At 40.8% G+C, this 57,671-nt stretch carries 58 protein-coding genes and 1 tRNA gene (2 of these 59 running past the window's edge); 19 read left to right on the forward strand and 40 right to left on the reverse strand.

The features are described 5' to 3' along the window. From AC0VYH_RS17330 to AC0VYH_RS17390, 13 genes are all read right to left on the reverse strand, one after another. Window positions 1-70, reverse strand: the start of a protein-coding gene (locus tag AC0VYH_RS17330; protein ID WP_224882753.1) for a DeoR/GlpR family DNA-binding transcription regulator. The gene continues 695 nt to the left of window position 1, outside the view; only the first 70 of its 765 coding nucleotides appear in the window; the start codon lies at window positions 68-70; its stop codon lies off the left edge, out of view. Between the two features lie 81 nt (window positions 71-151). Continuing rightward, on the reverse strand, window positions 152-1,633 hold the full coding sequence (rhaB, locus tag AC0VYH_RS17335) for a rhamnulokinase (protein WP_224882750.1): 1,482 nt from the start codon (window positions 1,631-1,633) through the stop codon (window positions 152-154). Continuing rightward, window positions 1,630-2,856 carry an L-rhamnose isomerase gene (rhaI, locus tag AC0VYH_RS17340; RefSeq protein ID WP_283153771.1) on the reverse strand — a complete coding sequence of 409 codons (1,227 nt, stop codon included), beginning with the start codon at window positions 2,854-2,856 and terminating at the stop codon, window positions 1,630-1,632. Before rhaI ends, rhaB begins: the two co-directional genes overlap by 4 nt. Before the next feature lie 31 nt (window positions 2,857-2,887). Next, window positions 2,888-3,253, reverse strand: a complete 366-nt coding sequence (locus AC0VYH_RS17345) for a sensory rhodopsin transducer (RefSeq protein ID WP_283153770.1) — start codon at window positions 3,251-3,253, stop codon at window positions 2,888-2,890. A 22-nt stretch (window positions 3,254-3,275) separates the two neighbouring features. Then, a complete protein-coding gene (locus tag AC0VYH_RS17350; RefSeq protein ID WP_475372822.1) occupies window positions 3,276-5,342 on the reverse strand; it encodes a bifunctional aldolase/short-chain dehydrogenase in 2,067 nt (688 codons plus the stop codon). Window positions 5,343-5,434: 92 nt separating this feature from the next. Further along, window positions 5,435-6,754: an MFS transporter gene (locus AC0VYH_RS17355; protein ID WP_224882532.1), complete on the reverse strand. Its 1,320-nt coding sequence runs from the start codon at window positions 6,752-6,754 to the stop codon at window positions 5,435-5,437. A gap of 410 nt (window positions 6,755-7,164) precedes the next feature. Next, entirely contained in the window at window positions 7,165-7,674 is a 510-nt protein-coding gene (locus tag AC0VYH_RS17360) for a pyridoxamine 5'-phosphate oxidase family protein (RefSeq protein WP_475372823.1), read from the reverse strand. A 96-nt stretch (window positions 7,675-7,770) separates the two neighbouring features. Then, entirely contained in the window at window positions 7,771-8,520 is a 750-nt protein-coding gene (locus AC0VYH_RS17365) for an SDR family NAD(P)-dependent oxidoreductase (protein WP_475372824.1), read from the reverse strand. 367 nt (window positions 8,521-8,887) lie between these two features. Further along, entirely contained in the window at window positions 8,888-10,363 is a 1,476-nt protein-coding gene (gene argH / locus AC0VYH_RS17370) for an argininosuccinate lyase (RefSeq protein WP_475372825.1), read from the reverse strand. Window positions 10,364-10,380: 17 nt separating this feature from the next. Beyond that, window positions 10,381-12,066 (reverse strand): ABC transporter permease, encoded by a 1,686-nt coding sequence (locus AC0VYH_RS17375; RefSeq protein ID WP_303535400.1) that lies wholly within the window; start codon window positions 12,064-12,066, stop codon window positions 10,381-10,383. A 3-nt stretch (window positions 12,067-12,069) separates the two neighbouring features. Further along, entirely contained in the window at window positions 12,070-13,152 is a 1,083-nt protein-coding gene (locus AC0VYH_RS17380; RefSeq protein WP_475372826.1) for an ABC transporter ATP-binding protein, read from the reverse strand. A 26-nt stretch (window positions 13,153-13,178) separates the two neighbouring features. Then, the gene (locus tag AC0VYH_RS17385) at window positions 13,179-14,270 is read right to left on the reverse strand and encodes an extracellular solute-binding protein (protein WP_159784216.1); all 1,092 of its coding nucleotides are present in this window, start codon (window positions 14,268-14,270) and stop codon (window positions 13,179-13,181) included. Between the two features lie 18 nt (window positions 14,271-14,288). Then, window positions 14,289-15,452, reverse strand: coding sequence for an ROK family transcriptional regulator (locus AC0VYH_RS17390; protein WP_475372827.1), 1,164 nt, complete (start codon window positions 15,450-15,452; stop codon window positions 14,289-14,291). Window positions 15,453-15,797: 345 nt separating this feature from the next. Between AC0VYH_RS17390 and AC0VYH_RS17395 the strand changes: the two genes are divergently transcribed. Beyond that, complete coding sequence (locus AC0VYH_RS17395) at window positions 15,798-18,329, forward strand: PIG-L family deacetylase (protein WP_475372828.1); 2,532 nt, start codon at window positions 15,798-15,800, stop codon at window positions 18,327-18,329. 98 nt (window positions 18,330-18,427) lie between these two features. On the opposite strand, the gene AC0VYH_RS17400 is transcribed toward AC0VYH_RS17395, so the two are convergent. The 3 genes from AC0VYH_RS17400 to AC0VYH_RS17410 all read right to left on the reverse strand — a co-directional run bounded on the left by AC0VYH_RS17400 (window position 18,428) and on the right by AC0VYH_RS17410 (window position 20,102). Beyond that, window positions 18,428-19,279 (reverse strand): DegV family protein, encoded by an 852-nt coding sequence (locus AC0VYH_RS17400; protein WP_475372829.1) that lies wholly within the window; start codon window positions 19,277-19,279, stop codon window positions 18,428-18,430. Window positions 19,280-19,652: 373 nt separating this feature from the next. Then, a tRNA-Ala gene (locus tag AC0VYH_RS17405) sits at window positions 19,653-19,725 on the reverse strand. A gap of 200 nt (window positions 19,726-19,925) precedes the next feature. Further along, the gene (locus AC0VYH_RS17410) at window positions 19,926-20,102 is read right to left on the reverse strand and encodes a hypothetical protein (RefSeq protein ID WP_430241709.1); all 177 of its coding nucleotides are present in this window, start codon (window positions 20,100-20,102) and stop codon (window positions 19,926-19,928) included. Window positions 20,103-20,286: 184 nt separating this feature from the next. On the opposite strand from AC0VYH_RS17410, the gene AC0VYH_RS17415 reads away from it, so the two are divergent. After that, window positions 20,287-20,880, forward strand: a complete 594-nt coding sequence (locus AC0VYH_RS17415; RefSeq protein ID WP_430241711.1) for a Crp/Fnr family transcriptional regulator — start codon at window positions 20,287-20,289, stop codon at window positions 20,878-20,880. On the opposite strand, the gene AC0VYH_RS17420 is transcribed toward AC0VYH_RS17415, so the two are convergent. Beyond that, entirely contained in the window at window positions 20,877-21,587 is a 711-nt protein-coding gene (locus AC0VYH_RS17420) for a DUF4386 domain-containing protein (RefSeq protein WP_430241712.1), read from the reverse strand. The genes AC0VYH_RS17415 and AC0VYH_RS17420 overlap by 4 nt on opposite strands. A gap of 243 nt (window positions 21,588-21,830) precedes the next feature. Further along, entirely contained in the window at window positions 21,831-22,139 is a 309-nt protein-coding gene (locus AC0VYH_RS17425; protein WP_098444795.1) for a YggT family protein, read from the reverse strand. A gap of 123 nt (window positions 22,140-22,262) precedes the next feature. Here AC0VYH_RS17425 and AC0VYH_RS17430 point away from each other — a divergent pair, with 123 nt between their 5' ends. Beyond that, on the forward strand, window positions 22,263-23,255 hold the full coding sequence (locus AC0VYH_RS17430) for a potassium channel family protein (protein WP_430241715.1): 993 nt from the start codon (window positions 22,263-22,265) through the stop codon (window positions 23,253-23,255). Here AC0VYH_RS17430 and AC0VYH_RS17435 read toward each other — a convergent pair. From AC0VYH_RS17435 to AC0VYH_RS17445, 3 genes are all read right to left on the reverse strand, one after another. Further along, window positions 23,246-23,656 carry a YugN-like family protein gene (locus tag AC0VYH_RS17435; protein ID WP_283153760.1) on the reverse strand — a complete coding sequence of 137 codons (411 nt, stop codon included), beginning with the start codon at window positions 23,654-23,656 and terminating at the stop codon, window positions 23,246-23,248. The genes AC0VYH_RS17430 and AC0VYH_RS17435 overlap by 10 nt on opposite strands. A gap of 183 nt (window positions 23,657-23,839) precedes the next feature. Next, a complete protein-coding gene (locus AC0VYH_RS17440; protein ID WP_475372830.1) occupies window positions 23,840-25,201 on the reverse strand; it encodes a glucose-6-phosphate isomerase in 1,362 nt (453 codons plus the stop codon). A gap of 387 nt (window positions 25,202-25,588) precedes the next feature. Beyond that, the gene (locus AC0VYH_RS17445) at window positions 25,589-26,752 is read right to left on the reverse strand and encodes an iron-containing alcohol dehydrogenase (RefSeq protein WP_404683130.1); all 1,164 of its coding nucleotides are present in this window, start codon (window positions 26,750-26,752) and stop codon (window positions 25,589-25,591) included. Window positions 26,753-27,061: 309 nt separating this feature from the next. Here AC0VYH_RS17445 and AC0VYH_RS17450 point away from each other — a divergent pair, with 309 nt between their 5' ends. After that, on the forward strand, window positions 27,062-27,292 hold the full coding sequence (locus tag AC0VYH_RS17450; protein ID WP_194219039.1) for a DUF378 domain-containing protein: 231 nt from the start codon (window positions 27,062-27,064) through the stop codon (window positions 27,290-27,292). Window positions 27,293-27,333: 41 nt separating this feature from the next. Here AC0VYH_RS17450 and yugI read toward each other — a convergent pair whose 3' ends face one another. Then, complete coding sequence (yugI, locus tag AC0VYH_RS17455; RefSeq protein WP_098444801.1) at window positions 27,334-27,750, reverse strand: S1 domain-containing post-transcriptional regulator GSP13; 417 nt, start codon at window positions 27,748-27,750, stop codon at window positions 27,334-27,336. A gap of 312 nt (window positions 27,751-28,062) precedes the next feature. Between yugI and AC0VYH_RS17460 the strand changes: the two genes are divergently transcribed. Together AC0VYH_RS17460 and AC0VYH_RS17465 are read left to right on the forward strand one after the other, a co-directional pair. Further along, complete coding sequence (locus tag AC0VYH_RS17460) at window positions 28,063-29,403, forward strand: sodium-dependent transporter (protein WP_475367875.1); 1,341 nt, start codon at window positions 28,063-28,065, stop codon at window positions 29,401-29,403. Between the two features lie 202 nt (window positions 29,404-29,605). Beyond that, entirely contained in the window at window positions 29,606-30,433 is an 828-nt protein-coding gene (locus AC0VYH_RS17465; RefSeq protein ID WP_475365715.1) for an alpha/beta fold hydrolase, read from the forward strand. A 24-nt stretch (window positions 30,434-30,457) separates the two neighbouring features. Here the strand turns inward: AC0VYH_RS17465 and AC0VYH_RS17470 are convergent, their stop codons facing one another. Then, entirely contained in the window at window positions 30,458-30,787 is a 330-nt protein-coding gene (locus AC0VYH_RS17470; protein ID WP_430241725.1) for a hypothetical protein, read from the reverse strand. A gap of 414 nt (window positions 30,788-31,201) precedes the next feature. Here AC0VYH_RS17470 and AC0VYH_RS17475 point away from each other — a divergent pair, with 414 nt between their 5' ends. The 6 genes from AC0VYH_RS17475 to modB all read left to right on the forward strand — a co-directional run bounded on the left by AC0VYH_RS17475 (window position 31,202) and on the right by modB (window position 36,136). Further along, complete coding sequence (locus AC0VYH_RS17475) at window positions 31,202-31,921, forward strand: LiaF domain-containing protein (RefSeq protein WP_475365716.1); 720 nt, start codon at window positions 31,202-31,204, stop codon at window positions 31,919-31,921. Window positions 31,922-31,938: 17 nt separating this feature from the next. After that, complete coding sequence (locus tag AC0VYH_RS17480; RefSeq protein ID WP_430241729.1) at window positions 31,939-32,985, forward strand: HAMP domain-containing sensor histidine kinase; 1,047 nt, start codon at window positions 31,939-31,941, stop codon at window positions 32,983-32,985. Further along, entirely contained in the window at window positions 32,972-33,610 is a 639-nt protein-coding gene (locus AC0VYH_RS17485) for a response regulator (RefSeq protein ID WP_430241730.1), read from the forward strand. Before AC0VYH_RS17480 ends, AC0VYH_RS17485 begins: the two co-directional genes overlap by 14 nt. 94 nt (window positions 33,611-33,704) lie before the next feature. After that, a complete protein-coding gene (locus tag AC0VYH_RS17490) occupies window positions 33,705-34,586 on the forward strand; it encodes a vanadium-dependent haloperoxidase (RefSeq protein WP_475365718.1) in 882 nt (293 codons plus the stop codon). A gap of 139 nt (window positions 34,587-34,725) precedes the next feature. Next, window positions 34,726-35,484: a molybdate ABC transporter substrate-binding protein gene (modA, locus tag AC0VYH_RS17495; protein ID WP_475372831.1), complete on the forward strand. Its 759-nt coding sequence runs from the start codon at window positions 34,726-34,728 to the stop codon at window positions 35,482-35,484. After that, complete coding sequence (gene modB, locus AC0VYH_RS17500) at window positions 35,477-36,136, forward strand: molybdate ABC transporter permease subunit (protein ID WP_475372832.1); 660 nt, start codon at window positions 35,477-35,479, stop codon at window positions 36,134-36,136. Before modA ends, modB begins: the two co-directional genes overlap by 8 nt. 22 nt (window positions 36,137-36,158) lie before the next feature. Here modB and AC0VYH_RS17505 read toward each other — a convergent pair whose 3' ends face one another. Continuing rightward, window positions 36,159-36,878, reverse strand: a complete 720-nt coding sequence (locus AC0VYH_RS17505) for a hypothetical protein (protein WP_475372833.1) — start codon at window positions 36,876-36,878, stop codon at window positions 36,159-36,161. A 168-nt stretch (window positions 36,879-37,046) separates the two neighbouring features. On the opposite strand from AC0VYH_RS17505, the gene AC0VYH_RS17510 reads away from it, so the two are divergent. After that, the gene (locus AC0VYH_RS17510; RefSeq protein ID WP_475367882.1) at window positions 37,047-37,631 is read left to right on the forward strand and encodes a YiiX/YebB-like N1pC/P60 family cysteine hydrolase; all 585 of its coding nucleotides are present in this window, start codon (window positions 37,047-37,049) and stop codon (window positions 37,629-37,631) included. Window positions 37,632-37,785: 154 nt separating this feature from the next. Further along, window positions 37,786-39,174: an N-acetylmuramoyl-L-alanine amidase gene (locus AC0VYH_RS17515; protein WP_475367883.1), complete on the forward strand. Its 1,389-nt coding sequence runs from the start codon at window positions 37,786-37,788 to the stop codon at window positions 39,172-39,174. A gap of 46 nt (window positions 39,175-39,220) precedes the next feature. Here the strand turns inward: AC0VYH_RS17515 and AC0VYH_RS17520 are convergent, their stop codons facing one another. The 3 genes from AC0VYH_RS17520 to AC0VYH_RS17530 all read right to left on the reverse strand — a co-directional run bounded on the left by AC0VYH_RS17520 (window position 39,221) and on the right by AC0VYH_RS17530 (window position 42,245). Further along, complete coding sequence (locus tag AC0VYH_RS17520; protein WP_430241742.1) at window positions 39,221-39,958, reverse strand: STAS domain-containing protein; 738 nt, start codon at window positions 39,956-39,958, stop codon at window positions 39,221-39,223. A 245-nt stretch (window positions 39,959-40,203) separates the two neighbouring features. Then, window positions 40,204-40,800: a sulfite oxidase-like oxidoreductase gene (locus AC0VYH_RS17525; protein ID WP_475372834.1), complete on the reverse strand. Its 597-nt coding sequence runs from the start codon at window positions 40,798-40,800 to the stop codon at window positions 40,204-40,206. A gap of 122 nt (window positions 40,801-40,922) precedes the next feature. Next, on the reverse strand, window positions 40,923-42,245 hold the full coding sequence (locus tag AC0VYH_RS17530) for a Na+/H+ antiporter family protein (protein WP_475372836.1): 1,323 nt from the start codon (window positions 42,243-42,245) through the stop codon (window positions 40,923-40,925). A gap of 359 nt (window positions 42,246-42,604) precedes the next feature. On the opposite strand from AC0VYH_RS17530, the gene AC0VYH_RS17535 reads away from it, so the two are divergent. Together AC0VYH_RS17535 and AC0VYH_RS17540 are read left to right on the forward strand one after the other, a co-directional pair. Further along, a complete protein-coding gene (locus tag AC0VYH_RS17535) occupies window positions 42,605-43,087 on the forward strand; it encodes a divergent PAP2 family protein (protein WP_194219610.1) in 483 nt (160 codons plus the stop codon). A gap of 16 nt (window positions 43,088-43,103) precedes the next feature. Next, a complete protein-coding gene (locus AC0VYH_RS17540) occupies window positions 43,104-43,913 on the forward strand; it encodes a cobalamin-binding protein (RefSeq protein ID WP_475372837.1) in 810 nt (269 codons plus the stop codon). A gap of 46 nt (window positions 43,914-43,959) precedes the next feature. Here AC0VYH_RS17540 and AC0VYH_RS17545 read toward each other — a convergent pair whose 3' ends face one another. The 5 genes from AC0VYH_RS17545 to AC0VYH_RS17565 all read right to left on the reverse strand — a co-directional run bounded on the left by AC0VYH_RS17545 (window position 43,960) and on the right by AC0VYH_RS17565 (window position 47,495). Then, the gene (locus AC0VYH_RS17545; RefSeq protein ID WP_430241796.1) at window positions 43,960-44,547 is read right to left on the reverse strand and encodes a 3D domain-containing protein; all 588 of its coding nucleotides are present in this window, start codon (window positions 44,545-44,547) and stop codon (window positions 43,960-43,962) included. A 123-nt stretch (window positions 44,548-44,670) separates the two neighbouring features. After that, window positions 44,671-44,988, reverse strand: coding sequence for a YuiB family protein (locus AC0VYH_RS17550; protein ID WP_194219021.1), 318 nt, complete (start codon window positions 44,986-44,988; stop codon window positions 44,671-44,673). Between the two features lie 249 nt (window positions 44,989-45,237). Further along, complete coding sequence (locus AC0VYH_RS17555; protein ID WP_194219020.1) at window positions 45,238-45,378, reverse strand: YuiA family protein; 141 nt, start codon at window positions 45,376-45,378, stop codon at window positions 45,238-45,240. Between the two features lie 217 nt (window positions 45,379-45,595). After that, complete coding sequence (locus AC0VYH_RS17560; RefSeq protein WP_475367886.1) at window positions 45,596-46,078, reverse strand: NUDIX hydrolase; 483 nt, start codon at window positions 46,076-46,078, stop codon at window positions 45,596-45,598. Between the two features lie 214 nt (window positions 46,079-46,292). After that, a complete protein-coding gene (locus AC0VYH_RS17565; RefSeq protein WP_475367887.1) occupies window positions 46,293-47,495 on the reverse strand; it encodes an NAD(P)/FAD-dependent oxidoreductase in 1,203 nt (400 codons plus the stop codon). Window positions 47,496-47,866: 371 nt separating this feature from the next. Here AC0VYH_RS17565 and AC0VYH_RS17570 point away from each other — a divergent pair, with 371 nt between their 5' ends. Then, window positions 47,867-48,874 (forward strand): NAD(P)/FAD-dependent oxidoreductase, encoded by a 1,008-nt coding sequence (locus AC0VYH_RS17570; RefSeq protein ID WP_430241753.1) that lies wholly within the window; start codon window positions 47,867-47,869, stop codon window positions 48,872-48,874. A 24-nt stretch (window positions 48,875-48,898) separates the two neighbouring features. Further along, window positions 48,899-49,027, forward strand: coding sequence for a hypothetical protein (locus AC0VYH_RS17575; protein WP_475367888.1), 129 nt, complete (start codon window positions 48,899-48,901; stop codon window positions 49,025-49,027). Window positions 49,028-49,076: 49 nt separating this feature from the next. Here the strand turns inward: AC0VYH_RS17575 and AC0VYH_RS17580 are convergent, their stop codons facing one another. Further along, window positions 49,077-49,268: a hypothetical protein gene (locus AC0VYH_RS17580; RefSeq protein WP_475367889.1), complete on the reverse strand. Its 192-nt coding sequence runs from the start codon at window positions 49,266-49,268 to the stop codon at window positions 49,077-49,079. A 191-nt stretch (window positions 49,269-49,459) separates the two neighbouring features. Between AC0VYH_RS17580 and AC0VYH_RS17585 the strand changes: the two genes are divergently transcribed. Beyond that, on the forward strand, window positions 49,460-50,281 hold the full coding sequence (locus tag AC0VYH_RS17585; RefSeq protein WP_194219015.1) for an SDR family oxidoreductase: 822 nt from the start codon (window positions 49,460-49,462) through the stop codon (window positions 50,279-50,281). Between the two features lie 55 nt (window positions 50,282-50,336). Here the strand turns inward: AC0VYH_RS17585 and AC0VYH_RS17590 are convergent, their stop codons facing one another. The 7 genes from AC0VYH_RS17590 to AC0VYH_RS17620 form a co-directional block, all read right to left on the reverse strand. Then, window positions 50,337-51,305 carry a sugar phosphate isomerase/epimerase family protein gene (locus tag AC0VYH_RS17590; protein WP_475372838.1) on the reverse strand — a complete coding sequence of 323 codons (969 nt, stop codon included), beginning with the start codon at window positions 51,303-51,305 and terminating at the stop codon, window positions 50,337-50,339. Between the two features lie 21 nt (window positions 51,306-51,326). Continuing rightward, complete coding sequence (locus AC0VYH_RS17595; protein WP_475372839.1) at window positions 51,327-52,367, reverse strand: Gfo/Idh/MocA family protein; 1,041 nt, start codon at window positions 52,365-52,367, stop codon at window positions 51,327-51,329. A 4-nt stretch (window positions 52,368-52,371) separates the two neighbouring features. Further along, window positions 52,372-53,400 carry a Gfo/Idh/MocA family protein gene (locus tag AC0VYH_RS17600; protein ID WP_475372840.1) on the reverse strand — a complete coding sequence of 343 codons (1,029 nt, stop codon included), beginning with the start codon at window positions 53,398-53,400 and terminating at the stop codon, window positions 52,372-52,374. Between the two features lie 24 nt (window positions 53,401-53,424). Beyond that, complete coding sequence (locus AC0VYH_RS17605) at window positions 53,425-54,144, reverse strand: ThuA domain-containing protein (protein WP_430241764.1); 720 nt, start codon at window positions 54,142-54,144, stop codon at window positions 53,425-53,427. Between the two features lie 22 nt (window positions 54,145-54,166). Further along, the gene (locus AC0VYH_RS17610) at window positions 54,167-54,994 is read right to left on the reverse strand and encodes a carbohydrate ABC transporter permease (RefSeq protein ID WP_098444829.1); all 828 of its coding nucleotides are present in this window, start codon (window positions 54,992-54,994) and stop codon (window positions 54,167-54,169) included. 36 nt (window positions 54,995-55,030) lie between these two features. Then, window positions 55,031-56,377, reverse strand: coding sequence for a carbohydrate ABC transporter permease (locus AC0VYH_RS17615; RefSeq protein ID WP_430241766.1), 1,347 nt, complete (start codon window positions 56,375-56,377; stop codon window positions 55,031-55,033). A gap of 150 nt (window positions 56,378-56,527) precedes the next feature. Continuing rightward, window positions 56,528-57,671, reverse strand: the 3' portion of a protein-coding gene (locus AC0VYH_RS17620; RefSeq protein WP_226615069.1) for an ABC transporter substrate-binding protein. Its footprint extends 170 nt past the window's final position; 1,144 of the gene's 1,314 nt are visible here — the last part of the coding sequence; its start codon lies off the right edge, out of view; the stop codon is at window positions 56,528-56,530.

The raw sequence follows: 57,671 nt of genomic DNA on the forward strand, positions 1-57,671 counted from the left end.
CAGAAACACGAAGACTTGTTTTTTCATTTACGAGCTCAACAATCTTTTGCTGTCTTTCTGCCACAAGCATCAGCATTCAACCTCTCTTTAAACCATTAACTCTTCTATTCTCACTCTTTATTTTATCATTTGATTTAATTTATTTCTCCTCTTAAATCGTAGGTTGGCTTTCACCAATGTAGTGGCAAAACTTTTCATAAGCTGTCTTCCAGGATTCCTGACTTTCCGGGAAGTAATACGCCATTTTCGTTGCTTTCAATGCTATTTTTCTTGCTTCATCAATTCCCGTAATTCGACCTAGAGCCATTAATTGAACAAGAATATTCCCTATGGCACTAGCTTCTGTAGGACCCGCCCAGACGGGTTTACCTAAGGCATTAGAGGTAAATTGACACAACATCTTATTTTTTATCCCTCCGCCCACCATATGCAATCCAAAAAATTCTTTTTCCGACAGTTTTTCAGTCCGTTCAAAGACATATCGGTATTTCATTGCCAGACTTTCTATAATGCACCTGACAATTTCTCCTCGAGATTCAGGAATCGGTTGATTTGTATTTTTACAATACTCTTGAATTTGTTGCGGCATATTTGATGGGTTTAAAAACAACGGATAATCTGGGTCAATGAAAGATCGAAAAGCTGGCACTTCTTTAGCTTCTTCCATTAAACGCTCATAATTCGTACTTTCATGATGACCCCATATTCGTCGACATTCTTCTAGTATCCAAAGCCCCATGATGTTTTTCAAAAGGCGGAAGCGTCCTCCCACTCCGCCTTCATTTGTAAAATTCAATTCCAATGCCTCTTTATTGATCACCGGTTCTTTTACTTCCGTACCCATTAAAGACCATGTCCCACAGCTTAAATATGCAAACGACTCATCTAATGCTGGAACGCCAGCTACAGCTGATGCTGTATCGTGCTCCCCAACAGCGATAACGGGAATTGGAGAAATCTCCAGTTCTTCACACAGGTCTTCTTTTAAATGTCCTATAATGGTACCCGGCCCTACTACTTCTTGAAAGATTTTCTCAGGAAGCCCTAAAGTATCTAGTAACTCGCTATCCCACTTCATTAAATTAGGGTTAAAAAGTTGTGTAGTCGTCGCATTCGTAAATTCACTTTTCTTTATCCCAGTTAAAAAATAGCGCAGAAGATCGGGAATCATCAGTAACGACTCAGCTTTTTCTAGTAACCACCCATTCTTTTCTTTCATCGCCATCAATTGATAGATCGTATTAAATGTTAGGAACTGAATTCCTGTCTTTTCAAACAGCTTCTCCTGAGTAATCCAATCTTCATGAACTTTTTTCATAACCCCATCTGTTTGATGGTCTCGATAGTGATAGGGATTCCTTAGGAGCTCTCCATCTTTACCCAGTAGTCCGAAGTCAACAGCCCAGGTATCAATCGCGATCCCCTCAAGCTTCGCCCCAGTTTCAACCGCCTTTCCTATCGCAAGCTTAATGTCATGAAACAAACGAAGAATATCCCATTGGAATCGTCCGCTCACTCGGACAGGATCGTTAGTAAAACGATGAATTTCTACCAGTTCAAGTAGATCACCCTTTAGCTCAGCTAGCACCGCCCTGCCGCTACCAGCGCCAATATCAACCGCTAAAACGCTCACCAACTTGCACCGCCCTTACCGCGAGAAAGGATTTTTTCTCCATAACCGCTTTCCTGGTAAGCCTTCATTGGATCAATCGGTAAACCAGATTCTTCTCTCATCGCTTTAAGTAGAGGGGCTACATCAAATTCAAACGCCTGCCTTACCGCATGCTCAGCACCTAACACATCATTTCTTTCTTGAGCTTCCTTAACGTCAGCTAAGTTGATTAGGAGAGCTTTAGCATAAAGTGTTTGAATATTCGTGATTGAGCGAATCATAGCTGGGATCTTCGGTTCCAAATTGTGACACTGATCAAGCATATATGCAATGTTATCCGCATTTTTTCGAACGCTTGGATCATTATCCTTCTGTGCTAAAACGATTTGAGAGAAAATCAAAAACAGTTCATATGGATTATGGGCGGCTGCTATGAGATCATCATCCGCATACTTTCGGCTATTAAAGTGGAACCCGCCTAACCTTTGTTCATCTAGTAGATATGCAACAATATGTTCAATATTCGTTCCTTGGGGGTGGTGCCCAGTATCTACTAATACTTCTGCCTGTGGACCTAACTTCTGAGCCATATTATAGGCCATACCCCAGTCAGCTAGATCAGTGTGATAAAAGGCTGGTTCAAAGAATTTATACTCAATCAACATTCTCATATCATCGTCCATGGACTCATACATCTCACTCAAACACTCTTGCATCCAATGCTTCCGTTTCCTAAAGTCAGCTTGCCCAGGGTAGTTTGTGCCATCAGCAAACCAAAGACTCACATCTTTAGAACCAATCGTTCTAGCGATTTCTACACACTCTAAAAGATGATCTGTTGCTTTCCGACGAATCGAAGCATCAGAATTGGTGACGCTACCAAATTTATAATCGTCGTCTTGAAACAAATTTGGATTTACTGCCCCTAGATGAACATTATGGTCGATAGCATACTGCTTTAACTTCTTATAATCATCGACTTTATCCCATGGAATATGAATAGCTACGCCCGGACAGTTTCCTGTGAGTTTATGGACTTGCGCTGCATCTTCAATTTTTTCAAAAGGATCGCGTGGAATTCCTTCTTGTTGGAAAACTTTAAATCGTGTACCTGAATCCCCATATCCCCAGGAAGGTGTTTCTATGTTTAATTTTCTAAGCTTCGTTTTCACTTCTTCAAGGTTTATTCCTCTATCTTCTTGTTGCTCTTCAAATAAATGATAGTATCGATCAGAATTCCCCATTATCTCTCACCTCTCCAATACTCAGTATCTATTAATCCGCTGCGTATGCTAAAGTTGTCATTAAAGCGTTTTCAGATTGAGTCGTATCTAGTCTACTATATTGCACGACAATTGGTAGGTCACTCGTAACTTCAATTGCATATGGGACCCCTTTTGGGACAGATTCCCCATCTATATGGAGGGAATCTGTTTTTAAGTGCTTTGTACGATTTCCATGAATCTCATATTTTATGTTTTTGATCGGTTCTCGATCTTCAAAGTACAGGTGTATGTCCAAGTGCACAGTCTCCTGGTTACGGTTTAACACACAGATCGCCTCGTGACTTTCTAAAGATCCAGAACTTTTAGGAGGAATATAGGCATCTGGGATAATCCACGATTTCTTTCCGATTGGCATTGGAAAACCTCCATTCAATGATTTAGCGAGTAAAGGCTGCTGGGACTCCGCCATCAACCGTAATCATACACCCTGTAGTTTTCTCAGCATTGCTTGATGCGAAAAACGCGATCGATTCAGCGATGTCTGAAGGCAATATATTAACGTTCAAAATGGTTCGCTTACGGTAGTGTTCTTCTAATTGATCTGGTTCAATTCCATACGAAGCGGCTCTTTCTTCTTTCCATTTCGAATCCCAAATCGCAGAACCTTGAATCACAGCATCAGGTAATACCGTATTTACTCGAATACCGTATTGGCCTCCATCAGCAGCTATTGTTCGGGCAAGATGAGCCTCAGCAGCTTTAGCAGTACTATAAGCAGCAGCATTCTTACCGGCATACACAGAATTTTTCGAGCCGACAAACACCATATTTCCGCCTATTCCTTGCTCCTTCATGAGCTTAAAAGCTTCTCGAGCAACGAGGAAATATCCTTTTACTAATACGTTCATATTCATATCCCATTTTTCAACAGTCGTTTCTTCAAAAGGACTTGAACTGGCCAACCCAGCGTTGTTGACGATAATATCAAGGCCACCGTACTTCAAAACGGATTGTTGTATCGCTTCAGCCACTTCTTCTTCTTTCGTAACGTCCATTTTTACAGCAATCGCTCGTCCAGCTCCATACTTTTCTTCCAGATTAGACGCTACCTGTTCAGCGCCGTCCACATTGATATCTGCCACTACGACATGCGCTCCATCCCTGGCAAAACGCTCGCATGTTGCAGCGCCAATCCCACCTGCACCGCCTGTTACGAACGCAACTTTTCGAGAAAACTCAGCCTCTGCTGGCGAAAGGCTTAGTTTATAAAGTTCCAATGGCCAATATTCGATATGATAAGATTCATTTGCATTAAGTGATACAAATTCTCCAAGTGCAGTGCTTCCTTTCATCACAGCGATTGCTCTATGATAGAGATCTCCGCTCACTTTAGCTGATTTCAGGTCTTTTCCAGTATTAATCATTCCAATACCTGGAATGAGAATAACTCGCGGGGATGGATCAGACATTTTGTCCTCTTCGGAACGATTTGTCTCAAAGTATTGAATGTATTCCTCTTTATAATCCGTTATTCCTGCTTTAATCAACTGGATAAGATCTTCCGTACCTTGATTTTGGGGATCCCAGTCAATAAACAACGGAACTCTCTTCGTATGAACAAGGTGATCCGGACATGCAGCGCCTATTTGTGAAAGATCTTTTGCATCTTCACTGTTAACAAAATCCAAAACTTCCTTATCATCGGAATACGTTAGCAGCATGGTTTTATTCTCACTAACTTCTCCTCGAATGACTGAGAGAATGTGACTTAAAACCTTTTGATGTTCGTTATCATTTAACGACTCATGCTTTTGACCACCAAACATCGCTTTTTGTTTTTGCTTTTCTGTTATATAACTTTCAGCTTCTTGAATCACGGAAATTGTTTTCTCATAACTTTCTTGTGATGTCTCTCCCCAAGTGACAAGTCCATGTTTCTCCATTAAAACTAAATCAGCCTGAGGATTCTGACGAACAGCTTCTGAAATCATTTTTGATAACGTAAATCCTGGTCGAACGTAAGGGACCCAAACAAATCGATCGCCGAATATTTCATTTGCAATTTCTTTACCGTTATGTGCACAGCAAAGACTAATAATAGCATCAGGATGTGTGTGATCTACGTGTTTAAAAGGTAAAAAGGCATGCAATAACGTTTCGATAGAAGAACGTGGATGTTTACTATCAATCATACAATGAGACAAATATCCCACCATCTCTTCATCAGTCATTTCATCTCTTTCCATCAACGGGAGGATATCGTCCATCTTTAATCCAGTAAAGTCCTTTTCTCCCATCGTAGCGAGATCGGAACCACTGCCTTTCACCCACATGACTTCCACATCTTCGCCTTTGAAATCGCTCTCAATCGTTTTCATGGACGTATTGCCTCCACCAAAATTACATACTGAACGATCACTTCCTAATAAATTAGAGCGATAAACAAGCTCTTCAACACCGTTTCGATCATTCGCTTCCTGGCTATCCCATCGGTTCTGAATCATTTTTTCTCCTCCAAACAAGCAATTTTATAAATTCATTATCTATACCATATCAAACTTTTGTTTATTTTTGAACACTTTTGTTTACTTTGTTTTTAATTAAAGTTCCTATTTTCTTCTATTACCACGGTTTCTTTTTGGCCAAAGCGCTCTTCCTCGATTTCTTCAAGGGTTTTACCTCTAGTCTCTGGGGCAAGAATGATGCCAATCAAGAAATGGATTACTAAGAAAACAATCATAACGATTCCAGCCGCTTGAAACCCGAGGTTGTCCATAACTGTGGGAAGTAGAAACGACCATATTGCGATACCAAACCGAACTAAGAAGAACATAATGCCCTGCGCTCCCGCACGATACTTCGTTGGGAATAACTCACTAGCCCATAAACCATAAAACGCTTGAGCACCAAAGCCAGCGGCACATCCCCATAAAATGACGAAAGCAAATAACGAAAACCAATTCATTGGCATGAACGTCAAGATAATCCACGCCACGATTCCCATAACAGCGCCTAAACCAAATAAAAACCGACGGCTATACTTATCTCCAAATTTCATAAAGACAAAGAATGTCGTAGCCACTGTTAACATCCATAAAAATGCTTGAAGTAAATTAGCTTGTCCGCTTGATAATCCACCTACATTTTCATATATGTAAGGCATAAAATAACCCATTGCACCTGCAGTTAAGTTCCAGAAAAGATAGATTCCCACTAATAAGAACAAAGCTTCGCGATTCACTTTGAGAGTAAACAATTCTTTCAGAGAGCTCCGTGACAAGCTTCCAGATAAGCCACTTTGCTTCTCACGTTCTTTCCCCTCTTTCCAAATTTTAGATTCAGATAGCCCCTGTCGGATATACCAGGTAATAAATGCAATGATAAGTAAATGTACAAATATAAGCCGACTACCCATTAAACCTAATGGAGCAAGAAGAACGGCGAGTAAAAATGTTACTGCCGGTCCCACCGACCAGGCAAGCTGTGCTGTTCCAACATGAGCGGCACGTTTTTCATGTGGAGCTTCTTCTGCAATATACGTCCATGAAGCTGGCACACCCGCTCCTACTGCAATACCAGTAATAATGGTTCCTATTAAAAGCATAGGAAAATTGAACGAAAGAGCGATCAACAACACGCCCAGCATATAGGCCAATAAATCATAAGTATAAATAAATTTCCTTCCATATTTATCACATAAATAACCACCAACTAATGCACCAACCGCAGCACCAAAAGCGTTAGCACTCAGGGCACTCAATAACCCTATCGCCATGCTGTCCAGTGTAAGATAAGCTTGCCACAACGTTAAACTACTTGCCGCAGCGATGATCGAACCGGCTTCAATATAGTTTGCCATCGCAACGGATATCGTCGCCTTCCAACCGGTTGTACTTTTACTACCTATTTTCGCCATATTTTTCCTCCTCTTCAAATTAGCAAGCGCTTACAAATAAAGGTGTAAACCTCAGAAAAATAAACCAGTATAGGTTCTAAAGGCTAACTGCAATTATCTGTTTCATTTTTCTGAATATAAACACTTATTTTGCCTGTATTGAAATAGTAAACAATAAAACCAAATAAGTCAACATAAACAAATGTATTTATTTTTGTTTATATTTGTTTTGGATTAGCGGGACGGTTCTAGCGATTCACTGTTGCATAGCAGATTGTATGGGAGTCATACTAAAGCCTCCCCCTAGTTTACTTGTTTTCTGAAATCATCCATATTTAAAACCCCCTTGCTTGCGCAAGAGGGTTTACGTTAAACAAATTCGTTAGAGATTTTTTACTGACCTCGAATCAATAGAATCATTTCTGCTGATTCTAATTCCTATTAAAGTGTACCGTATCTTTTAAATCATTGCCTTCTTCTAATGATTTACTGGTTGTCACCTTTTTCACAAACTCTTTGACCGTTTTAACATTCACTCCCGACTCCCAATATTCAGCGATTTCCGGCGTGACTTTAACCAGTACAACATCCGGATCATCAGCAGAAGTATTTAATAGCTTTTCAACAACCTTATTCATGTACTCTTTCTTCTTCACGCTATCCTGAACCAATTCAGCAGTGCCGCTAATCGACACATAAGATGATCCTGCATACGCTAAGTTTACGGCAGGAGTAAGCTTAATATCCTCATATTTATCCGTATCTTTTTTGGTAATAAACCAGATCTCTTCCTGATCCAATTCGACTTCCTGTGTTTGCATAGGACGAGACATCAGCTTGCCATCTGGAGAAATAGTAGTTAACATTGCTACTTTCTCATCTTTGATCAAATCTTTAATATTTTTAAGGGTTTTCTGATTTTCTGAATGTTGGTTTGTCATTTGTAATTCCTCCTTCAGATAGTGAAACTTGATTTCAAAAAAATAGCTTAGAGACTCTCCTAAGTTAGGCGTTATCTGCTACTAAATTAGGAAAAATTATACTCCAAAGGTGTTCCCACCATTTACATTGATATTTTGTCCAGTAATAAAGTTAGCCTCGTCACTTGCTAAAAAACGCACCATGTAGGCAATATCTTCCGGTTTCCCTAACCGGTTCAAAGGAAGGCCGTCAATATAACTACCTGCGCTTGCCTCGGAAACGTCACCATGGCGCTCAACCGGAGTAAAACCTGGATGCACAGCATTGACTGTGATGTCATGTTTCCCTAGCTCATTTGCCCAGGAGCGAGTCATTCCAATGACCGCAGACTTTGCGGTAACATAATTCGAAAAATCGCTATTGCCTAATTCCACAACTTCGCTTCCAATATTAATAATGCGCCCCCACTTTTTTTCTTTCATAGGCTCCATAACCTCTTTTAAAAGTAATAAAGGGGCCTTCACGGTAAAATGCAGCTGATCCAAGTAATCTTCCCAAGACACTTCTTCCAACGAAAATTCTGGCTGTGGACCAGTGGCGTTATTGACGAGAATATCAATCGGTTGCTGGAAAGTCTCTCGTGAAACAGCTACCAACTTTTCAACATCTTTTTGATCTGTGATGTCTGCTTGAATAGCGACTGCTTCTCCACCAAGCTCTTGAATATCATGAACAACCGCTTCTGCTTTTTCTTGATTGCTACTGTAATTAATAATTACCTTTATTCCAGATTCAGCAAGTTTTTGGACAATCACTTTGCCGAGTCCTTTTGAACTCCCTGTTACTAGGGCAACTTTTTTACTCATCATGTCCCCCTATCATCACGCTAATTTACTCGTTTCTTTTCATGAGACAAAAGACCAAAAACCTGTCCTTCTGTCTCTACCATTCACCTATACTTTCGTTTCCCGCTTACCCACAAAGTTACACGTTTTTCAACGATCAGTAATTCCACACTAACAAAGCCCTTGTTTCCAAGGACTTTTGCAATCTGTAGGAGTGAAACATAACGCGGATTTTTTCTCCTAGTCACGTTCTTTCAACAGGATCAGTTATGGGGATCCATCAACTATCAAATATTTATTCTTTTACTCAGGATTTAAAAAAATAAGTGCAAAAAATCCCTTCATTACTACGAGCAATCACATTAGAACCCGCTTAACTACTGCTCTATCAACTTTTCAAATTCTCTTTAATCGAATTGATCTGGGTGGAATACGTTTCTATCTTCTCGGTGAGGTTCTTCAACCGCCCTTTACGATCCAACACCATCCGCTCTACAACTTGTGGACTTGGCCCACCTGTTACGCTCCTTCTCTCAATAAACGTAGAAGGGTCACAGATATTTTTCCAATCTTCTTCTAAAAGTTGCACGCCGCCAATCCACCCATTTACTTCAGAAACGCTCACTTCATATAACTCTTTCTTTGCATCATTTGCTTTCTTACTTACGTAGCTCGAAATCTGGTGTGCTTTTCGAAATGGCACACCATAATCTCTAGCGAGGACGTCTGCTAACTCAGTAATCGTAATCATATTTGTTTTGGCTTGCTCAAGTGCTCGTTCCTTGTTGAATTTCATTGTCGTAATGACAGCTGTTAATAGCTTGGTAACACGATTCGCTTTATGGAACCCGTTATATAGGTGCGGTTGCAAATCATCTTCTGTATCCACAATATCTCCATATGGCGTGTTGTGAATCATTTGGATGACGCTTAGTCCTTCGCCAACTGCGCTGCTAGCGAGTGCTCTTGAATGTTCCAATGATACCGGATTTCTTTTCTGCGGCATAATGCTACTTACCTGGACATAAGCATCAGAAACTTTAAGTAATCCTACTTCATTAGACGCCATACGGAGAAGCTCTTGAATCCACCTGCCCATGTTTGTCATCAAACTAACTAATGTTAAAGCTGTTTCTAGTAAATAGTCTCCTGTCCCAATCGCATCATAGGAATTTTCCATCACATCATCAAACCCTAGTAGCTCAACCATTCGTTCTCGACTGATCGGAAATCCAGTGGTTGTAATAGCAGCCGCCCCCATCGGAGAACGATTGACTGTTTGATACGCTTGCCACAAGCGGTCCACGTCTCTTGATAGATTATCGGATATGGCTAGGAGATAGTGACCAAAGGTTGTTGGCTGCGCAGGCTGCGTGTGCGTATGGGCGGGCATGATCGTATGAAGATGGTCTTCCGCCTGAGTGACAAGCGATTGGCCTAACCTTCTTACATTACTCAAGAGATCGAGCATATGATCTCGAATTACGATCCGATACATCGCTTCACCCATATCATTTCGACTCTTCGCGATATGCATCTTGCCTGCTAAATCGTCACCAATTACCTTCGCCACTTCGGCCTCAACAAGGAAAAAGAAATCTTCGTATTCTGGCACATAGTTTAGTAGTTTCTTCTCCATCTTTGCCACTTTATTTACGCCGTCCAATATCTTCTTTGCTTCCCCTGCGGTAATAATTTTTTGTTCTTTTAGCATCGTTGTATGCGCGCGATGAATCATAAACATCGCATCAAATAAGTAGTCACGCTGATCTTTGAAAACCGGTTTAAGCAGTTCGTCTACGTAGGTTTTCCCGGGAAAACAAGCGCCATCTTCTAGCTCAAAATCTTCCTTTCTTTTATTCATGGTTTCACCTCATTGTACTAGAGCGTATTTTCTGATTTAACTCCGAAGAATTTATAAGAAATAATCATTACTATCGCAATAAGACCAACCTGAATCATGCCATAGGCTGCAGCCTGACCAAGATTAAACATCCTTAGTTGATTCATAATCTCAATGGAAATTGGGCGATTGTCTAACGTATACAACAAGACAGACGTCGGAAACTCTCCAACAGCCTGAACAAAAGCTAGCAGAGTTCCGCTTAGAACTCCTGGCATAATAATCGGCAAGACAACTCTTCTGAATGTATACAACCATCTCGCTCCTAAATTCTGTGCGGCTTCTTCTATCGAATCATCCATTTGCTCCAGTACAGCGTTCGTCGACCGCACGACGAGTGGTATAAAACGAATAAAATATGCGAGAGGCAAGATCCAGAATGTACCGACAAGTACTTGACCAAACGAGAAAATCGACTTACTGTTAAACGCTAAAATAAGATTCATTCCAACAACAGTAGCTGGTAATGCCCATGGAAGCATAACAAGAATATCTAGTAAATTCTTACCGAAGAATTTTCTTTTCACAAGTGCATAAGAAGTAATTATTCCGAATACAAAACATCCTAAGCATGCAATGAAAGCCATGATTAAACTATTACGAACCGGATCCCAGATATTCGGATCCTCAAACAGTAAACGATAGTTTTCAAGATTGAAAGAAGTAGGATACTTCTGCCACGTCCACGCGCCTTCTGGAACAAAAGATAGTATCGCTAAAACCGCATGTGGCAGTAAAAGCACAATCATCGCTACTATTCCAAGTGACACCATCACCCATTTTAGGATTGGGTTATTGACCTCACTTCTGTGAGCACCAATCCCTTTTGATCCCATTCGATAGTCTTTTCGATTTTGGAACCAACGCATAAATAATAAGAAGGTAATCGAAACGGCTGAGAGAATAACAGATTGCGTTGCCGCCATTTCCAAATCGCCATTAATTTTAGAAAAGTAGATTTGGAGACTTAGCACTCGATACCCTCCAGCAAGTAGAAACGGAGCACTAAAGGAAGCCATCGAAACCATAAAGACAAGCAGGGATGCTGCAACTAAAGCGGGTGTTAATAATGGAAATGTGACCTTCCAAAATACTCCTAAACGTCCTGATCCAAGATTGGCTGCTGACTCTTCCAGCGACGGATCGACATTATTAAGTGCTGAAGAAACCGTCATATAGAAATACGGATACATTGTATAAGCGTGAACGAGAAGAATTCCCGTCACACCGCCTATGCTAAATGGAACTTCCTCTAAATTCAGTAAGTCTTGAAGCGCTACCGGGATAAGTCCCGCTTCTCCGTAAAGCCACATAAATGCCATTACTCCAACAAGTGAAGGTAAAACAATTGGCATGATCGCTATTCCTGAGAAAAAGGAACGACCAGGAAAATTATACCTTGTAAAAATAAACGCAAGTGGTACGCCAATACATGCACTTAGTAAAACAGATAATAAGGATATGTAAACCGAGTTCCATAGTGCTTCTAAATTCGCTTGTGCTTTAGGGCCAAAAAAGTCCACATAGTTTTGTAGAGTAAATAACCCATTTTTCTTAAAGCTTTCTATAAACGTTTCAACTGTTGGATAGAGAACATATCCAACGAGGACCAGGATAATCGGTATAAGAAGAAGGATCGTTTTTCTTTTCTCTGCGTTTAACAACCTCTATCCCTCCTTTGCCACTGGAACGATTCGAACCTGATCAGGTGGTAGTTGAACATAAATATCAGATCCTTCTTGTAGATATGTACTCGGTCCCCGGTTTAAATCGGTTACTTTTAATGTGGCGTGACCTTCATTAACTTTGATGAAGCTATGAACCGACTCACCTGTGAATTGAACAAGATCCACTTTTCCTTCTAAAACATTCACACCTTCTATATTTGTTTTTGATAAGATAATGGCTTCTGGACGAACGGACATTTTAAAGTTTTCATTCTTACTGAATACTTCCTCGCCAGGGGGATCCGCATGAACAAGAAGATTCAAATCCTCACAAAGGAGACCTCCATCCCTTTGCTTCACTTCAAACAAGTTCGTTTCGCCAATAAATTCAGCAACAAAATCATTTACCGGTTGATTGTAAATTTCAGTTGGCGTTCCAATCTGTTGGCAATTCCCCACATTAAAGACAGCGATTCGATCACTCATCGTAAGGGCTTCAACCTGATCATGCGTGACATAGATTGTGGTAATGCCATACTCACGCTGCAGACGGAGAATTTCATTTCTCATTTCATCTCGTAATCTCGCATCAAGATTACTTAATGGTTCATCAAGCAATAAAATATCCGGCTCAATGACGAGAGCCCTTGCTAAAGCGACGCGCTGTTGCTGTCCACCGCTTAACTGACTCACTTGACGTTCAATAAATTGCTTTAATCGCACTTTCTCTAGCACATCTTCTACTCTTCTTTTCACCTCAGCTTTACTCACTTTTCTTACTTTTAACCCAAAGGCCACATTTTCAAAAACGGTCATATGAGGGAAAAGGGCATAGTTTTGGAAAACCATGCCCGTGTTTCTTTTTTCTGGTGACACTGTCGTCATATCACGATCATCGAATTTCACTTTCCCAGCTGAAGGATAATAAAATCCTGCGATCATCCTAAGAGTTGTTGTTTTTCCGCAACCACTTGGTCCAAGGAAAGTAAAAAACTCCCCTTCTTTAATCGTGATATCCAACTCTTTCACGGCAGTGACATCGCCAAATTGTTTTGTAATATTAGATAAGGTTACTGCTGTCATAACCAACAACTCCTCTTTCTGGAGATCTACTCTTCTTTTTGCTTTTCACTGTTTTTAATATTGTTGTCCCAGTATTCCATCCACTCATCAGACTTCTCCTGGAAAACTTCCCAATCGATCTCCATCGCATTGATTTCTGTTTCTTCAATCCACTCCGGAAGATCACTAATATCATCACGCGTTGGAATTCTATAATATTTCTCAGCTAGTAGCTTAGCTGCTTCCTCAGAATTAACAAACTCATAAAAAGCTTTCGCTGCTTCTGGATGCGGCGCACCTTCAACAATCGCAATTCCTTCTGTTAAGACCGGCGTTCCACTCTCAGGAATCACATAGCTAAACGGATACCCCTTCTCTTCAGCTAGCATAACGGTATCCGGCATATTCCAAACGGATAGATTACCTACGCCTTTCGCTACCTGATTGTACATAATCTCTGGATTGGCAGCATACTCTTTCGTATTCTCGTCTAATTTCTGCAGCCACTCATACCCAGCATCAGGGCTATCCGTCTCTTTGTAGTCCTTATAGATGATAGAAGAATAAATCGTACGCATTGTACCTGAAGCAAGTGGATAACGAATGATTAATTCATCTTTCCATTTCGGATCTACGAGATCATCCCAATCTTTTGGAGCCTCTTCTTCGGAAATTTCTTTATTATTATAAAGAATCACTTCAGGTGTTTGAGAAGTGCCTGTCCAATACCATTCTTCATCATGGTACATATCATCTAAAGAACCGGCATAGCTTGGCTCATATTTCTGTAAAAGCTCATCCGTCTTGGCTTCATCGAACATCACTTGAGGCGCCCCCCACCATATATCCGCTTGCGTATTATTCTTTTCGGAGCGAACCCTGTCTAGAATTTCCTGTGAACCAAGGTCGAGAAATTCCATGTCTACATCATATTCCGCTTCAAATTGTTTCTCGAATTCACTCAAAATATCTTTACCGTGCGGTGAGTATACGACAACCTTATCTTCCAAATCACCTTCACTTTCAGAGCCAGAATCCCCATCGCTACTTGCTTCTTCATTCCCTGCCATACACCCTGTTAGGATGATGCCGAACACTAGCATGGTAATTAACATCATCCATCGAAATTGACGTTTCATACATTCATTTCCCCCTTCTCATAATTGGATAATCGAATTATGTTCTTCAAGGAATAGCGCCGCTGCTCCAACGATTCCGGCTTCCTTTCCAAACGTTGACGGTACAATTTTGCAGCTCTGTGGTGTGAAATGCTCTACAATTTCAATTAACGAATGCTTATAATCCTCAAATGACTCGCTTACACCACCTCCTATAATGACGAGGTCTGGATCGAATAAAGACACATAATTAGCGATGCCAAATCCCAAATGTTCGATTGCTTTTTCAACCACTTCACTCGCATCCTCATCTCCTTTTTTCCAACTAATAAAAGCTTCTTTTGCCGTTAACGGCGTGTTCTTTACTTCAGAAAGTTTATTCCCGATGGATGAACCACTTGCGACACTCTCAAGAAACCCATAGCCCTCATAAGTGGGGTGATAGCTTTTTGCACTTTGAAAATCTGTCACTAAATATCCCATCTCACCCGCACTGTAACGACTTCCTCGAAAAAGTTTTCCGTTAATGATCATCCCACTGCCTATTCCTGTACCTATCGCGATAAAAATAAGATTTTGTAGCGACTTTCCGGCACCAAGCCACTGCTCACCAAGAACGCTCGTATTGACGTCATTTTCAACATAGATTGGAAACGGAAAGTACTCACTCGCTATTTTCCGAACGGGATACCGCTTCCACCGTAAACTAGGGGCATCCAATACAATGCCATGTTCCACGTTCGTTACACCTGGGACACCGATTCCCATCCCAAGGATTTTCTCATTACTTAACTGTAAATCATGAAGCATACTATTTACGTCTTTTTGTAAGCGCTTAAATAAATCTTTTTCAAGGTATTCACTTGTGGAAAATTCCCGATAAGCATGAACCTCTCCGTTTAAACATGTCACCCCAGAAGCTACTTTTGTACCGCCGATATCGACGCCAATCACATAAGCTGCTTTAGGATTAAAAACGAGATGAACAGGCTTCCGCCCCCCACTAATCGTCGATTCACCCGGTCCTTTCTCCTCGATCCACCCCTCTTGTAACAATTGTTCAACGATCAGTGAAACAGAGGGTTTACTAATTTGAATCCTTTTGGAAATCTGCGAGCGAGAAATCGGTTCAAAATCGCGAATACACGTCAACACAAGTTGTTTATTTATATTTTTGATAGATGCGGCATCGCCCTTTTGCATAAATGTGTACTCCTTTATAAATGATAAAAAACAAGCAGAAACATCCTTAGTTAGTTAAGGTTACTTACTAACGATTACTTTCATTTATAAAGGCTGAACAGAAAAATGTAAAATACTGTTTATGCCCTTTCTTACAAACTGAGAGTTATTTTGCTCAATAATGCTTCTAATTGCTATCTTTTAATATAAATTTAGAAAATTTTATTTATTTTGTTAAATAGTGACTATATGACTATCCAAACAGTACAAAAGTAGGTTCCATTTATTGGATTGATCTGCTTATAATGGTTTTAAGTTAGTTATATTCTGTTACTAACTAAGTTCAGAAGATGAAGGAGGATTTATTTGAAGGACCTGGGGAAGATTTTATTATCGTTGGTTTTGATCCTTTCTGCCTTTGGAACAAGCTCCATTAGTTTTGCAGAAGAGTCATCTACACAGGATGCAAACTTAGCATTGTGGGAATCTGTCGTTCCATTAACAACCACAGCAAGTTTCATGAATACGGGTGCCCATCCTGATGACGAGCGGAGTCATTTCCTCGCTTATTTATCAAGAGGGCAAGGTGTGGACACGTCCTTTCTACTCTCCACTCGTGGCCAGGGTGGTCAAAATGAAATCGGCAGCGAGCTTGGCGATGGACTAGGTATCATTCGCACAAACGAACTGCAAGCTTCATCGAAAGTCCTTGGAATCGAAACGTTTTTCTTAAACGAAGATTTTGAAGACAGCATCAAAGACTTTGGCTTCTCTAAAACACCTGAAGAAACGCTGAACAAATGGGGAGAAACGGAAACCTACGAACGACTCATTCACGACATCCGAACATTTAAACCAGACATCATTATGCCCTCTTTTCGCAACGTTGACTCCCAGCATGGTCATCACCGCGCCATGACATTGCTTACCCAAAAAGCATTTGAAGACGCAGCCGACTCTTCTGTTTTTCCTGAACAGCTTGAAGATGGCTTAACCACCTGGCAAGTAAAGAAACTCTACCTCCCTGCTGAAACAGAAGATCAAACCACCACTTCTATCCAAATCGGAATCTATGACGAACACTATGACATGACTTACCCGCAACTTGGTGAAAAAGCGCGTTACTTACACGAATCCCAAGGAATGGGAAGAGATGTTGGAGATGGCCCAGAAATCGTCAATCTTCAGCTAGTTAAATCAACAGTTGGCGATATTCCGGAACAGGAAGAAAGCATCTACGAAAACATTCCCTACGATTTCGCGGATTACGCTAACACCCTTTCAAAAGGCGGCAATAAGTACAAACAAAAGCTGATCCATCTTCAAAAGGATCTTGAAAAGGTGAAAAGTGCCTATCCTCACCACGAGAACGTACTAACTCAAGCTGAAAATGCGTACAAACAGATTCAAAAACTTATCAAGCAGATGGAGAAAGACAACAAGCTATCTGAGGATTTAAGAAACACTTTAAATCATAAGCTTCAAGTAAAAGAAGAACAGCTTACAAATACGATGTTTACAGCAGCCCAGTTGGAAGTAAAAGTTGAAGTAGCCGATCCACAATTAACACCAGGTGATACAACAAATTTAAGCGTTTCGATCATGAACAATGGCTTTGAAAAGATTAAAGATCTTTCTTCTACCCTTTCCATCCCAGAAGACTGGGTCATAAAAGGCCAGCATCACTCTTCCTCTTTAGCACCGGGAGAAGAGGTAATGTTCGATTACAACGTAAAAGCTACATCCAGAAACTATTATGATGCCTACACACCGGATGCGATTAAATCTAATATTCGTTTTAAAGTGAAAGGACAACCTGTTACAAAAGCCTTCACACCAACTGAACGCGTTGCCCTATTACCAGAGGTAGCTGTGAAACCATCTCCTGAGAATTTAGTGATGAACACAAAAGACATTGAAGAAAGTGTCACGATGGATGTAGAAGTTGAAAAATTTGCGGAAGGTGCTCTTGAAACAGACGTCTCCCTCCAGTTACCAGAGGGATGGACAGCTAAACCTGAATCGCAGGAAGTTTCATTTGGATCTGATGAACAAATGAAAGCCATTTCGTTTACACTAACGCCTCCACAGAATGTAGAAGAAGGCGAATTTCAAATTGTTCCGCAAGCACAGAGTGGAAACGAAACGATTAGTAAAAACGTCCAAATGATTCAGTACGATCATACTGGTACAAACTATTATGTATCAGATGCCGCGGTTAACGGCGTAGCCTTCCCGCTCGACTATCCTGAGGATCTTAAAATCGGCTATGTCGATAGCGGATTTGATAAGGTTGCCGATCAGTTAGCGAATGTAGGTATGGATATTACCCAATTAACCGAGCAGGACTTAGCATCAGGAGATCTCTCTCAATACGATACGATCGTCACTGGAATCAGAGCGTATCTTTCAAGAGAAGACTTGCTACAGCATAACGAGCGCTTACTCGAATACGTCAACAATGGCGGTCACCTTGTCGTGCAATACAACAAACCATGGGATAACTGGGACACGAACACTACCGCACCATATGAACTAGAAATCGGACAGCCCTCGATCGAGTGGCGCGTCACCGATGAAGATGCTCCGATTAACGTATTAAAACCAGAAGCGACAATCTTTAATTATCCAAACAAGATCAAGCAATCAGACTGGAATGGCTGGGTGCAAGAAAGAGGCCTCTACTTCCCAATGAACTGGTCAGATGAATTTGAAGCGTACGTTAGCGTCGCTGATCCAGGGGAAGAGGCATTTGAAGGCGGAATTTTGAAAGCAGACTATGGTGAAGGAACGTACATTTATACAAACCTAGTCTGGTACCGTCAAATTCAGAATCAGGTACCTGGTGGGTATCGTATTTTTACTAACTTGGTTAGTTATCCTTATTACGAGGAGTGAGGTAAATAGAAGAACCGCCTGGAGATTTTCCAGGCGGTTTTTTTATCGTAGTTAGCTGTATCGATTTTTTTTGCAATCAATACTAGTCTAGCGTTTAATTATTGCTCTAATCCCGCTATCCCGTAGCCCCCGGCCCCAGAATGAGTCGAAATCATACCGCCCGCTTGGATCCATCTTATATTTTGGAATCCATGTTCTTTCGCAACCTCATCCATCCGCTGCTTGATCCTTTCATCGAGTCCGATGGAGTAGATAAAATAAAGCTGCTCTCGATCGATGTTGAATTCATTTAAGTAATCTCTCAAAAGTTTTTCACTAGCTCCACTCATTTTCCCGCGGTACTTCTTTGTAGACATCAGCTTTCCATCCTTCAACTCGATGCATGGCTTTATTTTCAACAAAGCTCCAATCAGTGAAGCCATATTGCTTACCCGTCCTCCCGCTTTAAGAAAATCAAGGCTGCCTGGGATGAAAGCCAGTCTTGATTTAGGAACAATTGTCTCTATTTTTTCAACTAATCGTTCCGCTTCAATGCTAGGTTCCTTTTCTAAAACCTTAGCGCCATACAATACGATCGCAGCTAATCCTCCAGTAACGTTCAGAGCATCAATGAGAAAAATGTCTTCAAATTCTTCCGCAGCAATGACGGCATTTTGAAAAGAAGAAGAAGCTTTTGATGTATACCCAATATGTACAATGATGCAATCTGGGGAATTCTCTCTTATCGTCGAAAAAAACTCTTGATACTCATGAGCATTTGTAGAGGTAGTAGAAGGGATTTTTTTCGTGTGTTCGTAATAGTCATAAATATCCTGGACCGGCAATGAACCGTCTAAATAATCCTTACCATCCATAATAATGTGCATGGGAACGACTTGAATATCGTACTTTTCAGCTAAATCCTCCGGTATGTCGGCACCGCTTTCAGTGGATAAGATAATCCTTCGCATTCGATTTCCCCCTTGGTTATATTTAGGACCGTCTACACTCTTCCTGCATTATGCTTTAACTATACAGGAGAAAACCTTATTAGCGTTGTGATTCATTTTTATCCTCCTTACTTTTAGTACATTTAGGTGGATTAATTAGTACTTCAGGAGAGAGAAAAAACGGCTTCTTTTCTCTCTCGCATACGCATTTCTGCCAAAAACTTCCCACTATTCCCTCCGCAGTTTCATCACAATACTATTTTTCTTATGTAAAAATGGTTCAATTCCCAAAATAGAATCAAAGAATCGTGGAAAATTTAGCTCGATTCATCGTCAAGATGTATTGAAAAAGGTAAAAAACCCCTCTTGCATATGCAAGAAGGGTTTCCAATGATGGAGCATAGCGGGCTCGAACCGCTGACCTCTACACTGCCAGTGTAGCGCTCTCCCAGCTGAGCTAATGCCCCGTATTATGACAGCGATTTCCTGTCGACAAGATTTATTTTATCATAGCTTTTATTGTGAGGGCAACTTATTTTTTGAAATATGCGAAAGTACATAAATCTCATTTCGAAATGGCAGCCTCTATATCAAAAGCCCCTTAACATCATACCAATGTACATAAAGTATAATGTACACAAAGTATTTTGAGGGGCTTTTACTCATTCTAAAACTTTTCTTCTTCTTCCCCTGCTTCTTCTTTTAATTCCAACTTCCTTTTTTCCAACTCCAGTTTCTTTTCCTCTACCTCTAACTTCTTCTTTTTCAAGTCAAAATTCATTACAAAATATAAAAAGATAAACGTCATCCCAACGATTACGGATATAAATAAAAATAGGTCCAAACAAATCTCCTCCAATATTTAGCTTCGTTCATTAAGTATACTTATAAAAATAAACATCATGTTCATTTTTCTTTATTCAACCTGCAATGTTGGTTGAATAAGCTGTTTTAAACTGCCTTACCTCTACCTGTTTAGTGATGCTATACTAAAAGATATATACAATTTTGATAAGGGAGATGAATTCATGAAAGATATCCTTATCCAATATATGAAACGGTTTTCGGATCTCAGTGAATCCGAATTAAGAAAGCTGACAATCGATATTCCTGTTGCTACGTTTAAGAAAGGAACGGTCCTTTTACATCAAGGTGAAGTTCCTGACAAATGCTATTTTGTTTTAAAGGGATGTGTACGGCTTTACGGTGTCGATAAAAATGGAAAGGAGAATACGTTCAATTTCTATACGGAAGAACAAAGTGTCACGATTTTTAATCAGCATACTCCCGACAAAATTTCTCCATACTCTCTTAGCTGCTTGGAAGACTGTACGCTTATTGTAGGTGATTTATCTACTGAGCAGGAAGCTTACGACATGCATCCGGTATTAGAAGAACTGACTCGCAAAATGATTGAAGAAGATATGGGTGCTATGAGGGATAATTTCGCCTCCTTCATTTCTTCGACGCCAGAAGAGCGCTACCACAATTTGATGGAAAAAAGACCCGATTTAATTGACCGGGTTCCCCAGTACCAACTAGCAAGCTACCTGGGAATTAAGCCAGAATCTTTAAGTCGTATCAAGAAGAGGTCCTTATCTAATCTCAGGATTGTAGATTAGTCCATTGTTATTTTTCTTCCTTTTACGAATAACCAGATCCCAAAACCTAATTCACCGATGACCATGGGAGCCATCAGAATTAATTCTAGTAGCCCAATAACGTTTTCAATTTGTGGGATGAAATTGTACATGAAATGAACTAGCGAGTAGCTGAAGCCTGCTAAAACAACTAGAATACTAATCACTTTTGGTATCATTATTGTTTTCATTGCGATCAACCCGACTACGATCAGATGAAGGCCAAAAATGATTAATCCAAATGACCAAATGGCTTCAAAAGCTGTGATGGAATCCCTCGCTTGCTGTGCCACGCGCGATGACGTACCTAACTCTGAATTTTGAACAACACTATTGGTTATCACTAGATGTGAAACCGCATTGGCTAGAATGGCTGTGTAAAGGAAACGAAGCCAGCCGGCTAATAATGCGTAACCAGGATGAAACGGCTTCAAGAAAACATAAAAGCCCCACGAAATAATTAAATCCATAATGATAATGATGAGCCATCCAAGTACCTCAAGACGAAACAAGACTTGAGATGCTTGGATGTTTTTTAATGTTGTTACTGCATCTCCCTCAATGACTAATGAGCTATGAACATACCCTTGAGCAAAAAATGCAGCAAATGTCATGATAAGTAATGCAATTGCTGAAAAGACTGCTGCTTTTTGCTGCATGTTTTGATTAGTTGTTGTCTTTAATTCCATATAAGAGCCTCCTCGACTTTGAAGTTAAATCTATTGTATTTCGTCTGAGGAAGACTTTCATTGACTTAAATCAAGAATATACTATTTTTTAAAATTTGGGCAGGTAAATAGCTTAGTAGTTCGATTCTATTTTACTTCAAAATAAAACCCTCTTACGGTTGCAAGAGGGTTTCTTCTTGTTCTATTACATAATAAAAGTCGTATAACCAATAAAAGAAACGCTGTCCCAGCGTTTCTCATCTCTTATCTTCTCTCCCGACTCGTTAATCCCATTGCCACAAACCGTACAATGAGTGATGCCACGATACTATACACAATCAGTGCAAACACTGCAGAGAATTCAACGACATATTGTCCAGCGAATTCCGTCGTTGGAAAGATGTTTCGAAATGGATATAATAATGGCGCTGAAAAGTCATAGATCCACTGCACGAATGGAGCTGTTGGATTTGCGCTGAATAGTTTCAGCAATATGCGAATTCCAAGAATCGCTTCGATAATGCCAAAAATCAGGCGTACGAGCGATACGAGGAATGATGATAGTGCTCTCATGTTTCTTCACCCTTTTTTAAACTGTCATATCCTTTCTTTACCCTGTTGCGATTGATCACACACGTGTCGTTTTTTTCCAGTGATTGATGGGCATAATGGATGTGGAGAAAGGAGCGTTTTACTTTGAGATTACGTGACTTAGTTTATTATATATCCCGCTATCCGCCTGTATTACAACTAGGTGCACTGATTGTGCTAATTCTTATAACGATGGGCTTTATCATGCATCTGGTGGAGCCGGAAATGTTTCCGACCGTTTTCGATGGGGTGTGGTTTGCGATCGTGACGGCTTCCACGATTGGGTACGGTGATACATCACCTGAGACGGTGAGAGGGAAAGCTTTTGCGATGGTATTTATTATGTTTGGCGCTGGCTTTATGACGTTTTATATGGCGAAGCTTGCTTCTTCCTTTGTGATGACACAGGGGGCGCTTGGTCGTGGAGAGCGAAGTTACGAGCGAGCCAATCATGTAGTTGTGGTTGGTTGGAATTCGCGCAGCAGACATACGATCAAGGCGCTGTTATCCAATCAGCCTGAACGATCCATCGTGCTCATTGATCATTCGCTTACGGAAAACCCACTTCAAAAAGAAGGCATTCATTTCATTCGTGGAAACCCTGGTGAGGACAGCACATTACGAAAGGCGAAGATTAGCGATGCGCATACCGTTCTTATCACAGCGGATCAGTATAAAAGTGAAATTGAAGTGGATATGCAGACAATCCTTACCCTTTTAACGGTTAAAGGGATCAATCCTTCGGTGTATACAATTGTGGAAATTCTTTCGCCTGAGCAAATTGTGAATGCTGAGCGAGCTGGTGCGAATGAGGTAATCGAAAGTGCCCACCTACTCAGTACGGTTATGACGAATAGCGTTTTCTCTCACGGGATTTCTACTACTTTGCTTGAGATGCTAACGCATTTAAAGCCTAATCAGCTTGATTTCATGAGTGCTGAGTCGTTTAGTGAAGAGTCCTTTTGTGATGTAGCACAGCAACTAAATGAAAAAGATATCCTGATGATTGGTGTAAAAAGAGGGAGTGAGCTCGTCATGAACCCCTCCCCTTCATTTCTTATTGCATCTGATGATCTCTTACTCGTGATTCACACATAAGATGAGAGCGCGGCGTCTAGTTCTTTCACGTATCGCTCTCCGTATTTCAGCCATTCTTCATCAATTTCAGCATCTTTATTTGTGGGCTCTTGGAACTGATTAAACGATGCTGAGATATTCCCGATATTGCCTTCAGGATCAACACCTGCCTGATACATATGAGAGAGCATGAAAGGCTGTCCAATTTCAACAATTGCGCCATCCGCATCAAGCTCTTTTTTTACAGCTTTGATTGGTACTCTTAGAAAAAGATATCCGTCTTCATCATCGATTTTATAGTCGAAATAGCCGTGATCGTATTCCCAGCCGCCTCCATAGCTATAGCCTAATTGGCGGAGCTTGTCTTCCATAATACTAAGTTCGATCGTTTTCCCTTCAAGCACGGAATTCATTGGAATCATGTGCGCTTCCTCCCTGTTTACGTAGTCTACGCTTATCGTGTCCAATGAGGGAGATTTCATGAATAAAAAAGCGCAAGCGCTCGATTAGTTCCGACAAGTGCTGGAGCTAGACTTCACTGAATTTCATTCTTACTTATCTTTGAATAAAAAAAGAGAGCGCCGAGGCACTCTCTCTTGTTCGTTCTATTCGTTTGTCTTAAGGCGATCCTCAAGCTCAGCTTTTTCTTTTTCGAATCCTGGTTTACCAAGAAGCGCAAACATGTTTGTTTTGTATGCTTCTACTCCTGGCTGATCGAATGGATTCACGCCAAGTAGGTAACCGGAAACAGCACATGCTTTTTCAAAGAAATAAGCAAGGTAACCGAAGTGGTAAGGCGTCATTTCAGGGATGTTCACAATCAAGTTCGGAACATCACCATCTGTATGAGCAAGCATTGTACCTTCGAATGCTTTCTGGTTAACAAAGTCCATTGTTTCACCAGCAAGGTAGTTCAGCTTGTCTAGGTTCTTGTCGTCTTCTTCGATTGTGATCTCATGACGCGCTTTCCCAACGTTCAATACTGTTTCAAACAGGCTACGACGGCCGTCTTGAACATATTGACCCATGGAGTGAAGATCTGTTGAGAAATCAACGGATGCTGGATAAAGACCTTTGTTGTCTTTACCTTCACTTTCGCCAAAGAGCTGTTTCCACCACTCAGAGAAATAGTGTAGAGATGGCTCATAGTTCACTAGAAGCTCGATGTTCTTGCCTTTGTTGTAAAGGGCATTACGAACCGTTGCATACTGATAAGCCTGGTTAGATTCAATGTCAGATGTGTTCAAGTCATCTTGTGCATCTTGAGCACCTTTCATCATCTCTTCAATGGATATTCCGCTTGCTGCGATTGGAAGAAGTCCAACAGCTGTAAGAACAGAATAACGTCCACCAACATCATCAGGAATCACGAAGCTTTCGTATCCTTCTTCGTCAGCTAGTGTTTTAAGAGCACCTTTTGACTTGTCAGTAGTCGCATAGATGCGACGACGAGCTTCTTCTACGCCGTATTTTTCTTCAAGGAATTTACGGAAAATACGGAACGCAATTGCAGGCTCTGTCGTTGTACCAGATTTTGAAATGACGTTCACGGAAACGTCTTTGCCTTCAAGTACGCTGAAGAGGTCCTGTACATAAGTTGAGCTAATGTTGTTACCTACGAAGAAAACTTGTGGTGTTTTGCGCTCTTCTTTTGTTAGAACGTTATAGAAAGAATGGTTCAGCATTTCGATTGCTGCACGAGCACCTAAATAAGAACCACCGATACCAACAACAAGAAGCACGTCAGAATCTGATTTGATTTTCTCAGCAGATTTCTGAATGCGTGAGAATTCTTCTTTATCATAATCATGTGGAAGCGTTAGCCAGCCAAGAAAATCGTTGCCAGCCCCTGTTCCATTATGTAGCGCATCGTGTGCAGCCTTCACTGCATCCGCCATGTATGTTACTTCATGTTCGCCAACAAACGACAATGCTTTTGAATAATCAAAACTTACTTTTGAAGTCATAATTAGCCTCCAATTATCATTTTTTTGTTCTTCACTCACGTTTTACTTTAGCCCAAGACCCATTCGAAATCAAGAACACCGACCCATGTAAGCGATTACCTGGAGAGATTTCTTTTTAAAGTTACTTGAGCTCTTTAGAACTTGAACTATATTTCTCTTGGAGCAACAATGTGAGATGCTCGATTTTTAGCTCATTCGATTGAAACCAGAGTTGCAATCGCCTTTAAGCGGAGCTTAAAGGTCGCAATGTGTGAGGGAGGCGGTGGACAAATTCATTTGTACTAACCGCCTCCCTCACACATTGCGAAAATGAGCTAAAAATCATCCCCAGCTAAACAACACAACAAAAAGAACCGCTCCAAAACGGAACGGTCCTATCATTTCACCTTATAGAGAAGCCTTCAAAATCGCCATCACGTCGTCGCGCTCAAGGGATTTGAAATTACCAAACGCCCCATTAGCCATCGCACGGTCAGCGATAAGATCAAGCTGGCTATCGTCAATGTCGTAATCAGCAAGACGGTTTGGTGCACCAAGGCTGCTCCAGAACGCACTTAGCTTGTCGATACCTTCAAGCGCAACATCGCGATCTGATTTACCTTCTTCGCTTACGCCAAGAACTTTGACAGCAAGACGCTTGAACTTATCAACGTTCACGTCAAGGTTGTGTTTCATTAAGTTCGGGAAGAGAATTGCAAGGCCACCAGCGTGTGGAATATCATAAACAGCTGATACCGCGTGTTCAATGTTGTGAGAAGCCCAGTCGCCGCGAACACCCATCTGTAGAGATTGGTTGAGCGCTACTGTACCACTCAACATGATTGTTGCACGGTGGTCGTAGTTTTGCATATCTTCAAGAAGTTTTGGAGCTGTGTTCATCACTGTTTCAAGAACAGAGAACTGCATATTTTCTTGTAGCTCTGTATTTGATTCAGGGTGAAGGTACTGTTCAAGTACGTGAGACATCATGTCCACCATGCCGTAAACTGTATGGTTTTTTGGCACTGTGTACGTATTCTCAGGATCTAGAATAGAAAATTTCGGGTGTACAAGTGGATGTCCCCAACCGTATTTCTCTTGTGTATCCCAGTTTGTGATAACAGAACCTGGGTTCATTTCTGAACCAGTTGCTGCTAGCGTTAGAACTGTACCGAATGGAAGAGCTGCTTCAGGGAATGCTTTTTTCGTTACGAAGTCCCAAGCGTCTCCATCATATTTAGCACCTGCAGAAATAGCTTTTGTGCAGTCAATAACACTACCGCCACCTACTGCTAGGATGAAATCAATGTTGTTTTCTTTACAAATATCGACACCTTTATGAACAGTTGTTAGGCGTGGGTTTGGTTCAACGCCGCTAAGTTCAAATACTTCAGCACCGATTTCGTTTAATGTGTTCATTACGCTATCGTAAACACCATTTTTCTTGATGCTTCCTCCGCCATAAACAACGAGGACTCTTTTTCCGTATTGTGGCACTTCAGTTTTGAGCGCTTCTAGCTGCCCTTTACCGAAGATCAATTTTGTTGGATTTTGGAAAGTAAAATTATTCAATGTTATGTCCTCCTTTAATTCAAATCACGTTTAACTTCGCTTTTAGGCGCAATAAAAACTCACCCTTTATCTTTAGTAATGCAAGAAATTTAGGTGAGAGTAAATGACCACCAAAAGGATTGATTCGTGCAACTAACCATCAGAAATAAATAGCTTTGATGGAAGTTCCATTTTATTATGCCTCAATCAATTATTAAAATAAAGCAATCTGCTTATAGGAATTAAGTGGAGCCGCTATGTATAATTTGGTGAAGTTTTAATCATCTTATAGAAGAATCATTATGTTTCCTAATAAAAGGAGGTATTCTTATGAGCACATTACAACGATTTGCTCTTGCGTTAGTGATCATCGGAGCGGTCAACTGGGGCCTCATTGGATTTTTCCAATTTGACCTTGTCGCGGCAATTTTCGGTGGACAAAATGCTGCACTTGCTCGAATTGTCTATGGCCTAGTTGGGCTAAGTGGGCTATATTGCCTAACATTACTTTTCAAACCTACAGAAGAGCTTTCACATGATCCCGATCGCGCAACAACATAAAAAAAAAGAAGGCAGCCGCGGCTGCCTTCTTTCGTCATTACTTACTTCTTCAGACGCTTGTTCAATTGAGCTTGACGGTCGTTAGATTCTTTCAACCAGTCTTTAAGCTTATCTTCAAGCGTGTTGAAGCCTTGTGGAGAAGAAGTTTGTTGTGGTTTCTTGTTTCCGCCGCTCGGTGCTGCCGGGCGAGGCTTTCTTTCCGGACGCTCAGGTTTAGGCTGAGTAGCACGGATTGAAAGAGAGATTTTACCGGAACCTTCTTCAATGTTAAGGATTTTAACCTTAACTTCGTCTCCTACAGTAAGTTGATCTTCGATATTTTTTACGTACCCGTGAGAGATTTCAGAAATGTGAACTAGTCCTTGCTTTTGGTCGTCAATTGCAACGAAAGCACCAAAAGGCTTAATACCAGTTACCTTCCCTTCAACGATATCACCGACGTTATATTGCTCTGCCATGAAAACACTCCTAACAAATTTTTTCAACTTTACTAGTATAACATAGATTTCTAATCTAGACAAAACATCATACTAGCCTTTTCTAAGAATCATACCTTTCTATTGAAGGAATAGCAAGACAAGAATGTATTATAAAGCATTTACTTTCAAATTAAAATAAACAGAGGGAATGGCTGGTACTTCAGTAATATCAAGGTTTATAGCGTGTGGTAAATAAATACATGAATATTTGATATTGACTGAATTCTTTCCGCTCGCTATAGTGATAAAATGCCATTCAATTGGACTTACTATATTGTATGAGGTGACAAGATGAAATCAAATGATCAATGGTCGTCAAGATTCGGATTTATTTTGGCTTCAGCTGGATCAGCTATCGGGCTTGGTGCACTGTGGAAATTTCCATATATGGCGGGTACAAATGGTGGAGCAGCATTTTTCCTTATTTTTCTTCTTTTCACTGTTTTAGTCGGTGCGCCAATGCTTCTTGCGGAATTTGTTGTTGGGAGACACTCACAGCAAAATGCCGTTTCTTCTTATGAATCCATTTCCGGGAAAGCAAGCTGGAAATGGCTTGGTTATCTAGGCGTTATCGCCTCCTTCATTATTCTTTCCTTCTATAGTGTCATTGGAGGATGGGTGATTACGTACTTAACAAGAAGCTTCTCGGGGTCACTTACAGGACTTCAAAATAGCCGTTACGAAGAGTTGTTTGGGGAAGTCATTGGAAGTCCTTCAACCGCTCTTCTCACACAGGCTCTTTTCCTAGCGATAACAGTAGCCATTGTGCAATTCGGTATTCAAAAAGGGATCGAAACAGCAAGCCGTTATATGATGCCAGCTCTCTTTATTCTTTTTCTTGTGCTTGTTGCGCGTTCGCTTTCTCTTGATGGCGCAATGGAAGGGGTCTCCTTCTTTTTAAAGCCTGATTTCTCTATGTTATCAGCAGAAGGTGTTCTTGATGCCCTTGGCCAATCGTTCTTTGCGCTCAGCGTCGGGATCTCCTTAATGGTTACGTACAGCTCTTACCTTGATAGAAAAGCTGATTTAACTGGATCTGTAGTATCAGTCGTTAGCCTGAACGTGTTAATCTCATTTCTAGCTGGACTTGCCATCTTCCCTGCTGTTTTTGCATTTGGATTTGAACCGACAGAAGGACCTGGACTTATTTTCACTGTTCTTCCTGCTGTTTTTAATCAAATGGCATTTGGCGGTTTGTTTTTCACAGTTTTTCTAGCGCTTTTGCTATTTGCAACGTTAACATCAGCTTTTTCCTTGATGGAAATCATTGTTTCTACAGTAACGCGCGGTAAAGGAAATCGTAAGAAAGTTTCCTGGATCGCAGGATTCTGCGTATTCTTACTCGGGATCCCTTCCGCTTTGTCATTTGGTGTCCTTGGAGACATATCCATATTTGGCAGAACAATTTTTGATACGATGGACTTTCTGGCAAGTAACTTATTAATGCCTATCGGTGCCCTTCTTATCTCTATTTTCGTTTCTCGGAAGATGAAGAAAGAAATATTAGCTGACGAAGTGATGATGTCTTCTAAAATAGGGCGGGTCATTTTCCCACTCTGGTATGGTTTAATTCGTTACTTTGTCCCAGCTGCCATCACAATTGTCCTCGTTACATCTTTACTTTCATATTAATTTCTTTTATATGTATATTCTTTTTCTAAAGTGGGAATAACAGGAGTAGTAAGCTATCTATATTCCCCCTTTTGAAGACGAGGCCAACGCCTCGTCTCTTTTTTTGTCTTCTCATTCGGCCCTTCAACTTTATAAGAGTAGGATAAAGTATGACTAAGTAAGCCAAACTTTAAATAGCGAATGGAGGAGAGGTGATGAAACCGTGTCTATCCCAAGTAAGGAACGGATACAAATCGACAACGTGACGTTGGCATATGAGTATTACAAACATACTAACCCTCATGTCCATACACTTGTCTTCATTCATGGCTTCCTTTCTTCTTCCTTTAGTTTTCGTAAGCTTCTTCCCCTTCTTAAAAAGAACTATCACTTATTGTGCTTTGATTTACCAGGCTTCGGCGAGAGCGAAAAGAACTGTGATATCCATTATTCGCTTCATGAGTATGCTGCTCTTACAAACCGACTTCTTGAACGGATGCAAATTTCAAAAGCTATCTTGATTGGACATTCAATGGGAGGACAAATTGCCCTTCGCGCGTGTATTCAACACCCAGAACGGATTGAAAAGCTCATTCTCCTATGTAGCTCAAGCTATATTAAATCTTCTTCATTAGGTATTCGATTATGCTCTTATCTCCCTTTTTTTCCGTTTTGTCTTAGCTTCTCAATGAGTGCCATCAATTTAAGAAAGAATTTCGAACATCTCGTTTATGACCATAAGCTTCTCACGCAGGAAGTCATCGATGGCTACACATCGAGTTTTAATGAAAAAGGTTTCTTTCTTGCACTTTCTCGCCTCATACGAGATCGAGAAGAGGATTTATCTACGAGCACATTAAATAAAATTAATTTCCCTATCCTCTTAATTTGGGGAACCGACGACCGTCTTGTACCTATACGCGTAGGTGAACGCATGAAAAAAGACCTGCCAGATGCAGATCTTCTTATCCTCTCTCATACCGGACACCTTATCCCAGAAGAAAGGCCTGTGGAAGTGTCACAAGCCATTCACCAATTCCTACAAACATAACAAAAACCGCACCTTGGAGAGCGGTTATTTGTTTGCGACTAATTGTGGTTCTTCTTTTAATAAAATACTTAAAAATCCTGAAGTTACGAGAAAAGCTGCTGGGATAATATAAAAAACCGATAGAAAAATAATTCCTCCTGCTGCTGAAACGAGGAGACTAAACCCTCCTACAATAGGTCTTGTTTTCACAAAATAACAACCTAGTACAGCAAACGCTGGAAAAATAAAAGCAGTTAAAAACGAAATATCTTTGACTTGAATTAGAGGTATCACATTAAACCTTGAGAGCACTGCTGCGATAATGCCTAGAACACATCCAGCAACGGCCAGTTTAAACATGCGCTTTTGTTTCATTTTATTCCCTCTCTCATTTTGAACCATACTCTTCTTACATCTATTCGAGTTCGAAACGCTTCATCCTTCTCTTCTTTCATACTTTCCACTAAACGATTCCATTTTAACATGAAAATTCAGCCTTAAGACTGAGAAAAGTTCAATCGTAAGAAACTCCAATTCCCTCACATATTCCTATACACTCTAGATAGAGACGAATTGATAACACTTATTAATATTTCACTATTGTAACCGCGATCGTATTTGGAAACTAGTATCAAAACAAACCATTACACCACACTATTTCCCTAAAAGGAAATATATTCTTCCAGATTCAAGTTACTTCAAGTGACGATCCAGTGTTATTGCAGGAAACAAGCTATCAACTGTCAAATATGTTCATGTATAGGAGACAGAATGAATTGAGGAGATTAGATGAAACGTATACAAACTGGACGATTCCTCGCCGCGATTTTTTTCGTTGCTCTCGGAATCTTTCTTCTTCTTATAAATATCGGCATTATTTCCATGGAAATGACGGAGGCAATTGTCTTTTTTTATCCCTTCTTGTTGTTTCTGCTCGGTGGAAAGTACCTTTTTGATGCCCTCTTACCTTCAACGAGAAGGAAGAAATGGACAACCGGTGTGCTACTACTCACCTTTGGACTACTTCTGATCCTTGATCGTTTGGAGGTAATTGACTTTAGTTTCTGGAGTATTTGGAAACTATGGCCGCTTATATTCGTAATGATTGGTTTTAAGTTCCTGGGGAAATTTCGAAAAAGCCAGGGATTCAGTCTCGTGAAAGACCATTCCTATAATAAGCCAAATTGGCAGGTGCATACGATGAATGATTGGAGTTTTGTGTGCGATTATAACTTCGATTTTTCAACGACTCTTATCCCAGAGGAAGAAACCGTCATTACGCTATCAGGATTTGTTGGAGATATTAATATTATTTTCCCAGATGATATCCCATTTAAGATTGACGGCACAGCCCATGTACTTTCGGCTACAATTGATCAGCATAATCAGGACAACGTCGGAAAAGGTCACGGCTTAACTTACAAAACAGACGATTTCGATGACGCTCTCCAACGAATCGTATTCTATCTTGACTTCTCCGTACTTGATTTACGAGTTGATCGGATTTAGAGAAAGGTGCCATAGATGTGAATAAATCAACGCTCAGATGGAAATTACTCAAGTCGCTTCTTTATACTGCTTTATTTACCGGGGTTCTTTATTTCCTAGTTATCCAAATTGCACTGTTTTTCCAGCCTAATGCCGTATCTGTGCTATTCAGTTTACTATCACCGCTTTTAGTCATGCTTCTTGTGGTTCTGTTAGGAAGCTATTTCAGCTATAAAGATACACTCTCCATCAGAAATCGACTTGAAGATATCTCCACCCAAATCATCATTCTTTCGAGAGGCAAGTTCACTGAAAAAATGGAAATGACAGACAAAGATGAAATTGGTCGGATTAGTAATGAATTAAACGAACTGGCTGATAAGCTTCAGAAGCAAGTAACCTCTCTACAGAATTTAGTTAACCAAAAAGCGGATTTAGCTGAGAAAGCAAGAGGAGCAGCCATTATCGAGGAACGTCAACGACTTGCAAGAGACCTTCATGATGCTGTCAGTCAACAGCTTTTCGCGCTAAATATGATGTCTTCTGCTTCCATAAAGATGATGGATCGAGATATTGAAACCGCTAAATCACAAATGTTGGATGTCGCAGATCTCGCAAGTAAAGCACAAGTTGAAATGAGAGCACTTCTACTCCACCTCCGTCCGATTCACCTATCTGAAGATTCATTATGCGAAGGGGTGAGAAAGCTTGTCGATGAGTTAGAAAAAAAATCCGGGGTTACCTTTCACGTCACACTAAATGATCTTCCCGACCTTTCTAACGGAATTGAAGAGAATTTATTCCGAATCGTTCAAGAAAGCCTCGGGAATGCACTCCGGCATGCTGAAGCATCTGTAATTCGAATTACTGTTAAGCTTAAGAAAAACCAGTTTTTATTACATATAAAAGATAATGGAAAAGGGTTTGAAATGAATGAAAACAAAAAAGGAGCATACGGACTAGGTTCTATGCAAGAGCGATGCGATGAAATCGGCGGACAGTTCCGCATCTCTTCTCGCGCTGGTGAAGGAACCCTGGTTGAAGTACGTGTGCCGTTGGAGGGTTTGAACGATGCCAGAGATTAAGATGATGATTGTTGATGACCACGATATGGTCCGAAAAGGATTGAAAGCTTACCTTCTGACAGAACCAGATTTTCAAATCGTAGGCGAAGCTTCTAATGGTAAGGAAGCTGTCACTCTAGTGAATGAAATGGATCCTGATGTGATCTTAATGGATCTTATTATGCCAGAGATGACGGGCATTGAGGCAACAAAAGAAATCATGACCCTGAGGCCAAATGCAAAGATCATTATCATAACAAGTTTCTATGATGATGAGCAGGTGTTTCCTGCGATTGAAGCAGGTGCCTTTAGCTACCTTCTAAAAACAGCTTCTGCTGATGAAATTATCTCGACCATTCGTAAGGCTGTTCAGGATGAAAGCGTAATCGAACAGAAGGTCGCTCAAAAAATGATGAACCAATTACGCTCAAATCAAAAGAAGTCTTTGCATGATGATCTAACAAAACGCGAAAAAGAAGTTCTGCTATTAATAGGCGAAGGAAAAACAAATAATCAAATTGCCGAAGAACTATACATTGGATTAAAAACAGTGAAAACACATGTAAGTAATATTTTGGGGAAACTCGGTGTCAATGATCGAACTCAGGCTGCAGTTTATGCGATAAGAAACGGCATGGTTCGTTAACACGTAACCTTCTAGAATATGCCTTTTAGTTTAGCACCCCTCTTAACTGCCTCGCATTTACTATAGGGAGTAGTGATTGAAGGAGGAACTAGCTATGGCAGAGAATTATAAAAAATGGTCAGAGCTTCCGTATGCAGGTGAAAACGAGCCGCCTCATAATCCAGAAGAACCTTACGCTGGATCATGGCCGGATTATTATATCCGTAATAAACCACCAGGGCGTTTTACCACATTAAGCGGAAGACCCTTTCGACTGGACATCAAGCCACCAGCATCGATCGATTGGGACAGTGAGTTAAAAAAGGTCAAACATGCACAGAAAGACCTTAATCCGAAGCAAGCCACTTTAGCTGAATATTGGGGGACTGGTGTAGCCAGTAAACAATGGACTCCGATTATTGATAAGTTAATTGATACGTACAACGTAACAGCACCTCGAGCAGCAAGAATTCTTGCAGGCGTAGCAACCGGCATGAATGATGCTTTTACAACGGCCTGGTATTTAAAATACCGTTGGAATGTTGCAAGACCAAATCAACTGGATCACGATTTCAAATCCCTGCTCTGTACCCCAAGACATCCCACCTATCCATCAGGACATGCAACGGTAGGAGCAGCTACAGCAGAAATTCTTTCTTATTTCTTTCCTGCAGAGCAAGAACGATTAAGAGAACTCGCGAAAGAGTGCGCTGACTCACGACTCTATGCTGGAGTGCACTTCCCAGTTGATAATGAAGAAGGACTTCGCCTCGGAAAACAAATAGGTTCCATCGTCGCTGCTGAGTTAGAAAGTCAAGATAATGTTCGTGGGCAAACAATTGATGTACCATACCGAGAAAGTCATCACGCTAAATTAGCACCTCCGCCATACAAGCAGGCAATTGAGTATCCATTCGATTCGAAATGTGATTCTTCAACTAAAAATCCTTTTGTGCGAAGTAATACAAAACAACCTAAACCAAAACTCTTTTTTTAACGATTCTATCCCACATTTGAATTGGATCACTTTGCGATAAATCATAAAGTGATTCAATTTTTCTATGTCTTCTTACCGTACAAATAGAGGAAGTTTCGTTATAATAGATGGAAGATTAGCAGATGAAAGGATCTTACATATGAAGCATTTACTACTTCTTATCCTTATGGTGTTCTCCATTGCAGGATGTCAATCAAGCAATGATGAAACAGCCAATATAACGGTTGCCGCAGCGGCTAGTTTAAGTGATGCGATGAAAGAGTTAAATTCTCTTTATGAACAAGAACATCCTGATACAGAAATCATACTAAATCTTGCATCATCCGGTGTTCTAGCCAATCAGATTAAGCAAGGCGCACCTATAGATGTCTACTTCTCTGCATCAGAGTCTTATTTCGATGAAATTAAAAAGGAAGACCTGCTTGAAATCGAAACAAATTTACTGCGAAATAAACTCGTTCTAATTAAAAGCCAATCATCTAAATTGAGTAGCTTTGACCAATTAGATGAAAGTCATGAAGGTCGCTTAGCGATCGGAACGCCTGAAACGGTCCCAGCTGGAGCCTATGCAAAAGAAGCGCTGCAATACGCAAACAAGTGGGACAAGCTAGAAGATCAGCTAATCTTCAGTAAAGATGTGCGACAGGTTCTGACTTACGTTGAAACAGGTAATGCCGATGCAGGTATTGTTTATGAAACCGACTATCGCTCTTCTAGCAAAGTAACCTTGGTAGAAGATGTACCTACCCAATCGTATTCACCGATCATTTATCCTGCCGGGATCGTCAAAGGAGCTAACGAAGGAGCCAGTGACTATTTCACATTCTTACAAAGCGATGAAGCATTAGCGATTTTTGAATCCTATGGTTTCCAAAGTGACGTGACTGCAAATGACTGAATTCCTTGATCCCATACTAATTTCACTTAAAATCTCTCTCGTCGCAAGTATCATCGTGACAGTCCTCGGTATTATCATTAGTCACCTAATGGCAGGAAAGAATTTTCGCGGGAAAAGTTTGATCGACACCGTTATAATGCTCCCGCTTGTGCTGCCTCCTTCGGTTGTTGGCTTTATTCTACTCGTCCTCTTTGGCGCTTCAAGTCCAATTGGTCAGTGGATTGAGACAATCTTCGAGCACTCACTCGTTTTCACGTGGCAAGCAGGTGTTGTCGCGGCAAGTGTCGTTGCATTCCCGCTCATGTATCAATCAGCTAAAGTCGGTTTTGAATCAATAGATCGTGATATTGAGGATGCGGCACGGGTAGATGGAGCAGGAAAATGGACGGTTCTAAGAGTCATCTCAATTCCACTTGCTTCAAACGCTCTTATCTCTGGGATTATCTTAAGCTTTGCTCGTGCACTTGGGGAATTTGGAGCGACTTTAATGTTCGCCGGAAACCTACCTGGAAAAACACAGACCATGCCCACGGCTATTTATGTTGCCATTGACTCTGGTCAAATGACACTTGCTTGGTCCTGGGTAATCGTAACTATCACCATCTCAACGATCATGCTTTTTTTATCTTACCGAGTAGCGGTTAAAATATAAAAAACTCGCTTACGCGAGTTTTTTACTCTTCCGTATTCCTTTCTTCTTCCTCAGGCTCTAACGATGCTGGATAAAATTCTTTCCGCAAATGAATTTTCTCAATGGAAGGGGCTTCACTCTTACCTTCCGTTCCATAAATCGTCACATCAGTAAAACCTTCTATAAGATAGATCGTTACAGGCTTCTCAAATGGATTCGACCCTATTCTAACCTCTTCCACTTCAAAACCTAAACTCGCGAGGAGAAGGCGATTATCCTCAAGGTAACGTAACCCTTCTGGAAAATAATTCATCTCAACGGCAACATTATCTTTGAAAATAACTTCACCATTTTCAAATGTCATTTTCATTGGATCCTTGCGATCTGGCTCAACGCTCTTAGGGAAGTTCGATAAAAATTCCTCACGTGATAAACCTAGTAACTCCGGAGCATTTACAATCAATTCAATCGATGAAGGTTCAAAATCAATCTCTTCTTCAATCTGAGCTTCTTCTTCCTTCACATCATTCGGGACTTCATCCTCATTTTGCTGACTGTTTCCTGATGATTCATTTCCATTCCCGATCGCTTCATCAGTTGGCGCACCGCCAAAGGTCGGAACGCCCCAGACGACTATGTATAGCAATAGCCAAAAGCCGGCAAACATTGCTGCTCTTTTTCTAGAAGATGTTACAAAGGGTTTAATGATATTAGCCGTCATAAGAAGAAATGCGATAACCACCACTGCTTTTAAGAAATCCATCCTCATTCACCTCACAATTAACTATAGGATTATTTGTTCAGCAAATACAACCATTTTCTTCACTATTATCTCGAAACTGTTTTGGTCCTACCGTTCCAATGGTAAAAAGAAGGAGAAATGGTTTATGTATCTAACTACAAGAGTAGGCTCATTTATAGGAGGTTCATCATGTCAGCAAACCGTTACGTTAACTTAACCGTCAAAAACTACCGATCTGCTCGAAATGACATTCAAACAGGCGACCTTCTCCTTTGTAGTGGCTCGTACCCAGTTAGTAAAATCATTCAGAACGTATCCAAATCCCAATTCAGTCACGTTGCTCTTTTATTTCGGTGGATGGATCGCATTATGATGTTAGAAAGCGTGGAAAGTTACGGTGTACGCATCGTACCGCTATCTCATTATTTCCAGGACTATCGCAATTCAGGTCATCCATACAAAGGAAAGCTTTATCTTGCAAGGCATTCTCTCACAAAGAACTTAGACGAAAGTAAGCGTAATGCAATGCTAAGAAGAGGCGCTGATCTAACAGGTAAGCTTTATGACATAGAAGAAATCCTTAAAATCCTGGCAAGCGTCGTGATTGGCGACCTTGAATCGATACCAAATGATAAATACATCTGTTCAGAGTTTATTCAGGAGTGTTTCCAAAAAGCAGGCATCTCTTTCTCAGACGATGGCCGAGGCTTCATTTATCCAGAGCATATTGCAAGTGATCCAGCTGTTCAACCACTATATAAACTCACTCCGTAACATGAGCCACTATGATTTTTTATTGAACAGTTACACTATTTACTGTGGTAAAAAGCCTATTTTCAAGAAACTCCTCCTAATTGTACGGTTTGTCCAGACAGATTGAATTGGTATAAATATACTAATAGTATCCGACAATGATGGAGGGAGTCACTTGACGTTAATCATAATTGATCCAGGGCACGGTGGTACAGACCCTGGTGCAACGTATAAAAATTATCAAGAGAAAAATTTCAACCTTGCTATTGCTCGTATGGTAAGAGATCGTTTATTTTCAAAATACGAAGTAGAAGTGGCATTAACACGCGAATCCGATAAAACCATTGACTTAAAACCTAGAACAAATTTTGCAAATGCGATCAAAGCTGATTTCTACCTTAGCATTCACCATAATGCTGCAGGTGGGAGCGGGTTTGAAACATATATCTTTAATGGCACTGTTCCAAATGAAACCGTCCAACTACAATCGACTATCCACAACAAAATTTCAACCGACATATTAAAGAAATACAATATCTTGGATCGCGGAAAAAAACGCGCCAACTTTCATGTCTTACGCGAAACGAAAATGAATGCATTGCTTATTGAAGTGTTATTTGTTGATAGTGAAAAAGACCTTAAACTCCTCACCAACCCTGCATTTATGACAGACATATCGACTGTCATTGCTGATGCAACTGCAAGCGCCATGAAACTTCCGTTAAAACCTAAGCCGGTCGATGGCACTTTATATAAAGTGATTGCGGGAGCTTTTAGCAAGCGAGAAAATGCAGAAACCTATCTGAACATGTTAATTCAAAAAGGCTTTGGGGGTTTTATAGCCACCACTGTCGTCAACAAGGAAACAATCTACCGCATTCAAGTAGGCGCATTTAAGGAAAAAGAAAATGCAGAAGTCTTAGCAGAAAAATTAAACAAAGCAGGTATAGAAACATTTATACTAGTTGAAAAAGGAAACCCTCCCGTGGTGGAACCGGACCCGGTGCCGGTTCCAGACAAAGGTTATAAAATACAGGGCAATGCGGTCTTATCAGCTGAGCAAATGGATGCTTATACAAGAACCATTAATCCTGGAGCACCAGATCTTGCTGCCCTATATTTGGCCCATAGTAAGAAATATTCCATTCGCGGTGATATTGCTTATGCTCAAGCACTTCACGAAACAAATTTCTTTCGTTTTACTGGCGATGTGAAACCAGAGCAAAATAATTTCGCGGGAATTGGAGCGACCGGAGGCGGAGCAGCAGGTGCCACCTTTCCAAATGCTTCGACTGGCGTTCTTGCTCATATCCAACACCTCTATGCATATGCTTCCACATCTCCTCTTCCGGCATGGGACGAAAAAGTTGATCCAAGATTCGATCTTGTGACACGTGGCTCTGCCACAACATGGCAGGCATTGAATGGAAAGTGGGCTGTTCCTGGTTCCAATTACGGTGAGCTCATTCTCTCTTTGTACAAAAAAATGCTCGAATCGGCATTAGTCAAACTTGAAAAAGAACAGGCAACATTGCAAACGACACTCAAAAACCTTGAAATTTAACATTTAGATGAAAGAGCGTTCCCCGCTTTAGGAGAACGCTCTTTTTCTATAACCGGCTATTCTTATACTTTGAAATAGCAGCCTGTACGTGTGGATGATAGGTTGTTTTTATGTAATCCGTTCCTGATGAAATCCACTTTATCGCCGTTTCTGCACGTACCCCAGTAATCATGATATCCACCCCAAGGAGGTTCAATGAGCCGCATAACTTTAACATCATTTCAGAAAACTCTTGATTGAGAGAGGTAACAGACGATAAATCGATAATAAGTGTATTCACCTTCATATCAGCTACTTTTTGAAGTCCTATATCAAGAAGGAATTGAAAACCTACTTCTTCCACAACAGGTTGAAGAGGTAATAATCCCAGTTGATCCATAAGAGGGATTACGTTCACTGCCATGTTCTCCATGCGATCAATCAGTTCTTCTTGTTTTTCATACAAATGAGTCATATCCCGGAATTCTACCATTGCTCCATACATTTTATCAGATTCTCGTAAAACCCTTGTTTGAATGGTTAAATACAGGTTATAAACTCCCCAGCTATACGGCATAGCTTCAATGAAAAACTCTTCTCCCGTTTCAATCGTCCGCTCCACATGGCGCACTTCTTCTGGCGCTAAGGGGAAAACTTCGTATACATTTTCCCCTAACACATCTTCACGCTTAACTTTTAGGATCTTTTCCGCTACTTCGTTAATGTGTATGATGCGAAAATCTAAGTCGATCGCTAAAATACCACATGATATATGATTCAATATATGATCCTGTACTATACTCACTATATCACTCCTATTAGATCAGGCTCATAAAACAAAAGGAGAAGATCGGCTACTCAATTCGTCCATTACATCTCTGTCAGTCTATTATAGGGCTTCAAGCTTTCCCATTCCTATTTATTATAACTATCTAAATTCTACACCCATCTTCATTTCCCTGTTTTTGTAAACGAATCGTTTTGTCTACTACAAAACTCTCACCATATCTAGTTACTTTCTGAACAAAAAAACTGCCAAAATGGCAGTTTTCAATCCCAAGCAAATCGCTGTTCTTTCCACGGGTCACCATACATATGATAACCATTCCGTTCCCAAAAGCCCTGCTGATTTTCTGACCGAAATTTAATTGCGCGAATCCATTTCGCACTTTTCCAGAAATACAGATGGGGCACTACCATTCTGATCGGATAGCCGTGTTCTGGGGTTAACATTTTCCCGTTATGTTTGTAAGCAAGAAGGCTCGATTCTGCAAGAAAATCTTCAAGCGGAAGATTCGTAGTCCATCCTTCTTCTGCCTCTAACATAACAAACCTAGCTTCCTTTCGAATGCCTACATGATCTGCTATCGTCCGTGTTGCAATGCCTTCCCATTCATTATCAAACTTCGACCAGCCTGTCACACAGTGAATATCATTTGTTTGTGACGTCTCAGGTAGAGCCATTAGCTGTTCAAAGGTTAGAACCGTAGGGCGCTCAACGAGGCCTCCTATTCTTAAATCCCAATTTGAAAGATCTTTTTCATAATATGGCACGTCACCAACGTGTAGAACTGGCCATCCCTTCGTTACGCGTTGATTAGGAGGAACACGATCGCTGTTTTGCTCCTTTACTTTACCAAAGTACATACGCCACCTCATTTCATAGCTGTTTTATTTAGTGTAACAGAATATACCGACCCTTCTTTTATAGAATGCTCTATAATAAGCAGAAAGAAAAACACGGAGAGCACTCTCCATGTTTTTCTTAGTTAAAAGATCATAGCTGCAATCCAGCCAAATAAGATAAGCGGGATATTATAGTGTAAGAACGTTGGGACAACCGTATCCCAAATGTGATTATGCTGACCATCTGCATTTAGTCCTGATGTAGGGCCTAATGTACTATCTGATGCAGGAGAACCCGCATCTCCGAGGGCGGCGGCAGTTCCGACAAGCGCAATTGTTGCCATTGGGCTAAATCCTAATTCCATAGCAAGTGGAACATAAATCGCCGCAATAATTGGAATGGTTGAGAATGATGATCCGATTCCCATCGTAATAAACAATCCGACGATTAACATCAAAAGAGCCGCTAGCGCTTTATTATCGCCTATTAATCCGGATGCTTGTGTTACAAGCGATTGAACTTCACCCGTTTGTCTTAGAACTTCAGCGAACCCATTCGCTGCAAGCATCACAAAACCAATGAATGCCATCATTTTCATACCGTCTGTTAAAATCGCTTCAGATTCAGCCAATCGAATGCTCCCCGTAATATAAAGGACGATAATACCTGAAAGTGCGCCTAGAATCATTGATTCAGTTGGAATCTGAACAGCAAGGGTAACGACAACAGATAAAATGGCAAATAGGATGGAGCGATTTGAATAACTATATGTCTCAGATGTATCTTCCTGAGCAATAGATAGCTGTTTATATGTCCTTGGCTTGCGGTATGAAAAGAAGACCGCAATAAGGAGACCAACCACGAGACCTGCTGTTGGCAATAGCATAGCTGTCGGTATAGAGGAAAGTTCAATTTCCATGCCACTATCAGCCATATTCGACTGAAGAATTTCGTGAAATATTTTACCGAAACCAGCCGGTAACAGAATGTATGGTGCGGTTAGTCCAAAAGTAAGAACAGCTGCTACCGCTCTACGATCCATTCCAAGTTCATTTAACACCTGAAGAATAGGTGGGATAAGAATAGGAATGAACGCAATGTGAACAGGCACTAGGTTCTGAGAGAAACATGAGATGAGAAGAATGACAAAGAGAATAAGAACTTTAGCAAGTCCCTTCTTCCGATCTCCTCCACGACGATTAACCATCTTTAGAGCACGCTCAACAATTAATTCAGGAAGTCCAGTGCGAGTAAGACCTACAGCAAAGCTACCAAGCAACGCATAGCTCAATGCAACAGTCGCTCCTCCTCCAAGTCCTGAACTAAACGCTTCGATTGTATCATTAAGAGAAAGTCCTCCTAATAAACCACCGGCGATTGCTCCAATAACAAGCGCAATGACAACATGTATACGAAAAAGGCTTAGCCCTAGCATGATGAGAACTGCAAGAATAACGGCATTCATAACGTAACAACCTTTCAATTGATCCTTTAGTTTGGTAAATCACTAATAAGTTAACACGAAAGAGAAATCGTGTCAATGGAAGACGCTGGTGCTTCCCCACCTTACCATGTGTCAAATCACAACTTCACAGGAATATGGTATAATAGACTGACAATTCCATGTATTATATTCCTTGTTTTAAATGGAAGTTAGGTAAGGATTTCATCCCCTAAGATTGAATTGAACCACCAAATGAGCAAAGACTTGAAAGTTTATCCTCAACCGATCTCCATTACTTCAATCATTCACTCGATTGAAAGTAAATTTCTTCGGGTACACCATTCAGTAGGAACAGTTTAGAAAGGAAGATGTTGTCACTCATGGATATTTTGCTAAATTTCCCCCTTTGGGCAGCGCTATTTGGCGTTGTATTTGCCCAGTTTCTGAAAGTACCGATTTATTTTATTGCAACGAAACAAATTAATTGGTCCCTCTTCAACGCAACAGGCGGCATGCCAAGCTCTCATTCCGCCGCTACGACAGCTTTAGCGACTGGAGTTGCACTTGAGACTGGCCTTGATTCTCCTATATTTGCCGTAGCAGCGATGTTCAGCATTATTGTGATGTTTGATTCAACCGGTGTTCGCAGACAAACAGGAGAGCAAGCCATTGTACTAAACCAGCTTGTTCTTAATTTCAATAGATTCGTTTCTGAAGCGAAAAATTGGCAGCAAAAGCAAGAACGAGAGAAAATTGAAGAATTAAAAGAGCTATTAGGGCATAAGCCAATCGAAGTTCTCGTTGGTGGCTTGCTTGGAATTATTTCAACTTTAATTTTATACTATGCTTTTCAAATCGCTTAAATATAGGAGGACTTAAATGCGAATTGTTTCATTGTGTCCTAGTAATACTGAGCTATGCGCCTACCTTGGTTTAACAAATCAGCTTGTCGGTGTTGATGACTTTTCCGACTGGCCAGAACAAATCAGGAGTCTTCCACGTCTTGGTCCCGATCTTTCAATTGATTTGAAGCAAGTTGAAGCGTTGAAACCAGACCTTATTCTCGCATCACTGAGCGTTCCAGGAATGGAGAAAAATATTGAAGGCATGGACGAACTTGGTCTATCTTATACAGTATTAAATCCCAATTCCCTTGAGGATATTTGTAACGATCTCGTTACTCTTGGAGAGCTTACAAATAAAAAGCAGGAAGCCCTCTCCCTTTCCAATCGTTTCAGAAAATTGATTCAAGATTACAAGAAAATCAGTGATCAAATCCCAGAGAAGCCGGATATCTATTGGGAATGGTGGCCAAAGCCCATTTTCACACCTGGTAAAACAAACTGGCTGACTGAAATTAGTGAACTGGCAGGAGCGAGAAATTCTTTTCGTGATGTGGAACTCGCTTCTGTTCAAACAGATTGGGCAGATGTCGTAAAGCGAAGACCAGACCATATTTGTCTTGCCTGGGTTGGCGTTCGACAGAATAAAGTAAATCCAAAAATCGTTCAAAAACGTCAGGACTGGGACAAGCTTCAAGAAAGTCCCATTCATGTACTAGAAGAATGGCTTTATTGTCGCCCTTCACCACGTTTAATGACCGGCCTCGTCAAACTTGCAGCCATTCTTCATCCTGATCGCTATCCCTCTTTTGAAGGGGAAGATGCTTTCTTAGAAAATGAGAGGTAAACGCAAAACGTCGGAGAGTATACTCTCCGACGTTTTGTAGCTTCTGTTATTCTTTCTCACTCATTAACTCTTGTCTGAAAACTTGCATCGACTCTTCTTCATTCAAAGTTAACAACATTTCTTCCGTTAAGGTTCCATCACCTTTTTCGATCAGATATACGTCGAGTGTCTTTTTCCCCCACTCATTATAAACATCATTAACTGTGTCGTAATAGAGATCAATTCTCTTCCCAGTTATCGCACTTCCTGTATCTGCTACAACCCCAAAGCCATACTCAGGAATAAAGAGTACACTACCAATTGGAAAGACGGACGTATCGGCAGCGATCGTAGAGTAGAGATCCCGCTTTACCTTTACGCCAGAATAGGTGATGCCATATGCAGGATGCTCAGGTGTTTTCCCTGTTGATTCCTCACCTGCCGTATAACCTGTAGCCGTTACGGTATGCGTTGGATACTGTGACCAATCCTGAGAGGTCGCTAGGCTTGTCCTATCCTCTTCACTGAGTACAGTCTGCTGAGGAAAAATCCACTTCGTTACATCTTGCATTGATAAACCCGATAATAATAAATAAGTTGATAGCAACGCTGCTGCAAAAAGACCTGTAAAGATCATCCCTTTTGCGATCAGCATGATAAATCGCACATTTTCCACTCCTCTCATGATCTATTCATTTCCAGAGAAGTGAAAACCTATTCATCAAGATAACGTGCTTTTACACATATAAAAAACTTCTGCCAACAATTGGCGAAGCTTTTAGAACATCTGATATCCTCTTACACGAAGCATTCTGATCGCAACACCAGCGAACACAGCTCCAACAAGCCCAGCAGTTAAAATAATCGCATCGGCACTTCCTAGTGAAAGAAGATCAGTACCTAACGCTTTAAATGAAGAACCTGGTGAGGAAAAATATTGAAAAAACGTAACGTTATCAATAATCATGATAACGATTACAGGATAGACAACTGCCATAATCCATGTCGAGCGTAGAAGCATGTTAAGCAGGAATCCAATTCCAAAGAAAAGCACAATAAACAGCAGCATCGAAATAATCAGCTGTGGAATCGCCATCGTTTCACCCCCGAGTAATCATTGTTAGTTTACTGGATTGTCCCATTTTAGTCAATGAACAGAGGGTGAACAAAAGAAAAGCGCAAGCGCCCGGTAGGTCCGACAAGCGCTGGAAGCCTTTCAATTGAACACGGTCTTTGTGTTCAACTGAAAGGCTGAAGCGACTCGAGGACCTGGGCGCTGGAGCTAGACCTCAATCCACACATTATTATTTTTGAACCAAAAGAAAAACTAAGCGCTCTCAAACGCTTAGTTAGTTGGATTTTGTTTTGCTCCACTTCCTCCACAGTTATCACATGTTTCCGATCCACCAAGAAGTAGTTGAAAGTACCCCTTTCCCTGGCAATAAGGGCAATCGGTTGCTTTCGCCTTATTTTGTTGTCTTCTCACATCAACCACTCCTTTGTTGTAATTTTCTGATAATATACCAAGAATCGTTGAAAAAGAAAAACACCAAATTTTACACTGACAGCCCGTGTAAGCGAATACATCGTTAGTTATCAGATTATTTCGTCATTTATCAAATCATTTCAACCATTAGGAGGTGATGTGAGCGAATCGGACTTTTCCATCTATAACCGAAGTGTCTCCATTCGCCTTAAAGTCTTTACTTTTTATTGAGGCTCGAGTATAACAATTTGTAAGACGTGTACTGAAATTGATTTCCAGGATTCATCTCCGTTATAAACTGATCCATTTCATTCAGAAAAGAAGGAATCATAGACGACGTACGTGGATCAGTAAGCAGTTCCTCCTTTGTTAAAAATCGGGACTCTCCAATTTCATTCGTTTCGGACGTTAGCGTGCCTCCGGTTCTTCTCATATAAAAAACCACTAAGTTATCACTTACATCTTTGTTAATGACACCTGAACGAATTCCTGCTATTCCAGTCGTTTCTGCAACAATACCCGTTTCTTCAAAAATTTCTCGGACAGCTGCTTCATCAACCGTTTCACCCGGATCCACAAATCCGGCAGGAAAAGACCATTTCCCTTTTAAACCACCATACTTCTTCATCACGACGAGATACTTCCCCTCAAATTCCACAATGCCTGCTGCTGCCAACCATACTTTTCCCCTTTCGGTCAAATCGAAATCCTCCCCTGGAATAAATAAAGTAGTACGTTCATAGACTTTACTATAGCCCCTATTCTATTGAATAGATTAGAAAAACTTGGCTGATCGTCATCTCCTTTATGACGATCGCCTTCGTTTTTCTTATTGCGCTGATCACAAATGAATCATTTCATAAGAGCAAAAAAAGGCAAAGACATGACGTCTTTGCCCTCTTTATCGAATGATCTTAAAATAGCTTAAGCTTACCTTTTTTCCAGACAAGCCCTGGCCCACCAAGCATGAAGAGATAGCGATTATCAATCACTTTTTTCATAGCAGACGCTGTGCTACCATAGAGCTTTTTATTCCCAACTTTACCAATCGCTTCGCCTTTACCAAGTGAAGCAACCGTACCTTTGATGTCAGGAGTAAAGCTCTCAAGCTCTTTCCCACGCACAAGGCTCAATAAGTTCTTAGATACAGCTCCAGCAGCTTGAATCGCAACCTGAGCCGTTGGAGGGAATGGACGATTGATTTCTTCGTTAATAAGAAGAGCACAATCTCCAACAACGAAAACATTATCGTAATCCGGTGTACGCTGATCTTTACGAACAGGAACACGGCCGCGGTTTGTTTCGAAGCCAGAATTTGCAACGATGGAGTTGCCTTGCACGCCACCAGTCCAAACAACTGTCGCTGCCTTCACTTCTTCATCCTCACCCAAGATAACGCCGTCTTCTGTTACTTCTTTGATCATTGTGCTCGTACGGAATTCCACACCTTTACGCTCAAGTAGATTCATTCCGTATTCTACAAGCTCCTCATCAAAACCAGGAAGAACAGTTGGGGACGCTTCCACATTAATGATTTTAACGCGATCACGAGGGATATCGAACTCTTTGCACAGTTCAGGAACACGTTCAGCAAGTTCACCAACAAATTCAATTCCAGTGAATCCTGCGCCACCCACAATGATGGTTAGAAGATCATCGCGACGCTTAGACTCATTATTGTAGCTTGCGAACTGGTATTCAATGTGTTCACGAATTTTACGAACGGAGTTTACGCTACGAATACTGAAGGCATTTTCTTTAAGACCCTTAATACCAAACGTAGCTGGTTCAAAACCAAGTGCTAGCACAAGGTAATCGTATTCAAGTTCACTGTTAGAAAGAATGACGCGCTTTTCATCCGGCTTTACTTCTACGACTGTGTCTTTAATAAATTTGATTTTGTTCATATCAATGACATCTTTGATCATAATTCTTGTTTTGTCATGGTGCATTGTTCCTGCAGCTGGTTCATGAAGCCATGTTGTTTGGTAATGATAGTCATGCTTATTCACAAGCGTAACTTCCACTTCATTTGTTCCCATCTCTTTTTGAAGACGAGCTGCTGTCATAATACCGCCGTACCCTGCACCTAAAATTGCGATTTTTGGCCTACTCACTTGAATCACATCCACCTTTTATCGGTATTTTTTTAGGACATATTGTAGATTTCCCTGCATTGTCCCATCGTGAAACGTCAATAAACGCTAAATATAAAAAATCTCTTTCTCAAAAATGAACAATATTGAATAGGATCAAGAGACATTGTTAAGTATTTCACGTTCTAGACCGAAAAAAATGGTGATCTAGCCCGCACTTTGTCATAAAATTTTCAAATCTGACGCTCCATTCTAATCATATTCTTTTTTTTTTCTTTTTCAACCTTTATAATGAAAGTTCTAGAGGTGTTTTCACCTTAGGGGTTTAGTTCCGTTTTTATTATGATTATAATAATGAAAGCACATTGAATAAATTATAGGGGGACTGACTTATGACTGACCAACATGAACTTTATGATATAACGATTATTGGTGGAGGTCCTGTTGGCTTATTTACCGCATTCTACGGTGGTATGCGCCAACTTAAAGTAAAGATTATTGAAAGTATGCCACAGCTTGGAGGGCAGCTCTCTGCACTCTATCCTGAAAAATACATTTATGACGTCGCTGGCTTTCCTAAAGTTCTCGCACAAGATCTTGTCGATAATCTTGTCGAACAGGCGAATCAATTTCAACCAGAGGTTGCTTTGGAGCAGTCTGTGGAAGAAGTAACAAAACAAGAAGACGGCACTCTTTACCTCCGTTCAAACACAGGAGAAGAGCATTATACGCGAGCGGTTATTATTACTGCTGGTGTTGGGGCCTTCCAACCTCGTCGCTTGAAAGTAGAAAGTGCTGATCTTTATGAAGGAAAGAACCTTCACTATTTCGTAAATGATCTCACAGCATTTGCAGGACAAAAAGTTCTTATTGCTGGTGGAGGAGATTCCGCAGTAGATTGGGCTAATATGCTTGAGCCAATTGCTGAGGAAGTAACACTTATTCACCGTCGCGATAAGTTCAGAGCTCACGAACACAGCGTTGAACAGCTTATGAACTCTTCTGTAAACATTCAAACGCCGTATAACATTACTGAATTCATTGGTGACGGAGAACGCATTAACCAGGTTGTTCTCGAGCAAGTTAAAGGTGAAGAGAAAATAACGAAAGACGTGGATGCAGTTATTGTGAACTACGGCTTCATTTCTTCTCTTGGACCAATTAAAGAATGGGGCCTTGATATTGAAAAGAACTCCATTGTTGTTAATACCAAAATGGAAACAAACATTCCTGGTATTTATGCAGCTGGTGATGTTGCTACATATGACGGCAAAGTAAAGCTTATCGCCTCTGGATTTGGTGAAGCACCAACAGCTGTTAATAATGCCAAATCCTATATGGATCCTGATGCAAAGGTACAGCCGCTTCACAGCACTAGTCTTTTCGATAAAAAAAAGTAAGTTCAAGGAAAGTGAGGCGTAAACATGGATGAGATTCTCTTTATCATCGTGATGGTAGCAGGTCTTGGCTTCTCTCTTTATAAAAGTCTTAAAGATACGCCAAAACCGAACTGGAAAACCGTTAAACAAAACCTTTTCCATTCTTCTCACTAAGACGTTAAAAACCCCGTACACTTGTACGGGGTTTTTAATATGTATGTTTTCACCAACCAAGACCTACTTTGGTTGCTAGAATTTCTTCACCTGAACCATTCAACGTAATTTCATAACGCCCTGAACGATTCGAGTATGTGAGCGTTTTTTCTTTAAATGCGACATTAGCTTGATAGCGCACTTCAAAATTCTCCACCTCTAAATCTTCAGATCCCTCTTCATGTATCTTTACAGTAAACAACAGAATCCCCTCCTTATACAGTCATTTTATCACCGACAGAATTCATGAGATATGACAAATAGTTTACACTAGTACCGTATTTTTCCATGAAAAATATTTTCTTAACAGCACATTCCTTGTGATTATTTTCTTCTTGAAGCGGGTAAACCCAAAATAGACTTAAAATAATCTGTTTACAGGAGGACTTATCAATGAGTAGATTACAAAATAAAACAGCGGTAATTACTGGAGCTGCAACTGGTATTGGACAAGCCACTGTTGAGCTTTTCGCAAAAGAAGGAGCTACGGTTTTATGTGCTGATGTTAATACAGAAGAGATGAGTAAAACAGCTGAGAAGCTAAATAACAACGGAGGTAATGTAAAAACTTTCCACGTTGATGTATCAAGTGAGGAAAGCGTAACGAGTTTTGCTAACCAAGTCAAAGAGGAATATGGCACGATTGATGTTCTCTTTAATAACGCAGGGGTTGACCAGGAAGGTGGAAAAGTCCACGAATACCCAGTCGAATTATTCGATCGTATTGTTTCAGTTGACTTGCGCGGTACATTTTTAACAAGCAAATACTTACTTCCACTCATGATGGATAATGGTGGATCGATTATTAATACGTCATCGATGTCAGGTCGAGCAGCTGATCTGGATCGTTCAGGCTACAACGCAGCAAAAGGTGGCATTACAAACTTTACAAAAGCCATGGCAATCGACTATGCAAGACAGGGAATACGAGTAAACTCTCTCTCTCCTGGTACGATTGAAACGCCACTTATTGATGAGCTTGCCGGTTCAAAAGAAGAAGAAATGGGTCAGAAATTTAGAGATGCGAATAAGTGGATTACACCACTTGGTAGACTTGGTCGCCCAGATGAAATGGCGAAGGTCGCTCTTTTCTTAGCATCTGACGATAGCTCTTATGTGACAGGTGAAGATATTACAGCTGATGGTGGGATTATGGCGTATACATGGCCTGGTAAGATGTTAATCGATGAGCAATGGAAAAAGGAAACAGAGTAAGATAAAAAAGCAAAACCCCGATGCAACTGGCATCGGGGTTTCTTTATAAATAAACTTAAGCCCACCACATTTCAGTCGGCTGGTCAACAATTAAAACAGATTGAAGGTTCTTAACAGCCGTTTGGAAGCCTTCGTTAATAGACATAAGTGGATCTTCGTGTTCAATGCTTACAACATGGTCATAGCCATATGTACGAAGTGCGCTCATCATGTGAGACCATTCTTGATTACTATGTCCACAACCAACAGAACGGAACGTCCATGCTCGTGTCTTCACTTCTCCATAGGGCTGCATGTCTGTTAATCCATGCATGTTCACATTATCCTGATCGATATACGTGTCCTTCGCATGGAAATGATGAATCGCATTTTCTTTTCCAAGAATTTTAATGGCTGCGACAGGGTCAATTCCTTGCCACCACATGTGACTTGGATCGAGGTTTGCACCGATTGCGTCACAAGTTAGCTCACGAAGCTTAAGCATCGTGTAAGGTGTATGGACAAGAAAACCACCATGAAGCTCAAGACCTATTTTCACATTATGATCCTTAGCAAATTGCCCCCACTCTTTCCAATAAGGAACTAGCTTCACTTCCCATTGCCACTTCAAAATATCTGAGTACTCCGCTGGCCATGGCGTTACTGGCCAATTTGGGTTTTTCGCGTCTTCGCTATCACCGGGCGTTCCTGAGAATGTATTCACTACTGGAACGTTCATTGCCGATGCTAATTTCACAGTCTTAACGAAAGTGTCGTGGCACTCCTCAGCAAATTTCTTATCAGGAGAAATCGGATTTCCGTGACAACTAAAAGCACTAATTTCGAGTCCTCTTGAATGAACTTTATCAAGATATTCCAAGCGCTTCTCTTCACTTTCGAGCAATTCATCCAGATTGCAATGAGCATTACCTGGATAACCTCCCGTTCCGATTTCCACCGCTTTAAGTCCAGATGCTTTCGCATGATCGAGCATCTCTTCGAATGACTTATCTGAGAATAGTACAGTAAATACACCTAGTTTCATAGGACCACTCCTCTTATGTTTTTAATCAAGTCGAATGCTTCTCCCAGTTGTACAGCTTTCATAAATTGCTTCAATTACTTGTGACACACGTCTCGCCTCTTCTGATTTTACGATCGGTTCCTCTAGTCCAAGACTGCTGTTCACAAAATTCGCAGCTTGAGGCAATCCTGGGTCCTCATCTCCTGGTACCCATTGACTGCTCGTATTTAAAAGCATGCCGTGCTGAGCTTTATTTAATTGAAATGGAAAAACATCGAGACCCCCATCACTACCGGAGATACTAACAGACTCTTTGTCCTCTGCAATGTTGGCTGACCAGGATGTTTCAAAGAGCATAGAAATATTATTATCAAAACGGATATATGCCGTGACATGATCATCCACATTAAACGTCTCGTGATCAAATGCTCCCCACTGGTTCACTTGTTCAGGCGTTTTGCTTAAACGATTGTATGTTGTTCCTGACACTTCAACAGGCTTCGCGTTGCCCATTAGCCACATACTTAAATCAAGAAAGTGGCATCCATAATCTATTAAGCTACCGCCGCCTTGAAGCTGTTTATTCGTAAACACGCCCCAGCCAGGAACCTTTCGGCGACGAAGGGCTTGAACTCTTGCAACCATTGGATCACCGATTTCATTCTCTTGAATAAGTTGACGTGCCGCACGCGGTTCCTTCATGAAGCGATAATGATAAGCGATGGATAAGATTTTGCCAGACTTTTTCTCTGCTGCAATCATCCGATCACATTCGGCAACTGTCATCGCCATTGGCTTTTCACAGAGAACATGAACACCTGCGAGTAGAGCTTGCTCAGCTAGATCCGCATGAAATTTATTCGGTGTGCAAATCGTAACGGCATCTACTTCATTTAGCATATCCTGTACATGCTCGTACACATTAGGAATATGACAAGAAAGCCCTACCTGCTGCGCTTTTTCATAATCGACATCATAAACACCAAACAACTCTACTTGTTCAGAGAGCTGCTGGTATGCTGGGATATGCCGGGACTGGGCGATGCCGCCAGACCCGATAATCCCCATACGTAATTTATTCACTTGATCACCTCAGGTTAACGATTTTCTTCGTTTCATTTGATTCTAGTGCTGCGAGAACCACTTGAAGAGAATTCATCCCTTCCATACCGCTTACAGGAACGTCTTTATCCGACACAATGCTATCTACGAACTTGTCGATAACCTGTGAACTCGATTGGCCGCCGCTATCATTTGTTTGAATACCACCAAGCTCATATTTCACCACTTCACCTGTCTGATACTGAACAACAAGCGAATTCACTGGATCGTCTTCAAGTCTAAGAATCGCTTTTTCGCCATAGATAATCGTTGAATTATCTTCACTCGCTGTATAAGCCCAGCTTGCAGCTAGCGTTCCAATAATACCGCTTTCAGATTTTAAAATACACACTGCATTATCATCAACTGTAGCAAACTCCTTCGCACTTGTTTCAACAAACGAGCCTACCTCTACGATCTCTTCATTTAATAAATAGCGGATAAGATCGGTCTTATGCACACCAAGATCTCCCATTGCTCCAATAAATGCTTTCTCTTTCTCGAAGAACCAGCTATCTTTCCCATCCACACTCCAACCTTCAGGTCCAGGATGTCCAAAAGCTGTTCTAAAGCTATACACTTTGCCAATTTCACCGCTTGCTAGAATGTCTCTCGCCTTTGCGTGGGAAGGAACGAAGCGTTGATTGTGAGCAATCATTAAGTTCTTCCCACTTGTGCGAGCTGCTTCAATCATTTCTTCAGCATCTGCACGTGATGTTGCCATTGGCTTTTCGCAAAGAACATGCTTTCCTGCTTTTAATGCAGCAATAGAAATCGGGGCATGAAGGTAGTTTGGCGTACAAACACTTACAGCATCAATCTCACTATTTTGCAGTAGCTCCTCATAGCTTTCATAGGACTTTGCTCCGTAAAGAACCGCTGTTTCATCTGCTCTTGTTTTCACAATATCGCACACAGCAGCAATTTTTATTTGTGTGTTTGCCGCGTATTCTGGTAAATGACGGTGTTTCGCAATACTCCCACATCCGATAACACCAATTTTTAATTCATTCATGGTTTCTCCTCCTCATTCAATCTCTTATTTAGACGCAATGGTTTCTAGCGGTTTTGCATTTCCATAGACTGGCTTTGGTATCGTCGTAGGTTTAGCCCAGGCTACAGCATTTTTCATAACCTGCTGGATCTCTTTATTGTAATAAGTTGGATATGTCTCATGACCAGGTCTGAAATAGAAAACCTTTCCTTGTCCTCTCTTATATGTACAACCGCTTCTGAAGACTTCTCCGCCTTCAAACCAGCTTACAAACACAAGTTCATCTGGTGCTGGGATATCAAAATGCTCACCATACATTTCTTCTCTCTCAAGCTCAATTTTCTCACCAAGTCCCTCCGCAATCGGATGGGTTGGATCGACAATCCACATTCTCTCTTTCTCATCCGCTTCACGCCATTTCAAATCACAGCCTGTCCCCATTAGCTTCTTGAAAATTTTAGAGAAGTGACCAGAATGAAGGACGATAAGCCCCATTCCATCAAGAACTCGTTGATGAACGCGATTCACAATTTCATCAGATACTTCTTCATGCGCGATATGTCCCCACCAGAGAAGAACGTCCGTGTTGTTCAGCACCTCTTCAGATAAGCCATGTTCAGGCTCGTCCAAAGTGGCCGTTTTCACTTCAAAATCCTCTTTTAGAAATTCAGCAATGGCACCGTGAATTCCGTTTGGATACACGCTTCTTACTTCTTCACTACTCTGTTCATGACGATTTTCATTCCATACGGTTACGTTTAGCATTAAAATCCACTCCTATTTTTATCTATTCTTTAACTGAACCTGATGTTAATCCTGACACGATTCTTCTTTGGAAAATCAAAACCATAATGACAAGAGGAACGGTTACAACAACGGTCGCTGCTGAAATTTCTCCCCAAGGGATCGTATACTGACCCTGAAACAGGGCAATTCCGACCGGGACCGTTTTAAACTTATCAGCCGTGTTAATCGTAAGGGCAAACAAGAATTCATTCCAGGCTGCAATAAATACGAGAATGGCTGTTGTAAAAATACCTGGTACAGCAAGTGGCATAATCACTTTCCAATACGTTTGCCATAGTGATGCTCCATCGATTTTCGCTGCTTCTTCAAGATCGAACGGAATTTTACGGAAGAACGTAACGAGAAGCCAGATCGATAATGGCAGCGTGATCGTTGTGTACGGGATGATTAAGCCAAGATAGCTATTTGTAAGACCTAAGTTTTTTAGAAAAATATAGATTGGTGAAATCGTCGCTACTTGTGGGAACATGGATACAGATAAGACAATCCCCAATATAATCGGTTTTCCTTTAAAATTCAGACGCGCGATGGAATAAGCAGCGAATGAAGCGACCAGTACGGTGTACACAGTCGTAATTGTCGCTACAACGGTACTGTTCCAAAGATAGCGAGGGAAAGGATAATCTACGAAAACGGATACATAGTTTTGTAGAGTTGGGTTATTCGTAAAAGGATTGAACGCTTTTTCACCAAAGAGCTCTGTTAGTGGTTTAATCGAACTTGCAAGCATCCATAAGAACGGAAACATGACAACAAAAACAAACACAACTAGGAAAACGTAAAACATCGGTCCCGCTTTCTTATTCATCTGGCTGTCCCTCCTTCTTCATGATAAAATACATTCTCATTTCTTTCCAGTTCCGTCGTTTATTAGTTCTGCACCGAGTAATTTAATAAAGATTCCAGAAATTATGGCAACACAGATGAATACAACTACTGAAATAGCTGAACCTTCACCAAAGTTTGTCTGAGTAAACATCAATGTATAAGCGAGCATCGAGATCGTTTCGGTTGAATTCGCTGGACCTCCGCCAGTTAATACATAAATTAAGTCAAACACTCGGAATGCATCTAGAGTACGGAATAAGAGAGCAACGAGAAGACTTGTTTTCAAAAGTGGTAATGTAATCGTTACAAACTGCTTCCACTTATTCGCTCCATCAATTGATGCGGCTTCATAGAGGGAAGATGGGATCGTTTGCAGTCCTGCTAGAAGAAGTAAAGCCATATATGGTGTCGTTTTCCACACATCAGCGAAGATAACAGAGAACATTGCACCTGTATCCGTAGTGAGAAGCATCGACATTCGATCGATCAATCCAACATCTTCAAAGAGCTTCGCTACAATACCGTTTTGACCATCATAAAGGAACTTCCACATGAGGGCTGCTACCGCTGTTGGAATCGCCCACGGAATTAGGATACTTGCACGAATTAATCCTCGCCCTAAGAAAGCTTTGTTAATAAGGAGAGCAATCGCTAGACCAAGTATGAGCTCAGCTAGAACAGAAATAAATGTAAATACACTCGTGTTCCAAAGAGACTTCCACATCCGCTGATCAGTTAAATTTTCTTTGTAATGCTCAAGTCCAATGAAGTTCGGTTCAACAACAATTTCAGTTAGTGCGGATGATAAACCAACAATCTTATCGCCTTTTTCCAAACTTCCATTTTCATTGATCGACATTAAATCATTATTGATTGTTTTAACGGAAGACGTAAAATCCTCTGCTACGCTTTCATCAATTTCAACGTACTTCATATCGTCAGGAATATTTTCAAACTTGTCTAGCTTTTCATTAATCACGTCATAATTTTCTGCTGCTTGCGGGTTTTCTTTAATACTGGCATCGAGATTTTCTAATGTTGTTTTCATCTCGGTCAGCTCTTCACTTGAATTTCCATTATCAATTTCAGAATTAATTGCCCCGACTAGGAAGGGATAGTTTTGCAAATAGCGGTCCAGGTCAATTTGATAATCGAGATGGACTTCTGATTTAGTTGGTTCATTGAGACGAAGGTCGAAAAGACTAAAATAAAATGACTGGAAAACTGGCCAAATAGAAATTGCTAGAATTAGAATCAGTGCTGGGGCAAGAAGTAAATAACCGACAACCGCATCGTTTTTTTTCTTCTTTTTGGGCTGTTTCTCCACTTTAATAGGCTCTTTTGGATCGATATCTGTCTGCATACCAACGCTCCTCTCTTTAGGAAAAAGTGTCTTGTTGCTCACTCAGTTAAGATCGCAACTAAACACCGCTTTTTGATACTATGAAATTTCTTTCAAAGAATATGTAGGAAAGACATTAGCCTTCGTATTGAAGGCTAATGACCTTCTCTATTATTTTTCTAGCTTTTCATTCATTTCTTTTTCCATTGCAGCCGCTGCTTCTTCAGGAGTTTCTTCTCCTGCGATCGCTTTAGAAATGTGAATTTGAATGATTTCAGAGATTTCAGGGTAGTTTGGTGCTACCGGACGTGAAACCGCTGCTTCAAGAGCTGTTTGGAATCCTTCTTCTCCAAAGAATGGGTTCGCTTCGATAATTTCTTCATCTTCGAACAGAGCAGGAATTGTTGGAGCGTGTGAACCTTTAATTGCATCAATTTTTTGTCCTTCTTTACCAGTCATAAACTTCAAGAACTCCCATGCTTCTTGAGGATGTTCAGAGAAATTATTGATGGCTGCCATCCAACCGCCAAGGGCTGAAGCAGAACCAGCGTCACCTTCAGGAAGTGGAGCTACTTCTACGTTTCCAACAATCTTAGACTGTTCTTCATCATTCGCAAGTGCGAATTGATATGGCCAGTTACGGATAAATGGAGATTGACCTTCAATAAATGCAGTATGAGATTCTACTTCAGTAAACGTATTGATGTTACCTGGAACGAAATCAGAGTTTGCGATTTCAACCATTTTTGAAATACCTTTGATCGCTTCAGGGCTATTGATAACAACTTCTCCATTCTCATCAATAAACGCACCGCCGTAAGAACCGACAAATTCAACTGCGTTTGTTACAAGACCTTCATATTGCTTCGCTTGCATGAGGTAACCAAACTTCGTACCGTCTTCACCTTTTAGCTCAGAAGCTTGAGTCATCAAGTCATCCCACGTTTTTGGAGCTTCAGATACTAAGTCAGAGCGATAGAAAAGCATACCAGTATCAATAAATTTAGGCATCGCCCACTGCTTTCCGTTAAATGTTGCTGCCGTAACTGGTCCCTGGTTGTAATCGTCCATGTTAATACCGTCTTTTTCAATAAAACGGTCTAATGGAAGCACATATCCTGCTTGAGCGAATTCAGCTGGCCAGATTACATCGATATCGAATACATCAATTTCTGATGATTCAGCGTTCAACATTGTGACATAAGCATCGTGCTGTGCTCCTGTGTCGGTCGGCATCTCGCGGAATTCGATTTCGATATTCGGGTTTTGCTTCATAAATTCCTCAACCATTACATCGGTTGCACCTGTTGCATCT

Source organism: Anaerobacillus sp. QJM3NY_32 (genome assembly GCF_056173645.1).

What these genes read in the sequence shown, in the direction of transcription:
- rhaI (WP_283153771.1), bottom strand. Translation starts at nt 2,856, where the DNA reads ATGGGGAATTCTGATCGATACTATCATTTATTTGAAGAGCAACAAGAA.
- AC0VYH_RS17345 (WP_283153770.1), bottom strand. Translation starts at nt 3,253, where the DNA reads ATGCCAATCGGAAAGAAATCGTGGATTATCCCAGATGCCTATATTCCT.
- AC0VYH_RS17350 (WP_475372822.1), bottom strand. Translation starts at nt 5,342, where the DNA reads ATGATTCAGAACCGATGGGATAGCCAGGAAGCGAATGATCGAAACGGT.
- AC0VYH_RS17355 (WP_224882532.1), bottom strand. Translation starts at nt 6,754, where the DNA reads ATGGCGAAAATAGGTAGTAAAAGTACAACCGGTTGGAAGGCGACGATA.
- AC0VYH_RS17360 (WP_475372823.1), bottom strand. Translation starts at nt 7,674, where the DNA reads ATGACAAACCAACATTCAGAAAATCAGAAAACCCTTAAAAATATTAAA.
- AC0VYH_RS17365 (WP_475372824.1), bottom strand. Translation starts at nt 8,520, where the DNA reads ATGAGTAAAAAAGTTGCCCTAGTAACAGGGAGTTCAAAAGGACTCGGC.
- argH (WP_475372825.1), bottom strand. Translation starts at nt 10,363, where the DNA reads ATGAATAAAAGAAAGGAAGATTTTGAGCTAGAAGATGGCGCTTGTTTT.
- AC0VYH_RS17380 (WP_475372826.1), bottom strand. Translation starts at nt 13,152, where the DNA reads ATGACAGCAGTAACCTTATCTAATATTACAAAACAATTTGGCGATGTC.
- AC0VYH_RS17385 (WP_159784216.1), bottom strand. Translation starts at nt 14,270, where the DNA reads ATGAAACGTCAATTTCGATGGATGATGTTAATTACCATGCTAGTGTTC.
- AC0VYH_RS17390 (WP_475372827.1), bottom strand. Translation starts at nt 15,452, where the DNA reads ATGCAAAAGGGCGATGCCGCATCTATCAAAAATATAAATAAACAACTT.
- AC0VYH_RS17400 (WP_475372829.1), bottom strand. Translation starts at nt 19,279, where the DNA reads ATGCGAAGGATTATCTTATCCACTGAAAGCGGTGCCGACATACCGGAG.
- AC0VYH_RS17415 (WP_430241711.1), top strand. Translation starts at nt 20,287, where the DNA reads ATGAAAGATATCCTTATCCAATATATGAAACGGTTTTCGGATCTCAGT.
- AC0VYH_RS17420 (WP_430241712.1), bottom strand. Translation starts at nt 21,587, where the DNA reads ATGGAATTAAAGACAACAACTAATCAAAACATGCAGCAAAAAGCAGCA.
- AC0VYH_RS17425 (WP_098444795.1), bottom strand. Translation starts at nt 22,139, where the DNA reads ATGAGAGCACTATCATCATTCCTCGTATCGCTCGTACGCCTGATTTTT.
- AC0VYH_RS17435 (WP_283153760.1), bottom strand. Translation starts at nt 23,656, where the DNA reads ATGATTCCAATGAATTCCGTGCTTGAAGGGAAAACGATCGAACTTAGT.
- AC0VYH_RS17440 (WP_475372830.1), bottom strand. Translation starts at nt 25,201, where the DNA reads ATGACTTCAAAAGTAAGTTTTGATTATTCAAAAGCATTGTCGTTTGTT.
- AC0VYH_RS17450 (WP_194219039.1), top strand. Translation starts at nt 27,062, where the DNA reads ATGAGCACATTACAACGATTTGCTCTTGCGTTAGTGATCATCGGAGCG.
- yugI (WP_098444801.1), bottom strand. Translation starts at nt 27,750, where the DNA reads ATGGCAGAGCAATATAACGTCGGTGATATCGTTGAAGGGAAGGTAACT.
- AC0VYH_RS17460 (WP_475367875.1), top strand. Translation starts at nt 28,063, where the DNA reads ATGAAATCAAATGATCAATGGTCGTCAAGATTCGGATTTATTTTGGCT.
- AC0VYH_RS17470 (WP_430241725.1), bottom strand. Translation starts at nt 30,787, where the DNA reads ATGAAACAAAAGCGCATGTTTAAACTGGCCGTTGCTGGATGTGTTCTA.
- AC0VYH_RS17475 (WP_475365716.1), top strand. Translation starts at nt 31,202, where the DNA reads ATGAAACGTATACAAACTGGACGATTCCTCGCCGCGATTTTTTTCGTT.
- AC0VYH_RS17485 (WP_430241730.1), top strand. Translation starts at nt 32,972, where the DNA reads ATGCCAGAGATTAAGATGATGATTGTTGATGACCACGATATGGTCCGA.
- AC0VYH_RS17490 (WP_475365718.1), top strand. Translation starts at nt 33,705, where the DNA reads ATGGCAGAGAATTATAAAAAATGGTCAGAGCTTCCGTATGCAGGTGAA.
- modA (WP_475372831.1), top strand. Translation starts at nt 34,726, where the DNA reads ATGAAGCATTTACTACTTCTTATCCTTATGGTGTTCTCCATTGCAGGA.
- modB (WP_475372832.1), top strand. Translation starts at nt 35,477, where the DNA reads ATGACTGAATTCCTTGATCCCATACTAATTTCACTTAAAATCTCTCTC.
- AC0VYH_RS17505 (WP_475372833.1), bottom strand. Translation starts at nt 36,878, where the DNA reads ATGGATTTCTTAAAAGCAGTGGTGGTTATCGCATTTCTTCTTATGACG.
- AC0VYH_RS17510 (WP_475367882.1), top strand. Translation starts at nt 37,047, where the DNA reads ATGTCAGCAAACCGTTACGTTAACTTAACCGTCAAAAACTACCGATCT.
- AC0VYH_RS17525 (WP_475372834.1), bottom strand. Translation starts at nt 40,800, where the DNA reads ATGTACTTTGGTAAAGTAAAGGAGCAAAACAGCGATCGTGTTCCTCCT.
- AC0VYH_RS17530 (WP_475372836.1), bottom strand. Translation starts at nt 42,245, where the DNA reads ATGAATGCCGTTATTCTTGCAGTTCTCATCATGCTAGGGCTAAGCCTT.
- AC0VYH_RS17535 (WP_194219610.1), top strand. Translation starts at nt 42,605, where the DNA reads ATGGATATTTTGCTAAATTTCCCCCTTTGGGCAGCGCTATTTGGCGTT.
- AC0VYH_RS17540 (WP_475372837.1), top strand. Translation starts at nt 43,104, where the DNA reads ATGCGAATTGTTTCATTGTGTCCTAGTAATACTGAGCTATGCGCCTAC.
- AC0VYH_RS17545 (WP_430241796.1), bottom strand. Translation starts at nt 44,547, where the DNA reads ATGCTGATCGCAAAAGGGATGATCTTTACAGGTCTTTTTGCAGCAGCG.
- AC0VYH_RS17550 (WP_194219021.1), bottom strand. Translation starts at nt 44,988, where the DNA reads ATGGCGATTCCACAGCTGATTATTTCGATGCTGCTGTTTATTGTGCTT.
- AC0VYH_RS17570 (WP_430241753.1), top strand. Translation starts at nt 47,867, where the DNA reads ATGACTGACCAACATGAACTTTATGATATAACGATTATTGGTGGAGGT.
- AC0VYH_RS17575 (WP_475367888.1), top strand. Translation starts at nt 48,899, where the DNA reads ATGGATGAGATTCTCTTTATCATCGTGATGGTAGCAGGTCTTGGCTTC.
- AC0VYH_RS17585 (WP_194219015.1), top strand. Translation starts at nt 49,460, where the DNA reads ATGAGTAGATTACAAAATAAAACAGCGGTAATTACTGGAGCTGCAACT.
- AC0VYH_RS17590 (WP_475372838.1), bottom strand. Translation starts at nt 51,305, where the DNA reads ATGAAACTAGGTGTATTTACTGTACTATTCTCAGATAAGTCATTCGAA.
- AC0VYH_RS17600 (WP_475372840.1), bottom strand. Translation starts at nt 53,400, where the DNA reads ATGAATGAATTAAAAATTGGTGTTATCGGATGTGGGAGTATTGCGAAA.
- AC0VYH_RS17605 (WP_430241764.1), bottom strand. Translation starts at nt 54,144, where the DNA reads ATGCTAAACGTAACCGTATGGAATGAAAATCGTCATGAACAGAGTAGT.
- AC0VYH_RS17610 (WP_098444829.1), bottom strand. Translation starts at nt 54,994, where the DNA reads ATGAATAAGAAAGCGGGACCGATGTTTTACGTTTTCCTAGTTGTGTTT.
- AC0VYH_RS17615 (WP_430241766.1), bottom strand. Translation starts at nt 56,377, where the DNA reads ATGCAGACAGATATCGATCCAAAAGAGCCTATTAAAGTGGAGAAACAG.